The sequence below is a fragment of the Tatumella sp. JGM130 genome (assembly GCF_018257525.1).
GTDB classification, from domain to species: domain Bacteria; phylum Pseudomonadota; class Gammaproteobacteria; order Enterobacterales; family Enterobacteriaceae; genus Tatumella; species Tatumella punctata.
In genome coordinates, this window is sequence record NZ_JAERJS010000002.1 from 57,672 (window position 1) to 114,216 (window position 56,545).

Annotated in this window: 59 protein-coding genes (2 of these 59 only partly in view); 29 read left to right on the top strand and 30 right to left on the bottom strand. The window is 52.4% G+C overall.

Features of this window, described 5'->3' with window-relative positions; translation table 11 throughout:
* Together cfa and punC are read right to left on the bottom strand one after the other, a co-directional pair.
* Positions 1-538 carry the beginning of a cyclopropane fatty acyl phospholipid synthase gene (cfa, locus tag JK211_RS01230; RefSeq protein WP_212706848.1) on the bottom strand. Its footprint begins 611 nt before the window's first position, so the window shows 538 of its 1,149 coding nt (coding positions 1-538); its start codon is at positions 536-538; its stop codon lies off the left edge, out of view.
* Positions 539-852: 314 nt separating this feature from the next.
* Positions 853-2,016, bottom strand: coding sequence for a purine nucleoside transporter PunC (punC, locus tag JK211_RS01235; protein ID WP_212706849.1), 1,164 nt, complete (start codon positions 2,014-2,016; stop codon positions 853-855).
* A gap of 105 nt (positions 2,017-2,121) precedes the next feature.
* Here punC and punR point away from each other — a divergent pair, with 105 nt between their 5' ends.
* Positions 2,122-3,033 (top strand): DNA-binding transcriptional activator PunR, encoded by a 912-nt coding sequence (gene punR / locus JK211_RS01240; RefSeq protein ID WP_212706850.1) that lies wholly within the window; start codon positions 2,122-2,124, stop codon positions 3,031-3,033.
* On the opposite strand, the gene purR is transcribed toward punR, so the two are convergent.
* The gene (purR, locus tag JK211_RS01245) at positions 3,030-4,055 is read right to left on the bottom strand and encodes an HTH-type transcriptional repressor PurR (RefSeq protein WP_212706851.1); all 1,026 of its coding nucleotides are present in this window, start codon (positions 4,053-4,055) and stop codon (positions 3,030-3,032) included. The two genes, punR and purR, sit on opposite strands and share 4 nt — an antisense overlap.
* 272 nt (positions 4,056-4,327) lie before the next feature.
* Here purR and JK211_RS01250 point away from each other — a divergent pair, with 272 nt between their 5' ends.
* Positions 4,328-4,417 (top strand): YnhF family membrane protein, encoded by a 90-nt coding sequence (locus JK211_RS01250; protein ID WP_212706852.1) that lies wholly within the window; start codon positions 4,328-4,330, stop codon positions 4,415-4,417.
* Between the two features lie 289 nt (positions 4,418-4,706).
* Here JK211_RS01250 and JK211_RS01255 read toward each other — a convergent pair whose 3' ends face one another.
* Positions 4,707-5,504: a C40 family peptidase gene (locus JK211_RS01255; RefSeq protein ID WP_212706853.1), complete on the bottom strand. Its 798-nt coding sequence runs from the start codon at positions 5,502-5,504 to the stop codon at positions 4,707-4,709.
* A gap of 357 nt (positions 5,505-5,861) precedes the next feature.
* On the opposite strand from JK211_RS01255, the gene JK211_RS01260 reads away from it, so the two are divergent.
* Positions 5,862-6,197 carry a Grx4 family monothiol glutaredoxin gene (locus JK211_RS01260; protein WP_212706854.1) on the top strand — a complete coding sequence of 112 codons (336 nt, stop codon included), beginning with the start codon at positions 5,862-5,864 and terminating at the stop codon, positions 6,195-6,197.
* Between the two features lie 91 nt (positions 6,198-6,288).
* Here the strand turns inward: JK211_RS01260 and rnt are convergent, their stop codons facing one another.
* The 3 genes from rnt to JK211_RS01275 all read right to left on the bottom strand — a co-directional run bounded on the left by rnt (position 6,289) and on the right by JK211_RS01275 (position 8,694).
* A complete protein-coding gene (rnt, locus tag JK211_RS01265; RefSeq protein ID WP_212706855.1) occupies positions 6,289-6,972 on the bottom strand; it encodes a ribonuclease T in 684 nt (227 codons plus the stop codon).
* Positions 6,973-7,087: 115 nt separating this feature from the next.
* Positions 7,088-7,495: a lactoylglutathione lyase gene (gene gloA / locus JK211_RS01270; RefSeq protein WP_212706856.1), complete on the bottom strand. Its 408-nt coding sequence runs from the start codon at positions 7,493-7,495 to the stop codon at positions 7,088-7,090.
* 80 nt (positions 7,496-7,575) lie between these two features.
* On the bottom strand, positions 7,576-8,694 hold the full coding sequence (locus tag JK211_RS01275; RefSeq protein WP_212706857.1) for an alkene reductase: 1,119 nt from the start codon (positions 8,692-8,694) through the stop codon (positions 7,576-7,578).
* 137 nt (positions 8,695-8,831) lie between these two features.
* On the opposite strand from JK211_RS01275, the gene JK211_RS01280 reads away from it, so the two are divergent.
* Both JK211_RS01280 and JK211_RS01285 read left to right on the top strand, forming a co-directional pair.
* Positions 8,832-8,996: a hypothetical protein gene (locus JK211_RS01280; protein ID WP_212706858.1), complete on the top strand. Its 165-nt coding sequence runs from the start codon at positions 8,832-8,834 to the stop codon at positions 8,994-8,996.
* A gap of 7 nt (positions 8,997-9,003) precedes the next feature.
* On the top strand, positions 9,004-9,243 hold the full coding sequence (locus tag JK211_RS01285; RefSeq protein WP_212706859.1) for a DUF1289 domain-containing protein: 240 nt from the start codon (positions 9,004-9,006) through the stop codon (positions 9,241-9,243).
* Positions 9,244-9,264: 21 nt separating this feature from the next.
* On the opposite strand, the gene JK211_RS01290 is transcribed toward JK211_RS01285, so the two are convergent.
* The 3 genes from JK211_RS01290 to JK211_RS01300 are packed head-to-tail and all read right to left on the bottom strand — an operon-like array spanning position 9,265 to position 12,370.
* Positions 9,265-11,265: an FUSC family protein gene (locus tag JK211_RS01290; RefSeq protein WP_212706860.1), complete on the bottom strand. Its 2,001-nt coding sequence runs from the start codon at positions 11,263-11,265 to the stop codon at positions 9,265-9,267.
* 7 nt (positions 11,266-11,272) lie between these two features.
* A complete protein-coding gene (locus JK211_RS01295; RefSeq protein WP_212706861.1) occupies positions 11,273-12,127 on the bottom strand; it encodes an HlyD family secretion protein in 855 nt (284 codons plus the stop codon).
* 6 nt (positions 12,128-12,133) lie between these two features.
* Entirely contained in the window at positions 12,134-12,370 is a 237-nt protein-coding gene (locus JK211_RS01300) for a DUF1656 domain-containing protein (protein WP_212706862.1), read from the bottom strand.
* A 145-nt stretch (positions 12,371-12,515) separates the two neighbouring features.
* On the opposite strand from JK211_RS01300, the gene slyA reads away from it, so the two are divergent.
* On the top strand, positions 12,516-12,956 hold the full coding sequence (gene slyA / locus JK211_RS01305) for a transcriptional regulator SlyA (RefSeq protein WP_212706863.1): 441 nt from the start codon (positions 12,516-12,518) through the stop codon (positions 12,954-12,956).
* A gap of 94 nt (positions 12,957-13,050) precedes the next feature.
* Here slyA and JK211_RS01310 read toward each other — a convergent pair whose 3' ends face one another.
* Positions 13,051-13,518, bottom strand: a complete 468-nt coding sequence (locus JK211_RS01310) for a glycine zipper 2TM domain-containing protein (RefSeq protein WP_212706864.1) — start codon at positions 13,516-13,518, stop codon at positions 13,051-13,053.
* 260 nt (positions 13,519-13,778) lie between these two features.
* Between JK211_RS01310 and anmK the strand changes: the two genes are divergently transcribed.
* The 5 genes from anmK (at position 13,779) to JK211_RS01335 (ending at position 18,503) form a co-directional block, all read left to right on the top strand.
* On the top strand, positions 13,779-14,900 hold the full coding sequence (gene anmK, locus JK211_RS01315) for an anhydro-N-acetylmuramic acid kinase (RefSeq protein WP_212706865.1): 1,122 nt from the start codon (positions 13,779-13,781) through the stop codon (positions 14,898-14,900).
* 68 nt (positions 14,901-14,968) lie between these two features.
* On the top strand, positions 14,969-15,628 hold the full coding sequence (pdxH, locus tag JK211_RS01320; RefSeq protein WP_212706866.1) for a pyridoxamine 5'-phosphate oxidase: 660 nt from the start codon (positions 14,969-14,971) through the stop codon (positions 15,626-15,628).
* 132 nt (positions 15,629-15,760) lie between these two features.
* Positions 15,761-17,035: a tyrosine--tRNA ligase gene (tyrS, locus tag JK211_RS01325; RefSeq protein WP_212706867.1), complete on the top strand. Its 1,275-nt coding sequence runs from the start codon at positions 15,761-15,763 to the stop codon at positions 17,033-17,035.
* Between the two features lie 66 nt (positions 17,036-17,101).
* Positions 17,102-17,968, top strand: a complete 867-nt coding sequence (gene pdxY / locus JK211_RS01330) for a pyridoxal kinase PdxY (protein ID WP_212706972.1) — start codon at positions 17,102-17,104, stop codon at positions 17,966-17,968.
* Between the two features lie 343 nt (positions 17,969-18,311).
* Positions 18,312-18,503, top strand: a complete 192-nt coding sequence (locus JK211_RS01335) for a hypothetical protein (protein ID WP_212706868.1) — start codon at positions 18,312-18,314, stop codon at positions 18,501-18,503.
* Positions 18,504-18,510: 7 nt separating this feature from the next.
* Here the strand turns inward: JK211_RS01335 and dtpA are convergent, their stop codons facing one another.
* From dtpA to add, 9 genes are all read right to left on the bottom strand, one after another.
* Positions 18,511-19,977 (bottom strand): dipeptide/tripeptide permease DtpA, encoded by a 1,467-nt coding sequence (gene dtpA, locus JK211_RS01340; protein ID WP_212706869.1) that lies wholly within the window; start codon positions 19,975-19,977, stop codon positions 18,511-18,513.
* A 566-nt stretch (positions 19,978-20,543) separates the two neighbouring features.
* Positions 20,544-21,176 carry an endonuclease III gene (nth, locus tag JK211_RS01345; protein ID WP_212706870.1) on the bottom strand — a complete coding sequence of 211 codons (633 nt, stop codon included), beginning with the start codon at positions 21,174-21,176 and terminating at the stop codon, positions 20,544-20,546.
* Positions 21,173-21,901, bottom strand: coding sequence for an electron transport complex subunit E (locus tag JK211_RS01350; RefSeq protein ID WP_212706871.1), 729 nt, complete (start codon positions 21,899-21,901; stop codon positions 21,173-21,175). Before JK211_RS01350 ends, nth begins: the two co-directional genes overlap by 4 nt.
* Positions 21,898-22,527 carry an electron transport complex subunit RsxG gene (gene rsxG / locus JK211_RS01355; protein ID WP_212706872.1) on the bottom strand — a complete coding sequence of 210 codons (630 nt, stop codon included), beginning with the start codon at positions 22,525-22,527 and terminating at the stop codon, positions 21,898-21,900. Before rsxG ends, JK211_RS01350 begins: the two co-directional genes overlap by 4 nt.
* Before the next feature lie 3 nt (positions 22,528-22,530).
* Positions 22,531-23,589 carry an electron transport complex subunit RsxD gene (gene rsxD / locus JK211_RS01360; protein WP_212706873.1) on the bottom strand — a complete coding sequence of 353 codons (1,059 nt, stop codon included), beginning with the start codon at positions 23,587-23,589 and terminating at the stop codon, positions 22,531-22,533.
* A complete protein-coding gene (gene rsxC, locus JK211_RS01365) occupies positions 23,590-25,641 on the bottom strand; it encodes an electron transport complex subunit RsxC (protein ID WP_212706874.1) in 2,052 nt (683 codons plus the stop codon).
* Positions 25,634-26,212, bottom strand: a complete 579-nt coding sequence (gene rsxB, locus JK211_RS01370) for an electron transport complex subunit RsxB (protein WP_212706875.1) — start codon at positions 26,210-26,212, stop codon at positions 25,634-25,636. The genes rsxC and rsxB overlap by 8 nt, the downstream gene beginning before the upstream one ends.
* The gene (gene rsxA, locus JK211_RS01375) at positions 26,212-26,793 is read right to left on the bottom strand and encodes an electron transport complex subunit RsxA (protein WP_212706876.1); all 582 of its coding nucleotides are present in this window, start codon (positions 26,791-26,793) and stop codon (positions 26,212-26,214) included. The genes rsxB and rsxA overlap by 1 nt, the downstream gene beginning before the upstream one ends.
* 188 nt (positions 26,794-26,981) lie before the next feature.
* Positions 26,982-27,980 (bottom strand): adenosine deaminase, encoded by a 999-nt coding sequence (gene add / locus JK211_RS01380; RefSeq protein WP_212706877.1) that lies wholly within the window; start codon positions 27,978-27,980, stop codon positions 26,982-26,984.
* A 231-nt stretch (positions 27,981-28,211) separates the two neighbouring features.
* Between add and JK211_RS01385 the strand changes: the two genes are divergently transcribed.
* Positions 28,212-28,460 (top strand): hypothetical protein, encoded by a 249-nt coding sequence (locus JK211_RS01385; RefSeq protein ID WP_212706878.1) that lies wholly within the window; start codon positions 28,212-28,214, stop codon positions 28,458-28,460.
* Positions 28,461-28,500: 40 nt separating this feature from the next.
* Positions 28,501-28,689 (top strand): hypothetical protein, encoded by a 189-nt coding sequence (locus tag JK211_RS01390; protein ID WP_212706879.1) that lies wholly within the window; start codon positions 28,501-28,503, stop codon positions 28,687-28,689.
* On the opposite strand, the gene JK211_RS01395 is transcribed toward JK211_RS01390, so the two are convergent.
* Entirely contained in the window at positions 28,666-30,159 is a 1,494-nt protein-coding gene (locus tag JK211_RS01395; protein WP_212706880.1) for a YdgA family protein, read from the bottom strand. The two genes, JK211_RS01390 and JK211_RS01395, sit on opposite strands and share 24 nt — an antisense overlap.
* A 397-nt stretch (positions 30,160-30,556) precedes the next feature.
* Here JK211_RS01395 and fumC point away from each other — a divergent pair, with 397 nt between their 5' ends.
* Positions 30,557-31,960 carry a class II fumarate hydratase gene (gene fumC, locus JK211_RS01400; RefSeq protein WP_212706881.1) on the top strand — a complete coding sequence of 468 codons (1,404 nt, stop codon included), beginning with the start codon at positions 30,557-30,559 and terminating at the stop codon, positions 31,958-31,960.
* A 12-nt stretch (positions 31,961-31,972) separates the two neighbouring features.
* Here the strand turns inward: fumC and tus are convergent, their stop codons facing one another.
* A complete protein-coding gene (gene tus / locus JK211_RS01405; protein WP_212706882.1) occupies positions 31,973-32,899 on the bottom strand; it encodes a DNA replication terminus site-binding protein in 927 nt (308 codons plus the stop codon).
* Between the two features lie 216 nt (positions 32,900-33,115).
* Here tus and JK211_RS01410 point away from each other — a divergent pair, with 216 nt between their 5' ends.
* The 5 genes from JK211_RS01410 to JK211_RS01430 all read left to right on the top strand — a co-directional run bounded on the left by JK211_RS01410 (position 33,116) and on the right by JK211_RS01430 (position 36,170).
* Positions 33,116-34,045, top strand: a complete 930-nt coding sequence (locus JK211_RS01410; RefSeq protein WP_212706883.1) for an ROK family protein — start codon at positions 33,116-33,118, stop codon at positions 34,043-34,045.
* A gap of 106 nt (positions 34,046-34,151) precedes the next feature.
* Entirely contained in the window at positions 34,152-34,637 is a 486-nt protein-coding gene (locus tag JK211_RS01415; RefSeq protein ID WP_212706884.1) for an Rrf2 family transcriptional regulator, read from the top strand.
* A gap of 191 nt (positions 34,638-34,828) precedes the next feature.
* Positions 34,829-35,176 carry a helix-turn-helix domain-containing protein gene (locus tag JK211_RS01420; RefSeq protein ID WP_212706885.1) on the top strand — a complete coding sequence of 116 codons (348 nt, stop codon included), beginning with the start codon at positions 34,829-34,831 and terminating at the stop codon, positions 35,174-35,176.
* A gap of 192 nt (positions 35,177-35,368) precedes the next feature.
* Positions 35,369-35,848, top strand: coding sequence for a ribonuclease domain-containing protein (locus JK211_RS01425; RefSeq protein ID WP_212706886.1), 480 nt, complete (start codon positions 35,369-35,371; stop codon positions 35,846-35,848).
* Position 35,849: 1 nt separating this feature from the next.
* Positions 35,850-36,170, top strand: a complete 321-nt coding sequence (locus JK211_RS01430) for a barstar family protein (RefSeq protein ID WP_212706887.1) — start codon at positions 35,850-35,852, stop codon at positions 36,168-36,170.
* On the opposite strand, the gene JK211_RS16985 is transcribed toward JK211_RS01430, so the two are convergent.
* The 4 genes from JK211_RS16985 to JK211_RS01450 all read right to left on the bottom strand — a co-directional run bounded on the left by JK211_RS16985 (position 36,144) and on the right by JK211_RS01450 (position 41,570).
* The gene (locus JK211_RS16985) at positions 36,144-36,731 is read right to left on the bottom strand and encodes a virulence factor SrfB (protein WP_212706888.1); all 588 of its coding nucleotides are present in this window, start codon (positions 36,729-36,731) and stop codon (positions 36,144-36,146) included. The genes JK211_RS01430 and JK211_RS16985 overlap by 27 nt on opposite strands.
* Positions 36,704-39,064 carry a virulence factor SrfB gene (locus tag JK211_RS01440; protein WP_212706889.1) on the bottom strand — a complete coding sequence of 787 codons (2,361 nt, stop codon included), beginning with the start codon at positions 39,062-39,064 and terminating at the stop codon, positions 36,704-36,706. The genes JK211_RS16985 and JK211_RS01440 overlap by 28 nt, the downstream gene beginning before the upstream one ends.
* Complete coding sequence (locus JK211_RS01445) at positions 39,064-40,251, bottom strand: hypothetical protein (RefSeq protein ID WP_212706890.1); 1,188 nt, start codon at positions 40,249-40,251, stop codon at positions 39,064-39,066. The genes JK211_RS01440 and JK211_RS01445 overlap by 1 nt, the downstream gene beginning before the upstream one ends.
* Positions 40,252-40,400: 149 nt before the next feature.
* Positions 40,401-41,570, bottom strand: coding sequence for a benzoate/H(+) symporter BenE family transporter (locus tag JK211_RS01450; RefSeq protein WP_212706891.1), 1,170 nt, complete (start codon positions 41,568-41,570; stop codon positions 40,401-40,403).
* Positions 41,571-41,827: 257 nt separating this feature from the next.
* On the opposite strand from JK211_RS01450, the gene JK211_RS16990 reads away from it, so the two are divergent.
* Together JK211_RS16990 and JK211_RS01455 are read left to right on the top strand one after the other, a co-directional pair.
* A complete protein-coding gene (locus JK211_RS16990) occupies positions 41,828-41,956 on the top strand; it encodes a hypothetical protein (protein ID WP_256441121.1) in 129 nt (42 codons plus the stop codon).
* 52 nt (positions 41,957-42,008) lie between these two features.
* On the top strand, positions 42,009-43,013 hold the full coding sequence (locus JK211_RS01455; RefSeq protein ID WP_249213739.1) for an AbrB family transcriptional regulator: 1,005 nt from the start codon (positions 42,009-42,011) through the stop codon (positions 43,011-43,013).
* 44 nt (positions 43,014-43,057) lie between these two features.
* Here JK211_RS01455 and pqqU read toward each other — a convergent pair whose 3' ends face one another.
* Positions 43,058-45,202, bottom strand: coding sequence for a TonB-dependent receptor PqqU (pqqU, locus tag JK211_RS01460; protein WP_212706893.1), 2,145 nt, complete (start codon positions 45,200-45,202; stop codon positions 43,058-43,060).
* 325 nt (positions 45,203-45,527) lie between these two features.
* Here pqqU and JK211_RS01465 point away from each other — a divergent pair, with 325 nt between their 5' ends.
* From JK211_RS01465 to pqqF, 8 genes are all read left to right on the top strand, one after another.
* Positions 45,528-46,403: an NAD(P)-dependent oxidoreductase gene (locus JK211_RS01465; protein ID WP_212706894.1), complete on the top strand. Its 876-nt coding sequence runs from the start codon at positions 45,528-45,530 to the stop codon at positions 46,401-46,403.
* Positions 46,404-46,459: 56 nt separating this feature from the next.
* A complete protein-coding gene (locus JK211_RS01470) occupies positions 46,460-47,479 on the top strand; it encodes a dipeptidase (protein ID WP_212706895.1) in 1,020 nt (339 codons plus the stop codon).
* Positions 47,480-47,632: 153 nt separating this feature from the next.
* Positions 47,633-47,704 carry a pyrroloquinoline quinone precursor peptide PqqA gene (gene pqqA, locus JK211_RS01475; protein ID WP_072055929.1) on the top strand — a complete coding sequence of 24 codons (72 nt, stop codon included), beginning with the start codon at positions 47,633-47,635 and terminating at the stop codon, positions 47,702-47,704.
* 60 nt (positions 47,705-47,764) lie between these two features.
* Positions 47,765-48,682 carry a pyrroloquinoline quinone biosynthesis protein PqqB gene (gene pqqB, locus JK211_RS01480; RefSeq protein ID WP_212706896.1) on the top strand — a complete coding sequence of 306 codons (918 nt, stop codon included), beginning with the start codon at positions 47,765-47,767 and terminating at the stop codon, positions 48,680-48,682.
* 3 nt (positions 48,683-48,685) lie between these two features.
* Positions 48,686-49,441 (top strand): pyrroloquinoline-quinone synthase PqqC, encoded by a 756-nt coding sequence (gene pqqC / locus JK211_RS01485; protein ID WP_212706897.1) that lies wholly within the window; start codon positions 48,686-48,688, stop codon positions 49,439-49,441.
* A 2-nt stretch (positions 49,442-49,443) separates the two neighbouring features.
* Positions 49,444-49,725, top strand: a complete 282-nt coding sequence (gene pqqD, locus JK211_RS01490) for a pyrroloquinoline quinone biosynthesis peptide chaperone PqqD (protein WP_212706973.1) — start codon at positions 49,444-49,446, stop codon at positions 49,723-49,725.
* Entirely contained in the window at positions 49,712-50,851 is a 1,140-nt protein-coding gene (gene pqqE / locus JK211_RS01495; protein ID WP_212706898.1) for a pyrroloquinoline quinone biosynthesis protein PqqE, read from the top strand. Before pqqD ends, pqqE begins: the two co-directional genes overlap by 14 nt.
* 4 nt (positions 50,852-50,855) lie before the next feature.
* Entirely contained in the window at positions 50,856-53,201 is a 2,346-nt protein-coding gene (pqqF, locus tag JK211_RS01500) for a pyrroloquinoline quinone biosynthesis protein PqqF (RefSeq protein WP_212706899.1), read from the top strand.
* Positions 53,202-53,254: 53 nt separating this feature from the next.
* Here the strand turns inward: pqqF and dld are convergent, their stop codons facing one another.
* The 3 genes from dld to JK211_RS01515 form a co-directional block, all read right to left on the bottom strand.
* Positions 53,255-54,952, bottom strand: a complete 1,698-nt coding sequence (gene dld, locus JK211_RS01505; protein ID WP_212706900.1) for a D-lactate dehydrogenase — start codon at positions 54,950-54,952, stop codon at positions 53,255-53,257.
* 356 nt (positions 54,953-55,308) lie between these two features.
* Entirely contained in the window at positions 55,309-55,953 is a 645-nt protein-coding gene (gene nfsB / locus JK211_RS01510; protein WP_212706901.1) for an oxygen-insensitive NAD(P)H nitroreductase, read from the bottom strand.
* A 123-nt stretch (positions 55,954-56,076) separates the two neighbouring features.
* Positions 56,077-56,545: the 3' portion of a trimeric intracellular cation channel family protein gene (locus JK211_RS01515; RefSeq protein WP_212706902.1), read on the bottom strand. It continues 149 nt past the right edge of the window; the window shows 469 of its 618 coding nt (coding positions 150-618); its start codon lies beyond the right edge, outside the window; the stop codon is at positions 56,077-56,079.

A 56,545-nucleotide genomic window follows, 5' to 3' on the forward strand; every position in this document is an offset into this window, starting at 1 on the left:
CGCCCCAGCCGCAGCCAATGTCGAGTAAAGTCATCCCCGGCTTTAACTGCAATTTACGGCAAATCATGTCCAGTTTAGCTTCCTGTGCGGCGTCCAGAGTGGTTGCCTCTTTCCAGTAACCGCAGGAATACTGCATAAAAGGATCCAGCATCAGACTGAACAGATCATTACCCAGATCATAATGTTCTTTACCGACAATCCAGGCGCGTTTTTTGGACTGAAGATTTTTAAGGCGGGCAGTAGCAATACGAAGTGTGTCTTTGAAATGATGTGGTAATTGTTTATCGAGTTTATATTTCAGTACCCGATAAAAAAACTGGTCAAGCCGTTCACATTCCCACCAGCCATCCATATAACTCTCACCAAGTCCCAGAGAGCCTTCCTGCAAGACGCGTTTAAAAAAATCAGAGTTTTTAACCTGAATATCCCATGGACGGTCGCCATTGATAGCAATATCGGCCATCGACAGCATTTCATTGGCAATGCGGTACCAATTATTTTCCTTAAGGCTAACTTCTGCTACACATGATGAACTCATACGCTTTATATCACCTGTTCTATTTTGAACCTGAGGAAAGAATAGCTGACTTTCACTGGTCCGTGAGTAAACTCACAAAAAACGTGCACTTATAAGTAAAGACAAAACAGAGGATCTAGTAAATATCGAAAAATGCGGTTGTGCCTGAATAGCACAATCAAAACCGGTCACAATATGCCTGCAACTTATAGTGAATATTTGTTACCGGGGTGATTATATGCCTGGCAAGCTGAATGTTCAATGGTTTACGGTTAGGTTGCTAATTGTGAAGAGAAAATTAACCCGCCACCAGATGGGGGCGGGTGAAAGGCGGGTTACGATTTCTGTTGCAGACGGTAACCGGCGATGGCCAGCAGCACAGTAACGGCCATCACCGAGGTGGTGGTTAGCAGGGGCTGTGACAAATGCGAAGAGACCAGCAGGCTGAACAGGAAACACAGTCCCAATTGCAGCGCATTTTGCAGCGCAGCGGCTTTACCACTGGCGGTCGGGAAAATCTGTAAAGCGGCCGACACCACTATCGGATAAATCGCACCATTAGCCATTGCCATACCACAGAAAGGTAACAGTAACGTCAGCAGGCCCGGAGAGGTAAAAAAACTGACCAGCGTCACAGTGATAATACTCAGGGAATAGAGGGCAAGCAGCCAGGGCAGCAGTTGCCGGCCACTGAAATGATTCAGCAGCGCACGACAGCCAAACCCGCCTATCAGAAAAGTCAGTGTCTGAGGAATATAGCTCAGACCGATATCAGCCGGTGACAGTCCGAGATCACTCAGGATAAAAGGTGAACCGGTCAGCCAGGCAAAAAAACTGGCAGAGCAGGCGGCATAAATAAGCACATTACCACTGTAACCGCGGCTGGCCAGCAGTCGGCGGAAGGAAACCGGTTCAGGCTGTCGCGCAGCAGGCGGCTGTTCAGTGGCCGGAACCGCAGGGAGACGCAGCGTACAAATTATCAGCCACAGGGTAAGCAGCATAAGTAGCAAAAATATTGAACGCCAGTGATAATGGGCCAGCAACCATGAGCCCAGCAGCGGGGCGAGGGCCGGAGATAAGGCAACCATGGGCATAACTGTGGCAAAAATCTTCTGACGACCTGAGGCGGGATAATAGTCAACCACCAGCGACTGCCAGCTGACTGCCGCGGCACAGACCCCGAGGGCCTGAATAAAACGCAACCCCAGTAATACTTCCGCTGAGCGTACCCATAACATCGCCAGGCATCCGGCGGCAAAAACAGCCAGTCCGCAGATCAGTACCGGTTTTCTGCCTATTCTGTCAGACAGGGGGCCCCAGAATAACTGCGCACAGGCAAATCCGGCCAGGAACAGACTCAGACTGGCGCTGATTATCCCGGCATTGGTCGCGAGGTCCTGTTTCATTGCACCGAAAGCTGGCAGGTACATATCTGTAGCCAGAAAACCCAGCATGCTGAGTAATGACAGATAAACTAAAAAAAATATCGGATGCCGCATTACTGTTCCTTATCACAAAAATTGGCACAGAGTTTAAAAGGGTGCACAGAGAGTTGTGAACCGTTAATATTTGCAATTATCTGTGAAAAAAATTGAAAGGTAATCATGTGGTCTGAATATTCCCTGGAAGTGATAGATGCCGTCGCAAGGAATGGCAGTTTCAGTGCCGCGGCACGTGAACTGCACCGGGTACCCTCGGCAATAAGTTATACAGTAAAACAGCAGGAAGACTGGCTGGCAGTGCAATTGTTTGATCGCCAGCACCGTGATGTGGTGCTGACTGCCGCCGGTGAGCACTATGTTCGTGAATGCCGGGGGATTATCAAAAAAATGCAGGAAACCCGGCGCCAATGCCAGCAACTGGCGAACGGCTGGCGCGGGCAGGTAAGTATTGCGGTGGACTGTGTCGTCAGGCGGGGCAGAATGCAGCAGTTGATTATCGATTTTTACCGGCACTTTCCGGATATAGAATTGCACGTCAGCGAAGAAGTTTTTAACGGTGTCTGGGATGCACTGGCCGGAGGACGGGTGGATATGGCTATCGGAGCGACCCAGGCGATCCCTGTCACCGGGCGTTTTGCATTCCGTGATATGGGACGACTTAACTGGCGGTGTATTGTCAGCGCCGGGCACCCTCTGGCGGCTGAAGCCCGGCCGCGCGAGGAACAATTACGGGCATGGCCATCATTACTGTTGGAAGACACCTCAAGGGAATTACCGCGCCGCATTACCTGGACCCTGGATAACCAGCAGCGGATGACGGTACCGGACTGGCAAACGGGGCTGGATTGTGTCAGGGCAGGATTATGTGTTGCTATGGTACCGGGGCATCTCGCCAGACCACTGCTGGACGTCGGAGAAGTCAGGGAACTTCCTCTGCCGTCACCGTTTCCGGAAAGCCCCTGCTGCGTCAGCTGGGCGGAAGAGAGAAGCTCTCCGGCATTACGCTGGCTCCTTGAGTACCTTGGTGATACGCAGACACTTAACCAGGAATGGCTGAGTGAAACCGGTAGTTAACGACGGTAATCGTGGAACGGACCATCGGCCACCGATCGTCTTTCAATCAGTGACGGGTATACTTCTATGGTTTGCGGCTCTTCGCGTTTATTCACAATACGATCCAGCAGCATATCCAGCGCTTTCTCGCCCAGCTCACTTTTCGGCTGGTGAATAGTGGTCAGGGCAGGGGTAAAATACCGCGCGTTGCGCACGTTATCGTAACCAATGATCGATATATCCTGTGGCACACGCAGGCCCTGTTCATCGGCAGCACAAATTGCCCCCATCGCCATAATATCGCCGCCACAGAATACCGCCGTGGGTAATCGCGGCTGAGCGAGTATTTTTTGCATTGCCAGGTAACCGGATTCGGGTTCAAAGTCTCCCTGCACAGTCCATTCTTCACAATGGGTAATACCTGCCTCCTCCAGTGCTTTAAGAAATCCTGCCAGCCTGCCGCCTCCCGTATTACGCTCCATCTGGCCGGGAATACAACCGATATCACGGTGCCCGCGCTCAATCAGATAACGGCCAGCCATGTAACCGCCACGGAAAGCATTGTCCAGTACGGTATCAGTAAAATCACCACGGGACATTCCCCAGTCCATAACGACCATTGGGATATTACGGTTCTCCTCCAGCATATCCAGCAACTCCTGTGGATATTCGGCACACAATACCAGCAGCCCGTCGACACGTTTGCGCGCCATCATCGATAAATAAGCGCGTTGTTTCTGCAAGTCGTTATGCGCATTGCCCAGAATCAGGGTATAGCCATGTTCGAAACATTTTTTTTCGATAGCTTCCACAATCTCGGCGAAATAAGGTGCTTCGAGAGACGTCGACAGCAGACCAAGCGTCTTAGTGTTATTCACCTTCAGACTTCTGGCGACGGCACTGGGAGAGTAATGCAACTCTTTAATCGCTTCCCAAACCGCTTTGCGGGTCGTTTCCGCAACAAAACGGGTCTGATTAATGACATGAGAAACGGTGGTGGTAGAGACTCCGGCGCGTTTCGCCACATCTTTAATTGTTGCCATTCCTTGAGAACTCCTGGTGTTTTAAATTATTGATTTTAAGTGTGTTAATCGTTTGCGTTTTTACAGTTTTATCAGGCCGCTAATGATGCTGCCAGGAGGGGCCGTAAAGGATTACCTGTAAAAAAAGCCTGTGCCTTACAAGGGGAAACAGGGAAGGTTGCGCAACAAAGAGCGGTAATTCTAACAAGGCTGTGCGAATAAAACGAGATTTTTGCGCAGTAGTGTGGGAATATAATAATTACCCTGTACTTTATGTGTCTATAGGAGCTGTCATGGATACGGATTTAAAGCTGGCGCTGACCACCACTATCGTTGCATTACTGATGATTGCGACGTTCAGTTTCACCGCAATACTGCATTAATGTATTCGCACCGGCAGAGGGCTGTTTACCCGCTAAAGGCACGTATAAAGCCGGAAAGTAAGGGTAGCAAGCAGCATTACTGACAGAGAAGCCGATACCCGGCGTGTTGCGGGTATCGGCTTTTTATTTTACGGGGCACGAATTTTTTTACAGTATTAAGGGAAGTGTATTTATTCAGATATTATGTATTACTGATCCTGACGGAATCACCGCGTTAGCGGACATAAATCCCCCCCTGAATACCGGTGCTGCGATATTCAGGGGGGGATTTTCAGTCTCTGGGCGGAGACTAGCGGACTGTGCTCGGGGTTACGACCCGCCGTGCACCAATATAATGCTGTTGCCAGTACTCGTTACTCAGTGCGCTGATCTGGATATCCTTGCCGGTGCGTGGTGACTGAATGAATTTCCCATTGCCCAGATAAACGCCCACATGATCAGCCGCACCGCCACGGTGGATACGGAAGAATACCAGATCACCTTTCTCAAGATCGTTGCGTTTAACCGGTGCAGCATCACGCAGATGGTACATTTCATTGGCAGTACGGGGAATTCTGAAGTTTACCAGGTCTTTATAGGCATAATAAACCAGCCCGCTGCAGTCAAAGCCCGTATGGGGTGAGGAACCGCCCCACTGGTACGGCTTGCCTAACTGATCCATTAATTTAACCATCACAATGGCACGCGCTTTCTGATAGCGTTCACGGTGCAGTTTACTCATGCGGATAGAAGCCAGTTTCGCGGAAGGGCGGCCGGCGGTCCTTTTGGCTATCTGGCGCTGGTGACCGTATTTTCTGAGTGCCGGTGTGCGATGTAACGCAATACGACGTGATTCTTTTTTCGGGCGGCTCTCTCTGACTTTACGCGGGCTGGTCAGATGCTTAACCCGGTGGATAAGGGGCTGTCGGGTTCTGTGGCGTGTACTGGCTGTTTTCAGTGGTTTTCTTTTTCGGCGGGCATCTTCTGTTACCGCTTTTTTGGCTGATTTATGAAATGAAGCATTTATTGCAGTACGTGGCGAAGCCTCTGCGACATTAAAAAAAAGCTGTGCTACAGCCAGAATAAAAAGCGTGGTCAGTAAACGCATAGTTGTCAGGTTACAGGTTAATGTCCTGAAAAAAAGCGGACAAGATTAAAAAAATAACATCTGACTTTTCAGCCAGCCCCAAAATCATTCTAATCCAGATTTTTATAAAATGTTAAGGTCTTTTTGCCGTAATCTGTTACGAGAAGTTTTTTGGTGTAAAAATGAGCGTAAACAGTTAATTAAGTCATCTTTTTACCGGTATTTTTACCGCGGGTATCCGTGTTTTTACCCAACAGAGATCATTTAACCCTGAAGGCGCTGATATTATCTTTTCGACGGAAGATGAAAAATGTCGTTTTCACCCGCGGGTTGATATCGTTACAATAACCGGACATGTCGTTTTGTCCCGAAGGAAGTATGATGAGCACTCTTGAAAAAATTCAGACGCAGATTTCAGAAAACCCGATTCTGCTGTACATGAAAGGTTCACCAAAACTGCCAAGTTGTGGTTTTTCAGCCCAGGCGGTGCAGGCGCTTTCTGCCTGTGGCCAGCGTTTTGCCTATGTGGACATTTTGCAGAATCCTGATATCCGTGCCGAATTACCGAAATATGCTAACTGGCCAACCTTTCCGCAATTATGGGTGGACGGTGAATTAGTCGGTGGTTGTGATATTATTATCGAGATGTATCAGCGTGGTGAACTGCAACAGCTGATTAACGAAACGGCTGAAAAATATCCTGCAGCGGAATAAACCGCGGATGTGACTGAAAACGATGCCCGCCGGCCGATGCGGGCATTTTTTCAGCTGCTAACTGAAAGCGGCAGCCTGTTCTCTGTCAGATCTACAACACCGGTGAACTGTGCTGTGTTTTTTCAGCATCAGCATCAGTATCAGTCGCTAATGGCCATCCTCCCAGCCTTTTCCAGCGGTTAACCAGTTCACAAAACAGGGTTGCTGTCTGTTGCGTATCATACAGGGCTGAGTGTGCCTGATGACTGTCAAACTCCATACCTGCGGCCTTACAGGCTTTGGCAAGTACGGTCTGTCCGAGAACCAGTCCGCTGAGCGCTGCGGTATCGAAAGTGGCAAACGGATGGAAAGGATTGCGTTTCAGATTACTGCGCCGGGCTGCCGCCATAACAAAGCTTTGATCAAACTGGGCATTGTGGGCGACAATCACTGCCCGTCCGCAGTCACTGTCTTTCATCCCTTTACGCACCATTTTGAAAATAGCATGTAACGCATCATGCTCACTTACCCCGTTACGTTGCGGGTCATCAGGATTAATCCCGGTAAATGCCAGAGCCTCAGGGTGAAGCAGGGCACCTTCAAACGGGTTAACATTGAAGTGCAGTGTCTGGTCGGGCTGTAACCAGCCGTCACTATCCATTTTCAGGGTAATCGCAGCTATTTCCAGCAATGCGTCAGTATCGGCATTGAAACCGGCGGTTTCGACATCGATAACCACAGGAAAAAAACCGCGAAAGCGTTGGTTCAGGGCATTCAGGGAACAAATATCGGACATCAGTATCTCATTGGACGAAAAGCGCAGTGGGTAGTATCGTAAAAACAGCAGTGGCACAGTGACGGCTATCAGAGGCCGCAGAAAGTGCCTGCCTGTAGCAGGCAGACACTGATGATCAGTGACTCAGGCCCTGACCTGCATATTTTTTCTCGATAAGTTCGATTTTATAACCGTCCGGGTCTTCGACAAAAGCGATAACCGTATTACCACCTTTCACCGGACCGGCTTCACGCGATACTTTACCTCCGCCCTGGCGGATTTTTTCACAGGCTTCAGCCGCGTCCTCGACCTCGATAGCAATGTGGCCATAAGCGTTGCCAGGTTCATAACTGTCAACACCCCAGTTATAGGTCAGTTCAATAACTGCACCTTCACTTTCTTCCGTATAACCGAGGAAAGCCAGCGTATATTTGTACTCGGTGTTTTCACTTTGACGTAACAAACGCATACCCAGCACCCGGGTATAAAAATCTACAGAGCGTTGTAAGTCACCGACACGCAGCATGGTATGAAGCAGACGCATATCATCCTCTTTTTTTCTGTGCAGTCATCAGACATTAATGACCGGAAAGTTTACCGGTCTTTAGTGTAACAGGGAAATCGTTACAGTGAAGCCCGCTTATCGGTCATAAACGGGTAATCGGTGTATCCCTGAGCAGAACCGCCGTAAAATGACTCCGGATGCTGCGGATTCAGTGGTGCATTTTGTTGCAGGCGTTCTGGCAAATCAGGGTTTGCAATATAGTCCCGGCCAAAAGCAACCGCATCAATAAGGCCGCGGTTAATCAGCGCCTCTGCCTTTTGTTTAGTATAGGCACCGGCGCCAATAATTACCCCCGGGAATGCAGCACGGACTTTGTGACGAAAATCGTCACTGTAAGGTGCCCCGCCAGCCCAGTCAGGCTCAGATAAATGCAGATAGGCGACTTTCCGTTTTGCCAGTTCATTGATCAGCCACAGGGCTTCGGCTTCTTCATCCGGTCCGTTGGCTAATGCCTGGAACTCACCGACAGGGGACAGGCGAATGGCAATCCGATCTTTTGCCCAGGCTTCTCCCATCGCATCGACAATGTCCAGTACCAGACGTGCACGGTTTTGCAGGCTGCCACCATATTCGTCGGTCCGCTGATTGGACTGTGCCGACAGGAACTGATGTAACAGGTAGCCATGGGCGGCATGGATCTCTGCCAGGTCAAATCCGGCCTGCTCAGCATTGGCCGCGGCCTGACGGAAATCTGCAATCACTTGCTGAATATCACTGTGGCTCATTTCCCGTGGCAGTGATGTTTTTTCCCGATAGACATTACCGTCAGCATCTTTCAGGGAAGTGCGGGTATTGCCCGGCAGTGCAGAAGGCGCCAGCGGTGGTCGTCCGCCGGGCTGTAGCGACGAATGAGAAATACGTCCTGTATGCCATAATTGTACTGCGATATGTCCCTCAGCAGCATGTACCTGACGGGTAATGTCAGACCAGGCAGCAATTTGCGGGGCGCTATGTAATCCGGGAGCGCCGGCATAACCTTTTGCCTGAAAGGATACCTGGGTGGCTTCAGAAATGATCAGCCCGGCGGAAGCGCGCTGTGTATAATAAACAGCCATCAGCGGTGTGGGAATATCGCCGGGTTCAATACTGCGCAGCCGAGTCAGGGGTGCCATAAAAATACGGTTGGGTACGGTAATTGCGCCAACGGTTAACGGTGTAAAAAGCGGACTGTCAGTCATTTTATTCTCCCCGCGGATGAAGTGTGGTTACAGCATTAACGGCCTGTCCGGAGCCGGCATCAGAGATGATCAGCAGTAACGGGTATCACCGGTCTGTTTCCGGGCCCGGGCAGGCAGAGTAAAGAGCAGGCTGCCTGATGACAATGGACAAGTGGCCTGAACGCACAAACGGACAATTTCCGGCAATGCCGGCCAGTTTTTACGATTGCCAGTGGCATGATCCGGCGCTAGAGTTTAACGGAACTGTAGCAAAAATAACCCGCCGGGCAGAGATTAGCTGGCAGGCATACTCTATGTGCTGAGGGGATAATGGCTGAGCAACTGGAATTTTTCCCTGTCCCGAATCCGTGTCGCGGGATTTGTCGTAGCGACAGCCGGGGCTATTGTCAGGGCTGCCAGCGCAGCCGGGAAGAACGTTTTAACTGGATGACATTCACCGATCCTCAGAAACGTGAGGTACTGCGCATCTGTCTGCAACGGCGCCTGCGTATGCAGCGCCGGAAAAAAACGGCCGAAAGTGAAGAGCCGCAGCAGCCGTCATTATTCTGAACCGTCCGCCGGGGCAGGGGACTAATCAGGAACGGCCTGCTGTAACTGGGCCAGCGAACAGTGCAGGCGCCATAAAATCCCTGCCAGCTCCCGTGCTTCTCTGTCACTGTTAACGGGTAGCCCACGGATCATATCTTCCAGTTCGCTGAGTGTGGCCAGTAGTGAACGATGACGGACGCCCTGTAAACTAATAATATGATGCAATGAACGGAAACACTGATCACGGATGACGATCAGGCTGGCCGAGGCTGACTGCCAGCGGCGTAATTGCCAGACAATATGTGAACAGTTAAGCAATACCACCCCCCAGCGTAACAGCCAGATATGTGCCTGCTGGTTATTACTGTTTTTTAAACGGCTTACCAGGTGATACACGCGGGATTCAAACACGCTTTCACTGAGTCCCGGATGGAGGTGCAGCTGGTCAAGAAATACATGGCGCAGGGCGCGGATATTTCGTCGTGACTTACGGTCGTCAGAGCTGGGACGCAGGATCTGAAATGCCAGCCATGCCAGTAATACGCCGCAGATTTTGGCCACATTATCATTAAGAAATTCGCCGTAATCCCACTGGGGCGGATTAGTCACCGAGATAAATGAGCCAAGATAAACGATTGACTGTCCCCAGAAGCTGGCACTGGCGGGATGTTGCAGCTTCAGAAGATGGCAGGTAATCAGCAGCGGGAATAAAAACAACATCAACTGCCACAGGGCACTGATTTGGATCATCAGACCGAATTTTAATAACAGACTGAAAAAAGACAGTATCAGTAAGGTTTTAAGTAACCCCAGAATCGTTCCTGCCGCGACAGGTGATGACGAATAGAGAACACAGGCGATAGAGGTCAGAGTCAGTGCGGCTGCGCCGCTTTCCCAGTGGCTGTTGATCCAGAAGGTGCCCCCCAGCACAATAGCTGCGAAGGTTCTGACGGCACTCCATCCGGCTTCAGTACTGTCATTTTCTCTGGCCAGAGACGGTACCTGCGGTGGCTGAAAGCGAGTATCTGCATCTGCGGCTGTGATTAAACGGATCCAGCGGCTGACATTCAGATACAGCCAGCAAAAATAACGTAAACGTTCGCAAAACGCCTGCTGGCGATAGTCAGCATCACCTTGCTGAGATATCTGATAAATCAGCACCGCCAGCCGGTATTTATCACAACCCGGGCGTCCGAGCTCCTGCATCACCTGTGTCAGGCCCTGCCTGAGCCCGGCGGGCGCGTCCGGCCAGTTCAGCAGCATACGACGTAATCCCGACAGTATGCCGGTCAGCCGCAGCTGCTGGTGAAGAATATAATTCAGTACATTATTTTGCCGGCGAAAACGGTAATGACTCCAGAATGCCTGAATCCGTAGCAGATTAATGGTCAGGATCTGTGAAATAACCATCTCATGCGCCGCACCGGCAGTAGCAGGGCTGTCATTGGTTAACAGGCTGACGGCATGTGTATACAGTTGCTGATGCATAGTACGTAACGACTGCATCAGTTTATCCCCATCCGATGTGCCTGGCAGGATCATCATCATCAGCCCCGCACAAAGTATACCGGTAATCACTTCGCAAAGCCGTGCCTGCGCCATTTCCCAGACCTGATTAACATCAGTCACATTGACGGTGGTAAACGCAATGATTGCCGCCGTATAACCTGACAGGCAGAAGGCGTAAGCAACATTATTCTGATAATGGCTGGAGATCCAGGTACAGAAGGCCAGCCAGCCGGCAATCATAAAAATAAACAACCAGGGGTCATTCAGGGCATGTCCGGCAATAATCAGCGCGGCAGTAGCGCCTAACAGACTGCCGCAGATCCGCCCGAGGCTCTTACTGATAGCGCCGCCCACGGTCGGAAAACTGACTACCGCAGCGGATGTCATCGCCCAGTAAGGTTCATCCAGTTGTAAACTATAGGCAAAGGTCAGGGCCAGACACATTGCCAGGCTATTGCGCAAAGCGTAGCGCCACTGCAGGCTATTAGCTTTAACCCAGGGTAATTGCTGCCATTCCAGCCAGTTAAGGTTCATCTGCGGGTCACCGGCGAATAACAATAGTGCAGGTAGTTCCTGCAACCAGCTGAATATTGTCCGGGACTTTGTCCAGCCGGATGCGTACCGGTACGCGCTGAGCAAGCCTTACCCAGGGCACGGTAGGTTTTATTTCCGGAACCAGCCCGTCGGCCTCAATATTCTGGTCGTAGATAGCGCGGCCGATACTTAACACGGTACCGGTCAGTGTGTCGCCATTACTGTAAAGTACTATTCTGGCCGGGTCACCGTCACGGATATGGCGCAGTTTGGTCTCTTCAAAGTATCCCATTACGTAATAGGAGTGGCTGTCCAGCAGAGCAAATAATGGTGAACCTTCACTGGCATAGTTACCTGCGCGGAGAGTCAGGTTAGTAATCCATCCATCGACCGGAGCATAAATTTTGGTCCGTTGCAGGTCCCACAGGGCTTTATCCAGGCTGGCTTGTGCAGCTTTTTCGCTGGCCTGCATGGCATCTGCCGTCTGGCGTGCGATATCCATATCTTCTGCTGAAATAATATTTTTCGGCAGACGGGCACGGCGTTGCTGTTCATGGCGCGCTTTCAGTAAATCGGCCTGTGACCTGGCCAGTAATGCCTGCGCATTATCCACCGCTATTTTTAGCGGTACCTCATCCAGGGTTACCAGTAAGTCACCCCGGCGGACAAACTGGTTGTCAGTAACATTAACCGAAATAATCCGGCCCGATACTTCAGGCGTAATATTTACCAGTTCGGCACGTATCTTCCCGTCACGGGTCCAGGGGGATTGCATATAGTAGTTCCACATCCACCAGCCGGCAATCAGGGCAATAGCAAACACTATCAGGGTCGTAAAATACTTCAGAAGATTCACTTTCATAAGTCATTATCTCAGGCTGAGCAAGCCAAATGCGCCGGCAACACACAGGATAAACAGGGACAGGTCCATCAGCGTCGGGTGCCAGAAAACACCGGAGTACATCCGTGCTCTGATCAGCGGATGGATCATCAGCCAGAAGAAAAAGCCGAGTAAAACAGGCTTAAATATCGGCGGAAAAAATAAAGAATCCCCCAGCACCAGTTCGGTCAGGGAAGAAAAAGGCGGATGGCTACTCCAGTTCATATCTGGCAATCCTTGTCAGCAAAAATACAGCAGAAGAAAAGCAGAAAATGATTTCTGCATCAGGCATTTGTAATTACTCCCTGAAAACCGCAAAATAGTGTAAGATCGAAAATAATGCTTAGCAAGCTAATTATAAGGGGGTTGTATGGAGTCTTCATTAGGCACTGATCTTGCCAGACTGGTGCGTATGTGGCGCGCAGTCATTGATAACAGACTGAAACCCCTGGGCCTGACCCAGACCCTGTGGGTGACATTGCATAATATTCACCAGTTACCTCCGGAACAGTCACAAATACAGTTGGCTAAAGCGATTGGTATCGAACAGCCTTCACTGGTCAGAACACTCGATCAGCTGGAAAGCAAGGGGCTTATCAGCAGGCTCCCTTGTGCCGATGATCGCCGGGCTAAAAGAATCACCCTGACAGAGGCCGCAGCACCGGTCATTGAGCAGCTGGAAGGTGTGATTGATCGCAGTCGTGAAGATATTCTTGACGGATTATCCGATTCAGAAATTTCCACACTGGGGAAGCTTATCGGCAGGCTGGAAAAAAACATTGTCGAACTGCAAGGAAAAGAGAGTCAGTGACAATTTTATCTGACGGAATAACCGGACAATAAACAGCTAATTTTTTACAGACAAAGAACCCGTCGTCAGACGGGTTCTTTAATATTGAGGAGTCTTAGCGGGGGGAAACCGTTACCTGGCTGCCATCAGTGGCGATAGCCACACGCATACCCGCAGAGTAACGGGTATTGCCTTGTTTCTGAACAACCATAATGGTGTTGCCGTCATCTTTACGGATTTCCAGCTCAACGCCCTGTGAAGTATTCAGGCTGCCCTGTACGCCCTGACCGGCCAGGCCGCCCAGTACTGCACCACCGGCTGTCGCCAGGCTGCGTCCGGCACCACCACCGATAGTATTACCGAGGAAGCCACCCAGCACTGCACCACCGATTGCGCCAATAGCATTGCTGTCACCGCCTGCCTGGATTTTTACCGGGCGTACGGAAATCAGCGTCCCGTAGGAAACACTCTGCACCTGTTTGGCTTCGCTGGCGCTATAGACATCACCGGACAAATTATTGTCATTGACACATCCGGTCAGTGCCAGGGCAACCGCAGCAACAGCAGTTAAACGTTTAATCATTCAGAAACTCCTTTCAAAAATCGGCGCAATTTGCGCACCTTTGACCACGCTATCATCCAATTATAAAGCAAATTGTGCATTTTGAAGCGATTTTTGCAATTATCAGCATGACATTCTGGAACTGTGTGCATAAACGATAATTCAATCATCGGCAAAATGTATTCAATTAATTGATGATCAATTGTTATCCTGTTCACAATATAAGTCACTAATAATCAGCGGGCGGCTGACAGCCAGCAGCGCCGTAAACTGAGGTTAACATGAAGTCGGGACGATATATCGGAGTAATGTCAGGCACCAGCCTGGACGGAGTGGATGTTGTGCTGGCGGCCATAGACGAACATATCGTTGCCCAGCAAGCCAGTTATTGTCATCCTATGCCGCTCGACATTCGGCAGCAGATACTGGATGTCTGCCAGGGGCAGCCCGTGACGTTGTCACAAATAGGCCGGCTTGATTCACGCCTCGGGCAGTTGTTCAGTGAAGCCATAGAAACTCTGATGCGCCGTGAGTCCCTGAACCCGTCGGATATTGTCGGCATTGGCTGTCACGGGCAAACCGTCTGGCATGAACCGGAAGGTGATGCGCCTTTCAGCCTGCAACTGGGAGACAATAATCAGATAGCCGCCCGGACTGGCGTTACGGTGGTCGGGGATTTTCGCCGGCGAGATATGGCGCTGGGGGGGCAGGGAGCGCCTCTGGTTCCGGCGTTTCACCGTGCAGTACTCATGCATCCCGGCGAACGGCGGGTGGTACTGAATATTGGCGGAATTGCCAATCTCTCACTGCTGTTTCCGGGGCAGACTATCTGTGGTTTTGATACCGGGCCGGGAAATATTCTGATGGATGCATGGATATGGCGTAACCGGCAACAACGTTTTGACCGGGATGGTCGCTGGGCCAGTAGTGGTAAAGTTATCCCTGTATTGCTGAAACAGATGCTGGACGATCCCTGGTTCTCGTTACCGACACCGAAAAGTACTGGCCGGGAATACTTTAATCTGTCGTGGGTCGAAAAGCAGTTACAGCGCTTGCCGGGACTTGCCGCCAGTGATGTTCAGGCCACCTTACTGGAATTAACCGCCATGAGTATCGTGCAGCAAATCCGCTTAAACGGACACTGTGATCGTCTGCTGGTCTGTGGCGGAGGAAACCATAACCGGGCATTAATGGCGCGTATTTCGGCCCTGCTGCCGGGGACTGCCGTGGGGAAAACAGATGATGCGGGGATCAGCAGCGATGATATGGAAGCGCTGGCTTTTGCCTGGCTGGCATTTCGTACCTTATCTGGACTGCCCGGTAACCTGCCAGCGGTGACCGGCGCCAGAGATTTTACTCTGCTCGGTGCCATTTTCCCTGCCAGTCTGCTGGCAGACGAGTAACAGGCCCGCCCCTGTTAACGAGGGCGATGTAAATAGTGCTGGTGTTGTTTTTTAATGAGTTAGCTAAAATGACTAATGAGAGTGAACCGTTACAAAATATAGCCGACCTGCGTCGTGAATATACCCGCGGGGGATTAAGACGTAAGGATCTGCCTGAACATCCGATGGCGTTATTCGGTCAGTGGCTCAGCCAGGCCTGTGAAGCCCGGCTGCCGGACCCGACGGCAATGTGCGTGGCGACAGTCGATGAGCAGGGGCAACCCTATCAGCGGATTGTATTACTGAAACAATACGATGATAACAGTATGATTTTCTATACTAACCTTGGCAGCCGTAAAGCGCAGCAATTGGCTAATAACCCGAAAATATCCCTGCATTTCCCGTGGCATATGCTGGATCGTCAGGTGATGGTGCTCGGTGAGGCAGAAAAACTCACTGCCGGTGAGGTGCTGAAATATTTCAGCAGCCGTCCCCGCGACAGTCAGATTGGTGCCTGGGTTTCCAGACAATCGAGCCGGATTTCGGCCCGGGGGATCCTCGAAGGTAAATTCCTCGAAATCAGTCAGAAATTTATGCGCGGTGAAGTACCGTTACCGGATTTCTGGGGAGGGTACCGGGTCAGATTTCATACCATGGAATTCTGGCAGGGCGGTGCGCGGCGGCTGCATGATCGTTTTATTTACCAATATCAGAACGACTGCTGGAAAATTGATCGTCTGGCACCCTGATTTTGCGAAATAAGCTATTTCACTACTGGAACAGTTTGTCCGTGCGTTTTATTCTATGCACCTTATTTTTTCCGCCGTTGGCGGAAAGCTGTGTACCAGCAAAGGTGCAGTCTGTTCAATTTGGAGTCGTTAATGACCAGCAGTAACCTGATACAACAATTGCAGGAAAGGGGCCTGATCGCCCAGGTAACGGATGAAGAGGCGTTATCAGAGCGACTGGCACAAGGGCCTATTGCACTGTATTGCGGCTTTGATCCTACCGCAGATAGCTTACATCTGGGCCATCTGGTACCGTTACTTTGCCTGAAACGTTTTCAGGATGCTGGCCATAAACCGGTCGCGCTGGTCGGTGGTGCCACAGGACTTATCGGTGACCCGAGTTTTAAAGCCAGTGAGCGTAAACTGAATACCTCAGAAACCGTCGGCGAATGGGTGGAAAAAATCCGCCAACAGGTCTCCCCGTTCCTGAACTTTGAGTGTGGTGACAACAGCGCGATTGCGGCCAACAACTATGACTGGTTCGGCGGGATGAATGTTCTGACGTTCCTGCGTGATATTGGTAAACACTTCTCTGTGAATCAGATGATTAACAAAGAAGCGGTAAAACAGCGTCTGAACCGTGATGACCAGGGCATTTCGTTTACGGAATTCTCATATAACTTATTGCAGGGATATGATTTTGCCTGTCTGAACAAACTGCACGGTGTCAGCCTGCAGATCGGTGGTTCTGATCAGTGGGGGAATATCACTTCCGGTATCGATCTGACCCGCCGTTTACATCAGAACCAGGTGTTTGGTCTGACTGTGCCGTTAATTACCAAATCTGACGGAACCAAATTCGGTAAAACCGAAGGTGGTGCTGTGTGGCTGGATGCCAGTAAAACCAGTCCGTATAAGTTCTATCAGTTTTGGATCAATACCGCCGATGCCGATGTGTATCGCTTCCTGAAATTCTTCACCTTTATGAGCATTGAAGAAATTAATGCCCTGCAGCAAGAAGATCAGCAGAGCGGTAAAGCACCGCGCGCCCAGTACGTCCTGGCTGAACAAGTGACCCGGCTGGTGCATGGGGAAGAAGGCCTGGCAGCTGCCCGCCGTATTACGGAAAGCTTATTCTCCGGATCCCTGAATTCACTGACGGAAGCTGATCTTGCCCAGCTGGCTCAGGACGGTATGCCGGCGGTCACTCTTTCAGAAGGAGATGATCTGCAACAAGCCCTGGTCGTTGCAGAACTGGTACCTTCCCGTGGTCAGGCTCGCACGTTAATTTCGTCCAACGCTGTTTCCGTTAACGGACAAAAACAATCGGATGCTGAATACCGTTTCAGCGCAGACGACAAGTTATTTGGTCGTTACACCGTATTACGTCGCGGTAAAAAGCATTACTGCCTGATAAACTGGCAATAAACAGTAAACGATAAAGGCCGGTCTCCGGCCTTTTTTACGGTTAAATTAAGCGAAAGACGTCATACAATAATGAAAAATATTCTTGCAATACAATCACATGTTGTTTACGGGCATGCAGGTAATGCCGCCGCAGAATTTCCGATGCGCAGAATGGGGGCCAATGTCTGGCCATTAAATACGGTTCAGTTTTCGAACCATACCCAGTATGGTCACTGGACGGGTACGGTTATGCCGGCATCGCATCTGACAGACATTGTCAAAGGTATTGCAGAAATCGATCGCCTGAAAACCTGTGATGCGGTACTGAGTGGTTATCTTGGCTCAGCAGAACAGGGTGAGAAGATCCTGGAAATCGTGCGTGAAGTGAAAACGGTGAATCCGCAGGCATGGTACTTCTGTGACCCGGTGATGGGGCATCCGGAAAAAGGCTGTATTGTCGCCCCCGGAGTGGCCGAATTTCATTGTAAATACTCTCTGCCGGCCAGTGATATTATTGCGCCAAATCTGCTGGAGCTGGAAATGCTCAGTGACCGGCAATTGCATAATATTGATGAATGTATTGACGCCTGTCGCCAGTTAATTGCACAGGGACCCCGTATTGTGCTGGTGAAACATCTGTCACGGGCCGGAAAACGCAGCGACCAGTTCGAAATGCTGTTAGTGACCGCAGATGAAGCCTGGCATATCCAGCGTCCGCTGGTCGATTTCGGGGTACGCCAGCCGGTCGGCGTGGGAGACCTGACCAGTGGTTTACTGCTGGTGGATCTGCTGCACGGTAAATCAATGCAGGATGCCCTTGAACATGTCACTGCTGCAGTATATGAAGTAATGATTAAAACCCATCAGATGGGAGAATACGAGCTGCAACTGGTGGCAGCCCAGGACCAGATAGCGATTCCCGTTCATCAGTTTGTGGCGGAACGATTAAGTTAAATGCTCTTAACGGCAGGGCCGTCGCGGGTCGATGGCCCTGCCTGTAATGATCAAATCCGGTAATTTCGCCGCTGTTACAGCGCCTGGCCGCCGGAAGCCTCAATCCGCCGGTTTCGTCACTGAGTATGGCACTGACCGCATCCCCGATATCCTCTGGCAGCGAGTTTTAAGGCTGCATTTTTACCCGCCCCCCGGCGTTCGCCGCTAATGAGTGTAATGTTCTGGCTCATATTTACGCCGTGAAGAAAAAGGGAATCCAGTCACCATCCTGTTTGCCAATAATTTGATAATAAATGGTCCTGATTACAGTTCACTGTTTCGTTTTCGACAACCCCGGGAAGGGATGGATAAAACTCAGGCAGTTCAGGTGGTTGTCTGTGTGGCGTCAACGGGCAGTGTGACCCGTACCGCGGAGACTGTGTATGGCGTGGCTGACAAACAGAGTACAGGAATATATCCGCAGCTGAGCAAAGGGAAATCCTGCGGCGGACAAAAAAAATCCCCGTCAGCAGGCTGGCGGGGATTCGGAATTTAGCGCAGCATCAGTCGCGGGTCATTTTGTGAAGCAATGGCGCGGAAACCAGCATTACCGCAGCAATGATCAGTGTAGTGATCCCGATTTGTTTGAAGACGTGGCTATATACCACCAGTGATTCTACAGGATTGGTCACATCGCCAGGTACCGCCATCAGTCCGGCGACTTTACCGGCAATAACGGCAGCGCAGGCAGTCGTCAGGAACCAGGACCCCATAATAAAGCCCATCAGTCGCTGCGGAACCAGTTGTGCAACCATCGCCAGACCCAGTCCGGAAATCATCAGTTCACCAATACTCTGTAATGCGTAACTGAGGATCAGCCAGTTTACCGAAACAATACCCTGTTCACTGGCATACTCTGCCCCCAGCGGCAGTACCAGAAACGCCCCCGAACATAACAGCATACCGATAGAGAACTTAAACGGCATCGGCAGGCGATCACCCAGTTTGTTGTACAGCATCGCCAGTAACGGGCTGCATACCATAATCCAGAACGGATTCAGTGCCTGGAACTGCTCCGGCTGGAAAGTAATCCCAAAGATCTGGTGTTCAACATTGCGGATGGCAAAGAAGTTCAGTGATGTCGGCATCTGCATATACAGCACGAAGAAGACGATAGCTTCGACCATCAGAATAAATGCCACCATCATTTTGCGGCGCGCAGCACCCTGCAGGGCAAAGGTTTCTTTCGCGAATACCAGTACAATACCGATAGCGATTACCAGTAAAGCAATCCGCGCCACAGACTGGTGATGCAGTAACCCGCTGGCAACGGCGATCAGTACCACCACACCAGCCAGCGTCGCCAGCAGTTTACCTGTATGCAGCGGGGCAAAGTCGGCCGCAGAGCCGTGCTTTTTAACCAGCGATTTCAGGCTCAGGAAGTTAATCAGCGTAAATACCAGTCCGACGACGGACAATGAGAATGCCACGCTCCAGCCGTATTGATTTGCCAGCCATGGGGTCAGCATCATTGAGAACAGGGAGCCGATATTGATGGACATATAAAACATGGTGAATGCACCATCAATACGCGGGTCATCTTTCTCATAACAGGTAGACAGTAAAGACGACGGGTTCGCCTTAAACAGTCCGCTGCCGACAGCAATGGTTGCCATCCCCAGATAGACCACATCAACATGATGGCCGGAGAAGGCGATCAGTGAATAACCCAGCGCCAGTACAATCACCCCGAGGACGATAACCCGCTTGGTTCCCAGAACTTTGTCACCTAACCAGCCGCCGATCGCCGTCAGGCCATAAACCATCGCACTGAAAGAAGAGAACAGGGTGATAGAGTCAGCTTCTGACATCCCCAACTGTTTGACCAGGTAAACAGCCATTATTGCCTGTAAACCGTAGTAACCAAAACGCTCCCAGAGCTCGATGGTGAAAATCAGATAGAACGCTTTCGGTTGCCGAAAGGCATTCATACTGACAGCCTCTTTATTATGTTTGTTTGCAGTAGACACTATTACCTCGGTGTATGATGACCCTGTTTTACGTCAGGAATTAAGTGCGTGCCATGCGTATAATTTTGCATGATCGTTGTTTTTTATAGGTAGTGCGGACATCTGATTCAGACGATAAAAACGATACGGCATAATCACCAGTTGAATGACTGACAGACTGCATTGCATAGATTTTAAAGTTGTTAACAAAGTGCGCAGGATAATTAAATATCGAAAATACGTAACAATCCGATAGAAAGAATAATAAATTAGTGCAGGTAATGCAATGGCAGTGGTTTTGGCTTTTAATGTTTTTATTATGCAAATTTAAAGGGTGTCATCCTGTTTTATTTTTATTTATTGTGTTTTTATGCTATCGATATTTTGTTTTGTGGGGTTTTGTTCTGATGTAAAAAGCGAAGTGTAATAGTAAACGGAATGGGTGAAAATAACAGAAATGGCAGAGTTGGTTTACAGTAAAAAAAAAGACACTACAGTAACTTATTGATTTATATTGCTAATGTCAGACAGGTCCGCGGGCGGATATCTGTCTGTGGATTAACAAAAAAATTTTTTTTTTGAAATTTTTAGTCAGTTTTGTCGCGAAATTCGCATAAATCTTCTATCAGACAGGAACCACAGCGAGGTTTACGGGCAATGCAGGTATACCGCCCGAGCAGGATCAGCCAGTGATGACAGTCCACTTTAAATTCAGCAGGGACGACTTTGAGTAATTTTTGTTCGACCTGATCGACATTTTTACCGGGGGCAAAGCCGGTACGGTTCGACACACGGAAGATATGGGTATCCACCGCGATGGTCGGCCAGCCAAATGCCGTATTCAGTACTACATTCGCTGTTTTTCTGCCCACCCCGGGTAATGCTTCTAAGGCTTCACGGCTTTCCGGCACCTGGCTCTGATGCTGATTCACCAGTATCTGACAGGTTTTAATCACATTTGCCGCTTTACTGTTAAACAGTCCGATGGTTTTTATCGCATCACGGACGCCGTCTTCTCCCAGTGCCAGCATGCTCTCCGGGTCAGGGGCTTTGGCAAACAGCCCGACAGTTGCTTTATTGACACTGACATCCGTTGCCTGAGCCGAAAGCAACACAGCGATTAACAATTCGAACGGTGAGCTGAAATTAAGTTCAGTGGTCGGATGCGGGTTATTGGCCCGCAGCCGGCTAAGGATCTGATAACGTTTCTCTTTATTCACGACGCTTTTCCGGTCTGTAACCGGGTGGCCGCGACCGCCGGCGAAGGGCTTTCAGCCAGTTTTGCGGCTTCGGCTTTGCGTTCAGCATACTGACGGGTGCGCTGATCGATCAGGTATTTGACGGCCAGTAACATACCAAGACCGATAAATGCGCCCGGCGGCAGCATAGCCAGTAACATCGGCGAATCGAAATGGAATACCTGAACACGCAGAACTTTCGCCCAGGGGCCGAGTAACTGGTCAGCACCGTTAAAGATAGTACCGTTGCCAATAATCTCACGCAGAGACCCGAGGGTGACCATGGCACAGGTGGCTCCCATTCCGATAGAAAAACCATCGAGCGCTGAAAGTGCAACACTGGATTTAGAGGCCACGGCTTCGGCACGACCAACCACAATACAGTTGGTCACGATCAACGGAATAAAAATCCCCAGTGACTGGTACAGACTGTGTGCATAAGCGCTGATCAGCATCTGTACGCAACTGACGACCGAGGCAATAATCATTACATAAATCGGAATACGAATTTCTGACGGCATCCAGCGCCGCGATAATGAAATGGCGCTGTTAGTTATGGTCAGCACCAGGGTGGTGGCAAGCCCCAGCCCGAGGGCGTTAGTGGCGGTAGACGTCACCGCCAGTAACGGGCACAGGCCCAGTAACTGAACCAGCGCGGAGTTATTTTTCCACAGACCGCCGATCAGTAAGTTTTTAGCTTCACTCATTGAGTATCTCCACATTCTGGCAGCGATGATAGCTGCGATGGCAGTGTTTCAATATACAGGGTGGTACGTTTGGCAGCATTAACTACCGCGCGGGGAGTAATCGTTGCCCCGGTAAACTGGTCAAAATCCCCGCCGTCTTTCTTAACCGCAAAATGGCGATCATAAGGGCCCTGTAATACCACCCCCGAAAAATGCGTTATCCAGTCAGAAATGCGTAATTCAATTTTGTCCCCCAGCCCCGGGGTTTCATGCTGTTCGACGACACGCACGCCGAGAACCTTGCCGTGGAAGTCGGCACCGACCAGCATCTGGATAGCCCCTGAATAACCGTCGGGAGCAGTGGTTTCCAGTGCCACGGCCACCGGAACACCATCCTTGCGTGCCAGATATAAATGGTGCGGGTCCATATTGCCTAATGACTTATCACGCACCACATAGCATTCCTGCTGCAGTTTATTATTATACAGAGATGGCGGAACGACCTGGTCGAGTAATGCTTTTTGTTCCAGTGCCATCTGATGTTCTACCGTTGGTTTGGTCACCATATTAATCACCGCCGTCATACCGGTAGTAATAGCAGCAAATACTGCCAGGGTGACGCCGTTTTTTCGGATAGTATCGAGCATCGGTTATTCCTTACGATGGCCATACACCCGCGGCTGAGTGTAGTAATCAATGAGAGGGACGCAAATATTTGCCAGCAGTACGGCAAAAGCCACACCGTCCGGGTATCCGCCAAAACTGCGGATAAGCCAGGTCAGCAGGCCAGTCAGGGCACCGTATACCAGACGTCCCTTATCGGTTGTTGATGCAGATACAGGGTCAGTGGCAATAAAAAATGCCCCGAGCATGGTTCCGCCGGAGAACAGCTGCATCATCGGCGAGGCCAGGCTGCCAGGAGATAACCACCACCCAACGGTGGCACAGAAAGTCAGCGCCAGTAAAAAACTGACCGGAATATGCCAGCGGATAGTGCCTTTAAACAGCATAAACAGGCCACCGGCCAGAAATCCGACATTCACCCACTGCCAGCCCTGACCACCGAGAACCCCCTGAAAAATGGGCTCAGCCAGTAGCTGGCTGGCGGAATGTCCGGCGCGCAGACCCGTTTTAAACCCGTCCAGAGGGGTAGCCTGACTGACTCCGTCAATACCTGATTGCAGAGCCTGCATCGATAAACCGCCACCCGTATGACCGGTAAAGATCATATTCAGGCTGTCCATCAGACCGGGTTTCACTGACTGTAATGCCTCTGGGGGCAGCCAGCTGGTCATCTGCACCGGGAAAGAGATCAGCAGCACCACATAACCGACCATCGCCGGGTTAAACGGATTCTGTCCCAGCCCGCCATATAATTGTTTCGCAATAATAATCGCGAAGGCGGTTCCGAGGACTATCAGCCACCAGGGAGCCAGTGGCGGAAGACTGACTCCCAGCAGAAGTGCTGTCAGTAAGGCCGAATTATCGGACAGCACCGGTAACACGGGTTGCTGGCGCAGGCGCAGTACCAGACCTTCACAGGCCCAGGCAGTCAGTGCCGCGAGGATCACCTGGATCAGGTTACCGTAACCGAAAAAATACCACTGGGCAGCCAGCCCCGGCAGGGCGGCCAGCAGAACAATGGTCATAATCCGGTGAGTACTGTGCCGGTTATGAGTATAAGGTGAACTTGCAATACGAAAAGCCATTTATTCCTCTGATGTCCTATTCTGCAACACAGGCGTCGCGGAGGTCTGTTGTTCCATAGCGGTAGCCTGTGCGGATTTTTTTGCTTTAGCGCGGGCAATGGCGGCGGCGACTGCGGCTTTACGCGGGTCTTCCGCCACGGCGTTATCTGCAGCGGTTTCTGGCGCTGCCGCAGCGGCGGGTGCCGTTTGTGCCTCTTTTCTGGCTTTAGCACGGGCAATGGCGGCCGCGACTGCGGCTTTACGCGGGTCTTCTGCCACAGCATTATCTGCAGCGGCTTCTGGCGCTGCCGCAGCGGCGGGTGCCGTTTGTGCTTCTTTTCTGGCTTTAGCACGGGCAATGGCGGCGGCGACTGCGGCTTTACGCGGGTCTTCCGCCACAGCGTTATCTGCAGCAACTTCTGGCGCTGCCGCAGCGGCGGGTGCCGTTTGTGCTTGCTTCCTGGCTCTGGCCTCAGCTTTACGTGTTTCACGTTGTGCTATGGCTGCCGCATTATCAGGTACCGTCCCGGCCTGAACACGGACTTCTTCGCCGGCCGCTGCGGAGCGGGCTTTTACCCGCGCGATAGCCGCAGAAATTTCGCTTTGTTCGCTGGCTGAGACTCTGCGTTTCGCTTCAGCATGTTTTGCTTCACGAGCCTGTTTTTCCCGTTCAAGTCGCTGCTGACGGGCCTCGAAACGAGCTTTAGCTTCCGCTGTCCTGCGGGCTTCGAGATCAATCTGTAACAACTCTGCTTTTTCCTGACGATAATACTGCACCAGCGGAATATTACTCGGGCAGACATAGGCACAGGCACCGCATTCGATACAATCATTCAGGTTATAGGCCCGGGCTTTTTCGTGATCTCCGCCCTGGCAATACCAGTACAGCTGTTGTGGCAACAGCCCGGCAGGGCAGGCATCAGCACAGGCACTGCAACGGATACAGGATTGTTCACTGTCATTGTTACCCATTTCTGCGATGGATGGTGCCAGTAAACAGTTGGTGATTTTCACCATCGGGACATGCAGAGAGGGCAGTGTAAATCCCATCAGCGGGCCACCCATAATCACCATCGGCTGCGGGCTGGCAGTAAAACCGGCCTGTTGCAGCAGGTGGCTGACCGGGGTGCCGATTCGTCCCCAGACATTACGAGGTTGCGCCAGCGCTTCACCGGTCAGGGTGACGACCCGCTCAGTCAGTGGCTCACCATCAATCACTGCCCGTTTTACGGCAAACGCGGTGCCGACGTTTTGCATCAGCACGCCAATATCGGCAGAACGCCCGCCATGAGGAACTTCCCGGCCGGTGAGTATCCTGGTCAGCTGTTTCGCACCGCCGGACGGGTATTTGGTCGGGATAACACGAATAATCAGGTCGTTATCGCCGGCTAATGCTTTTTTCAGGCTACGGATGGCCTCAGGTTTGTTATCTTCTATCCCGATAAGCACCTGATCTGCCTGTAACAGCCAGCGCAGGATCCTGCAGCCGGTCAGTACTTCCTGTGCATAGTCCTGCATCAGACGGTCATCGGCGGTAATATAGGGTTCACATTCAGCAGCGTTAATAATCAGAGTGTTAACGCCCTGTAATCCGCCATTAAGCTTAGTTGCTGTCGGGAATCCGGCGCCACCCAGCCCGGCCACCCCGGCATCATGGATAATACGGATAATTTCACGACGGTCATATTGCTGATAATCGGTCACGGTACGCCGTTCAATCCAGCGGTCTTCACCATCCGGCTGAATAAAAATACAGGGTTCAGACAGGCCGGAAGGGTGTGCCGTAATATGGGGCGCAATAGCTGTCACGGTCCCTGAACTGGGGGCATGTACCGGTAACATCCGGCCATGGCCAAAGGTCAGCGCTTGTCCGCGCAAGACGTGATCACCCGGTTGTACCAGCAGTTCACCTTCCTGGCCGAGATGCTGCTTTAACGGGATAATAAACTGTTCAGGTAAGGGTAAGCCCGCCAGCGGCGTGCCGTTAGACTGGGTCTTCATCTCCGGCGGATGGATCCCCCCTTTAAAGTCCCAGATTTTATCGGTACGAAAACGAGAAAACAGATTAAGCATGATGTTCTACCGGAATAACACGGACAGGAATGGAATTTAAATCCCATTTCCAGTTAGCAGTGGTGGTGGCTACCGGGCGCATTTCGATGCAATCGGTCGGGCAGGGGGCAACGCATAAATCACAGCCGGTACATAAATCCGTCAGTACGGTATGCATGGCGCGGGTCGAGCCGACAATCGCATCCACCGGACAGGCCTGAATACATTTAGTACAGCCAATACAGTTGGCTTCATCAATCCATGCCACTTTGGCTTCCGGAGATTTTGCCGATTCATCACCGTCAATTGGCTGCGGATCAACATTCAGCAGTGCCGCCAGTTTCAGCATGGTCTGCTCACCGCCGGGTGCACATTTATTGATCATCTCTCCCTGGTTGCCGACCGCATCAGCATAAGGACGGCAGCCGGGATAACCACACTGTCCACACTGACTCTGGGGCAACAGCTCATCAATCTGTTCAACGATAGGATCTTCTTCGACCCTGAAACGGCGTGAAGCATAGCCCAGCAGGGCACCAAACATTAATGCGAGAATACTCAGTGCAACAATAGCAATCCAAATCGCGGTCATCAGAATTTCACCAGCCCGCTAAAGCCCATAAATGCCAGCGCCATCAGTCCGGCAGTGACCAGAGCGATGGAAGAACCTTTAAAGGGCGCCGGTACATTAGCCAGTACCAGACGTTCACGAATTCCGGCAAACAGCACCATTACCAGCGAAAAGCCGAGTGAGGCACTGAATCCATACAATGCAGCCTGCAGAAACGTATGTTTCAGGTTAACACTGAGTAACGGCACACCCAGCACTGCACAGTTGGTGGTAATCAGCGGCAGGAAAATACCCAGTAACCGGTATAAAGACGGACTGGTTTTGCGCACTACCATTTCGGTAAATTGCACAGTCACCGCAATTACCAGGATATATGCCATGGTACGCAGGTAGACCAAATCCAGCGGGACCAGGATCAGATGGTTCACCAGCCATGCGCAAATCGATGCCAGTGTGATAACAAATGTTGTCGCCAGACCCATCCCGATAGCGGTTTCCAGCTTTTTGGAAACACCCATAAAAGGGCAGAGGCCAAGAAACTTCACCAGCACAAAGTTATTTACTAATACTGTGCCAACAAAGAGTAATAGATAGTCAGTCATTGTCGTGCCATGGGGGTTGAAAGGTAAGTATTATCAGGGATTAGGAGGTGTATAACAACCATGTCGGTTTTTTTGTTAGCGGCTTTCGCACTCAGAATTAAATTAGCAGTGATTAACCCCGCTGTTTATATGTGTATCAGGGCAGCCGGTCTGCGCCTTCGGCACAGACCGGAACCCTGTTTACATACTCAGCCGGCCACTTTGTCACGTAAGGCCTGTTTTTCTGCCTGACTGAGGAACGCCATATACAGCCCATTTTCCTGTGCCTGGCGGATCTCTTCCGGGCTCAGCCCGGCGGCCGGTGCGGCCACCTGATACTCATGAGGCAGTTCGATACCCTGGACCGCAGGATCATCCGTATTCAGGCAGGCCATCACACCGTGTTGCAGGAAGCTTTTCAGGGGATGCTCCTGCAGTGACGCTACAGTACTGGTCTGGATATTCGAGGTCAGACAGGATTCAATACCGATGCCATACTCAGCCAGATAATCCATCAGTGCCGGGTCTTGTATCGCTTTAACACCATGGCCGATACGCTCTGCCCCTAATTCACGGATAGCCTGCCAGATACTTTCCGGGCCAGCAGCTTCACCGGCATGTACCGTCACCCGGAATCCGGCATCGCGCGCTTTGTTAAAGTGGCTCAGGAACTGACTGCCAGGGAAGCCCAGTTCATCTCCGGCCAGGTCAACAGCGGTAATATGGTCCCGGTGGGCCAGTAAGCCTGCAAGCTCTTCGCGACAGGCCGCTTCGCCAAAGGTACGGCTCATAATACCTATCAGATTGACTTTTACATCAAACTGCTGGCATCCCTGACGTACCCCTTCAATCACTGCTTCGGTAACCCCGGCGACAGGCAACTGGTGGGTCATTGCCATATAGCCTGGTGAAAACCGTAATTCTGCATACTGTATCTTTGCGGCAGCAAGATCGGCGACATTCTCAAAAGCCACGCGGCGGCAGGCATCCAGAGATCCTAATACTTTGACTCCCCAGTCGAGTTTCTGCAGGAAACTGACCAAATCAGGTTGTGTGGACATCACCTGTACGTGGGGCAGCAGTGAGGATAAATCATTTGCCGGTAACGCAAGATTAAACTCCCGGCCGAGGTCAAGAATGGTCTGCGCACGGATATTGCCGTCGAGGTGCCGGTGGAGGTCAGTCAGGGGAAAAGTTGTATCGATCATGGCGCACTCGCAAAAAAATGTAAAAAGTGCGTAATAGTATAAAAATATCCGGGGGTAAAACACCAGTAATTTACGCTCTGCCCGCGGGGGGGAAATGGTTACTGTAATGATAAGTATGCAGTTTTAATTAATAAGCCCCTTTTTATTACAGGGATATTTCGATTAGTATATTCGATTGAATGGACAAATGTTCCGCAATATGATGTCTGAAGTCAATCGGGAGTCAGGAAAATGTTAACAGATTATCTGCAAATTGAAGAAGGCGACCAGCTGAAACATGCTCAGATGGTTAAACTTAAAAATCGTGGTCAGGAAGAAGTCAATCAGTGGATTATCGTCGGTAAAGATGGTCAGCAAAAAGGGACTGTTGATCTGTTTGATAAACTGAATTGCCGCCGCTCTTACTCAGCCAGCTATCGTATTACTCAGCGTGACCAGCACGGACAGGTGGTTGTCGACAGACTGATGGATGTGCTCTGACTGTGATAAAGTACGTTGATAGCATGCCCCTGAACTGCTGATGCCGGAAGCTGAACTGCCGGCAACAGATATCAAGGTCTTCTGCCCGCAAGGCAATCCTTCTGAGGCTGTATTGCCTGTCAGCGAACCCGCCGGGTTCGTTTTTTTTGCCTGTACGGTGATCATTAACGGCACTGTAAAAACAGTGCCGTTAATGCATCGGGGGTTACTGCTGACCATCGCCCTGTAACAACGGAACGTATTGCTGAATAAACTGCTCAAGGGGGATGTTGTCACCATTAATGGTCACGTCACCCTGGCCGTAATGCAATTCGGTCACAATGTCCTGATCTTTGACTTTCGTCAGACGGAACATTTCCCCCATCGCCGCCAGACCTTTAATTTGCTGCTCCGCCGATTGTTGCGCCGCCGCCGCCGTATACCCCTGAGTTTCACCGAGCACTGTCACTAACTGCTGTGCCATTGGCATGTTAATTGACAGGGAAGCATTGAGGTTTTTCATATAACGGTCGGTCAGCTGAGACAGTGACTGGGGAGCCACTGTGTTGGCGGCCGGATCATTAAAGTCTGCCTGCAGGCTGAAATGGCTTTCACCCCGGTTATTCTTCAACGACAGGGAATCTATCGACACTACCGGCGCACCTTTCAGCAGTAACGGCAAGTTTTGCAAAACAGCAGCATTCACCGATTGCTGCATCTCCTGAGGATCCTGCTGACTGCCGGCAGCAATCGCCGACAGATTCTCCTGAACCACCTGGTTATAATTATCATAAAACTGTTTTACTGACCGGGTGTCAAAATTACTCAGGGTGATGGACAGGGCGGCACTCCCCAGAGACTGTTGTCGCAGGGACAGGTCATCGATGGTGTAGTTGATTTTACCGCCGGTTTTCCCCTGTTTATCGTTAAAGTGACTATTGAGATCAGCCCCTTTAATCGCCAGAGCCGGTTGTGAATCCACTTTAGTCTCAAGTGACGATAAGCTGAGTTTCTGAGATCCCAGCCGCAGCCCTTCATCGCTCAGATAGCTGGTGCCGGAAAGGTTCAGGCCGCTGAGCGCGATGTTTACCGGTAATTTACTGTCATTTTTAAAGCTGAGCAGCAAGTCGCCAATTTCAGCACTGAAACTGATGTGATTCTGCTGGCTGTCTGCCGCGATATCAAATACAGATGCCTGGCTGGTCGCTTTGCCGCTGTCATCTGCATACTGTAGTGGCAGCACATTGATCCGGGTATCGGTGGCCATTGTGTAACTCAGACGTGTATCGGCGGTAACCGGAGACTGGCCGCCAGACAAGCTGAATAATCCTTTCAGTTGATCATTACTGACCAGTTCTGAATGCACGGAAGCTGCAGCCGGGATCAGATTAAAACGTTTCAGTTGCGACAGGGGGAAAGGGCCGTGATCGATAGTTTCATTCAGTATAATTTGCTTGCCCGGTGGCAGGAAACTGCTGTCAGTCGCCCCGGCGGAGCTTTGTAATACCAGTTGCAGATGTGAACTGAACACACCGCGCTGATAATTCTGTTTGGTCAGCTGCAGATGGCTGTCAGGAAAATTTGTGGCAATTTGCTGATTCGCCCGGGTGATAAGCTGGTCAATATCAGATTCAGTTTTCTTACCTGTGAACCATGACGCGCCGGTCCAGACCACACCCAGTGCAATTACTACACCCAGGGCAACATTCGTTTTCTTCATCAGTGAGTTGTCCTTTTATCTCTTATATCCGGCCGCTAACGGCAGTGAAAGCCACAGACCATGTGCCGTAGCCCGGTCCGTATCTGCGACTTTGCTGTATCCCGATAGCCTGATGCCGGCATATGTGCGGGAAAATGGTTAATCCCTTCAGAAGATAGCACTGTTTCCACAATAATCCGATCACAAGATAGGTATCAGGGGGCATCAGTTGTACAGATAAGCCGCAATTGTGTAAAAAACCAGATTTATCGCATCCCGCAGCAGAAAATACCAAAATAACCACCGGATCATCACAGGCAGCGGAAAATGTTAAAATGTTGTATATTTTTTCTTCCGGCAGGAAAAGAAACTGGTCGCCTGTCCGCCGGTAAATCATGTCAGTCATCAGGAGAAAATAATGACAGTTCATCGTACTGAGAAAGATTCCATGGGGCCGGTTGACGTACCGGCAGACAGACTCTGGGGAGCACAGACTCAGCGTTCGCTGGAGCATTTCCGTATCTCTGTCGAGAAAATGCCGACAGGACTGATCAATGCACTCGCTATGACCAAACGCGCAGCGGCAGTGGTAAACCGGCAGCTACAGCTACTGCCGGAAGATCGCAGCCATGCCATTATCCGTGCGGCTGATGAAGTGCTGGAAGGCAGGCACCTGCAGGAGTTCCCGCTGGCAGTCTGGCAGACCGGTTCCGGTACCCAGACCAATATGAATATGAATGAAGTGCTGGCTAACCGCGCCAGTGAAATTCTCGGCGGGGAACGGGGTATGCAGCGGCTGATTCATCCGAATGATGATGTCAACAAAAGTCAGAGCTCTAATGATGTTTTTCCGACCGCTATGCACGTTGCTGCTCTGATAGCTGTACGCCAGCAACTGCTGCCGCAACTGGCAGGCCTGACCCGTGTACTGGCGGAAAAATCAGAGCAGTTTCAGGATATTGTCAAAATCGGCCGCACCCACCTGCAGGATGCCACTCCCTTAACCCTCGGCCAGGAAATCTCCGGCTGGGTGGCCATGCTACAGCATAACCGGCGCCATCTGGAATATAGCCTCCCCCATATTGCTGAGCTGGCGCTGGGCGGGACGGCCGTCGGCACCGGACTCAATACTCATCCTGAATATGCGGTACGGGTGGCTGCCGTGCTGGCGGAATATACGGGGCTGCCCTTTGTTACTGCACCCAATAAATTCGAATCTCTCGCCAGTTGTGATGCATTAGTCCACTTACACGGTTCCCTGAAAGGGCTGGCGGCGTCACTGATGAAGATAGCTAATGATGTTCGCTGGCTGGCTTCCGGACCCCGTTGCGGTATTGGCGAATTATCGATTCCGGAAAATGAGCCGGGCAGCTCCATTATGCCGGGCAAAGTCAATCCGACTCAGTGTGAAGCCCTGACCATGCTGTGTTGTCAGGTCATGGGAAATGATGTTGCGGTTAATATCGGCGGGGCTTCCGGGAATTTTGAGCTGAATGTATACCGGCCGATGATTATCAATAACGTCCTGCAATCCGTCCGGCTGCTGGCTGACGGGATGGACAGTTTTAACCGGCATTGTGCGGCAGGCATTGAGCCTGACCGTGCTCGTATCAGCCAGTTACTGAATGACTCGCTGATGCTGGTCACGGCGCTGAACACGCATATCGGCTACGACAAGGCTGCCGAAATTGCTAAAACAGCCCACAAACAGGGGCTGACATTGAAAGCCGCGGCATTACAGCTGGGGTATTTGTCTGAAGAACAGTTTGACCGCTGGGTTCGTCCTGAAGATATGGTCAGCAGTATGAAACAGTCATCCTGATAAAACTCTCTTTCAGGGATTATCGCTGGCCTGCCACAACCATAACCGCGGAATTAATAACGTCATCGGTTGTGCCGCGGGTTTATAGCGGTGATTAATCGCCTGCTGGTCATAGTTTGTTAATTCACCGATTACCGGCACATTGTGGTCAGGGCAGCAAAAAATCAGGGGGGTCGGGCAGGGCAGCTGACGCTGTTGCTTCTTCTGCCGATCCCAGAGACGGGCCACAGGCTGTACTTTTACCGGACGCTTTATTTTCAGCCGGGCATCCGCGGGCAGAGCGGCAACCAATTCCAGTTCAGCAGCCACTTTCTCTGCCCACTGCTCGCGGGTCCAGGGCGCTTTAGCCCTGCCAGCACTGAGGCTTTTTTCCAGCTGCTGGCAAATCTCATCGCGACTGACATTCCTGATAATATGTTTATTGGCCCAGCCGAAATGTACAGAGGCCGGGGCCGGCAGCAGGGTGACGGAACGGTAGGCGTTAAGGGTAATCAGCCCCGGAAAGTGCTGGTGGACAAACGGGAAACGTGCTTCTGAAGACAGACCTGAATCACGGGTAATCAGTTGCTCCAGTAGTAATTTCAGCTGGTTAATCCCGTCGGTCTGCTGTTGTAACTGCTCAAAGGCAGCCCGATCCGTTTTAAAACAGAGTGCCCCGGGCAGTCTGACCGCCGCGCGGGTACTGACGTTTTCTGACTGTTGCTGCATAAACAAACGTTGTAAATGTCCGAGTGCCATCTCCCGGGCGGTCTGCCCGGTGAATTGCTGTACGGAGATAGTTTCTGTTGCATTCTGCTCATCACCTTTCATCACCGGTGGCAGAGAAAATACTCTTGCCGCCAGCAGCGGTAACTGCTGCAAAGTATCCGCGAGTTGCCGCAACTGATGTTCCATCAGATTAATGCATTCCCGCATTTCAGACACCAGAGTGTAACGCATAGTATTGATTCCGTGACGAAGGCTATATTAGTTACAACATACTTCATATTTCCGATAAATGCCAGAGGCAGCACCGTCGCTGGCCGGTTTTCACCAGCAAAGGGCGAAGGGAAAAGGGCAGGGGCAGTCTCAGGGAAAGTTATCGGCGTTTTCACCCCGCGGTAATCACTTTATACTGTGCCCGTTTCTGAGACAGGGGTCTGACCGGGTGTAACTATGAATACAGCAGTAATGTGCTTTGATATTGGCGGCTCTTTTATTAAAAGTGCCGTAATGATGCCGGATGATCAGCTACAGACCATTGGCAGTTTACCGGTGCCGGCGCGGGACTGGCCGGCATTATGCGCGGCACTACAGCAGTTACTGGCACAGGCTGCACCGTTACTGAGCCGCGGATCACCGGTTGCCATTTCGGCCGCCGGGGTAGTCGACCAGCAGGCTGATACGATCCTTGCAGGTAATCTTCCTGCCTTTAACGGTCACCGGGTAGCACAAGAGCTATCGTCGATTTTTCAGCGTCCGGTCGTGACAGGCAACGACGCCGATTGTTTTACCCTGGCGGAAGCAATACAGGGCAGCGCCAGAGACGCTGAAATGGTACTGGGCATTATTCTTGGCAGTGGTGTCGGCGGCGGACTGGTGTACCGGCAACAGATTATACGGGGGGCAGGCGGACTGACCGGAGAGTGGGGACATGGTCCGGTGACCCGCACGGAATTCCGTTACGGGGGGAAAACTCTTCACCTGCCCAGGTTACCTTGTGGCTGCGGGCAGCAGGGGTGCCTCGACACCCTTGGCGCTGCCCGCGGGCTGGAACGAATTTATGCCCACTGCTTTATGGACGCAGCAGACAGCCGTACCATTATTGACGACTGGCACCGGCAGGAACCCCGGGCTATGCAGACAGTATATCTCTGGTCGCAGCTGGTCAGCGAAGTATTATCGGTGGTGATTAATACCCTCGGTCCGGGAAAAGTGGTTGCCGGGGGCGGACTGGCATCGGACAGGGCATTAATTGAACTACTGGATCGCGAAGTCAGGGCCAGAATCCTGCGCAGCGGTGATCAGCCGCTAATCGTCCCGGCCAGCCTCCATCAGCAGGGCGGGTTACTGGGTGCCGCCATGCTGGGCCGCCGTCTGACTTAAAGTTCTGTGCGGTGTGGCCCCGGGCTGGCTTCTCAGTCCGGGGTTTTTTTGTTAGGATCCACATGCCATTCAGGCTTATTACCTTCCCTTTCCCAGAGGAACATAAATGCTAGATTATCGCTTTCCTACAGCACTACAGATGGTTCTCAGTGTTGCTATGGCAGAGCAACAGGGTGAACGTTCCACCAGTGCTATCCTTGCTAAAGGCCTGGAATCTAATCCCAGTCTAATCCGTAAACTTATGGTGCCTCTCACCCGTGACGGAATAATCGTTACAACCCTTGGCCGTACCGGGTCTATCCATCTCGGTCGTCCGGCAGCCGAAATTTCTCTGCGCGATATCTATCTGTCGGTGACTGATGAAAAAAAACTGCTCAACTCCCGGCCAGATGTTAAGAAGCCTTGTTGTATCGTCAGTGCCAATGTCTGCTGGTATTTTAAATCCCTTGCCGCAGAAGCGGAACAGGCATCTCTGAATGTACTGGCCACACGTTCTGTGGCAACCGCACTGGCCGAAATTACCGGCAAAGCGGGCCATAATACCCGGCCGCAGAAAGAACCCCTGTTGGCAGACGGTCAGACTGCAGAATAGCCCGCGGGCCGGTAGCCGCAGAATGATGCTGCACAGCCGCCGCGAGGCACCCGCGGCGGCGGTAACTCAATTCCCACTGAATCAGTAAGGCATTTAATGTATCAATTATGTTTGCATTTTAATGCGGATTGGCGCACCATTAAATGCAACTGCAATTGATACTATTTCTTTTAGTCGCGACGGAGAGACCGATGAACAATGCTTTTTTCCATGATTTAATCAGCTGGATTGATAATCATATCGAAAGCCGTCTTAATCTTGATCTGGTGGCTGAACGGGCAGGTTACTCCAAATGGCACCTGCAACGTATGTTTAAAGAGCATACGGGTTATGCGCTGGGTGAATATATTCGTAAGAAAAAACTCGAAAAATCTGCTGACAGACTCACTACAACCAATGAACCGATCCTGAGTGTCGCTATTTCGATGGGTTTTGACTCACAGCAATCCTTCAATCGTAGTTTTAAACGCGAATTCGGTATGGCCCCCGGAACATGGCGTCGTTCTTCCGGCGATGCGCCTCAGCACTATATGCATTAATTTTCCTCGTCAGATGGCCGCCTGCAGTGGCCAGCGCTGTCGCGGTTATTTCAGCCACAGAGTGACGGCAGAGCAGGGACATAAGCTCTCTTCAGCGGGACAGCAACCCGCCATTTGTCTGCAGATATTGATGCCGGCAGCCAGAAGGCTAAAAAACAGGTATAGTAAATTTGCTTATCTAAGGAATTTATTATGTCTAAAAAACTCTGGGGCGGGTTAATTATTGCCCTTTTTGCCTGCTGGCTGGGTCTTAAATCTTCACCTGAACATTCTGAAAACCACAACTCCCGCCATTCAGCGGTTCCCGTTTCTGCCCCGTCAGGTACCCGTGCTGCTGACATTACGGCACTGACATCGGCAAATCAGGTAGCAGCCTGGATACATCAGCACCACCGTCTGCCGGATTTCTATATACGTAAAGGCGAGGCGCGCCGCCAGGGCTGGGATCCCTCCGCAGCGAATTTGTGTGACGTCTTACCGGGGAAGGCTATCGGCGGAGATCACTTCTCGAACCGTGAAGGCCGTTTGCCCGAAGTTGCCAGCCGGCGCTGGTTTGAGGCTGATGTTAATTACCAGTGCGGACACCGTAACGCAGACCGGTTACTCTATTCATCCGACGGGCTGGTTTATCTGACCACTGACCATTACCGGACCTTTACGAGGATACCCTGAGATGCTGACTGCCGTATTTGATTTTCGTACTCTCAGTGATCAGCAGCAATTTTATCAGCAACTGAGCAGAGATACCCATTGTCCGGCAACCTTTGGGAATAACCTGGACGCACTCTGGGACTGGCTCACCGCAGGAATGGCGTTGCCGGCGCGCTTTGAACTGCGGCACCCGCCGGAGGATAATCCGCGACTGATCCTGATATTGCAGTTACTGGCCGAGGCTTCACAGGCGCTGAGCGGACAATTACAGCTGCGTTTTGACGGAGATAAACAGCCGGACGATCGCTGGCAGGCATTACTGGCTGCCGGCCAGCAAAGCTGAGTCATCGCCGGTATCAATCCGCCCGTCATCACTCCAGTAAGCGGCACAGGGCTGACCGTTAGTTGCCAGAGTATTCAGACGGATCACCACCAGTGACAAGGGCAGATTCTGTTGCCCGTCGGCAGTGACCTGTATTACTTCCGGCAGCCCGCGCAGCTGGCCGTTACTGTCTGTCAGCCAGCGCAACGTTACCTGTACACCCTTATCACAGCCTTCAGTCTCAGTCGCCCGCAGAGAGACACTCAGTAACGGGCTGGCCGGTAACCGCGGGTCGCCACTGGTGCGGTAACCCAGTGAGACGCGTTGCACCAGCAAAAGCTCGAAAGTCACCGCGCTGGCCGGAAGCAGGGTCGCCGGTAACCGCAGCAAAACCTGTGAACAAGGCAGTGTAAACCGGGGAGTAATGATACCCAGTTCGCGGATAATATTATCTGCGGCGTACTGTCCTGCTGCGATATAGCGGGGATAAAGACGTTGCTGACGGATCAATTGATGAATAAAAGCGCCGGTAATGGCGCTGCATTTGCCATCAATCAGTTCTCCGTTACGACAGAAAGGCATGCTTTCCCTGCACGCAGTCTGTCCAGACTGATAATATGGCCGGGCGGCAAAGGCAGGTTTCGGGTCAGCAACTGGCGAATCGCTGGCAGGGCGGAATTTTTGCCGCTGAATAGCAAGACATCAGGCTGATGACGTCTGACGTTGTCACACATAGTGGTCAGTAATCCGGCAGCACGGAAATTTTCAGAGTTAAAAAATGCCTCGACGGCGGTGAAACTCACCGTAACCGGCATCTCACAGGCATCATATCTGCCCCTGACCGCGGAAATGTCGCTGACCCGCTGGCTGAAATATGCCATGACCTGATGGTCGGGCGGGTCGGCTAATAAATCACCGGCGGTGCCGCCGGCTACGGATTCACACTGTCCGTTCCCGGCTGCCTGCCGGTAGTTTTCCAGTATTTTCAGGGCCAGTGGCCGGAAGAACTGCCGGCTGAACTGTTGTCGCCAGGGGGTATCGCCCTCACAACTACTGCCGGGGGCAAATAATTGCCGCACAACGGTCGCTGCCCGGGCTAATCCCTGTTGTTGCAGGTACTCCTGTAATGCCGGCAGCAGAAAAGTTCTGACCAGGTCGTACAGCAAATCTTCCCCGGCCAGCGGGTAACCGCTGCGATAAAGCAGCTCAGGCCGCAGCAGCACTGGCGGGGATCCAACCGGCAGATAATCACTCACCGAAACATCGGTAGTCCCCCCGCCAATATCGATCAGAGCGATACGCAGCCCGCGATGGGATCTGCCGGGTAATTGCCAGTCATTAATCAGCCGGTCACAGACCGCGTTATCTCCGGAGCGGGGAACCGGCTGGCTGTATAACCATAACAGCTGGCCACAGCTGGCTTCATCAGCTTCAGCAATCACCCGCGGCAAGGGGTGCCAGAACCGTTCAGCATCAGGATGTGCCGCCCGGCCCGCGGGCCGGGTCAGAGACTGGCGGACCAGCATCACCGCCTGGCGGGCCAGCTGCAGCACCTGGTCTTTTTCCGCCGGACTCATTGCTGCCGGCAGTGTCAGCAGAATTGAGCGCAGGTGGCGCGGAGCGCTGTAACCGGGCATCTTCTGCCGGTGACTGTGGCTGTTCATCTGACAAAATGCCTGGCTGATCAGTTCACACAGCATAAACATCAGTAAACTGCTGCGCGGATACCCGGCATGACAAACGGGGAACTGGTGTTCCGCAGGCAGCTGATCCAGCATCCTGGCCTGATCATCCATCAGCAGGGTAAACGGAGAGCGTATTGCTGCCGGCTGTTCACCGCTGGCGGACGGGGGATAATACCAGTGATACTCAGGGATATTGTCATCCCAGCTATAGCGCCGCGGGCTGCTGACCCCTTGCATTCCGCCGCTCTGGTTTAAGGTGCGGGTCAGTCGCCGGGCTTCATCACCGGTTCTGACTATCGAAGGCCAGAGAAATACCGATGAACGTCCGCTGGCAGCCGAATAGGCATACTTGTCTAACGGACAGGGAGCAAAGGCAATTTCACTGCTGAACAGGGCCGCCCCGCGGCGTGCAGGCCGGGATAAATCACGTAATATCAGCTCGCTGCTGTGCAGTAACGGGTTATCCTGCTGCGGATGCTGTTCGCTGATAATCCCGCAACTGTGGCTGTTGCCAATATCCAGTAACAGATCGACCTCTGCCGGTCTGTTACTGCCGTCTGACGGCAGCAGCATCATTGCCTCACAGGGCAGGGCTATACTGATCAGTTCCAGCAAATTCAGATAATGAGCCTGATAACTGAACCGGGTCGCGGAGGACAATCCACCGGCAGGTGCCTGACAGGCAAACACTGACTGTAGCCACTGATTCAGCCACGGATATTCGAGAAACTGCATCAGGTCATGATCCCGCCAGGCAGGAGCAAAATGCTGGCCGTTATCACAGTCGACACGGTCTGGCTGCAGATCCCGCGTCTGCTGATCTCCCGCAGTGGTATCAAAGGCCAGTGTCAGGCTATGGTGCCTGTCCTTTACCTCTGGCGGGCTGATAAATACCCTGACCCAGTTTACCGGTCCGTGACTGCATTTTCCGTCCGGCTGCTGCCGGAAAAATGGTACCGGCAGCCAGTTATCTGCATACACTGTCAGACACTCACTGAGAGGGACCTGATACTCCGGACGGACAATTTCATCATCTCCGGAGTTATCAGCCGGTAAATAAAAGCAGTGTTGCTGCGGATCTTCTGCCACCCGGATCAACGGGCCACTGGCTTTGCGGCGCACAAAATGGCGGAGTCCGCGGGCAATACTGGCACTGATCTCAGTATCCAGAAACTGGATACCTGTATCAGCCAGTAATGAAAACCGGTTATTCAATCGTCCGGAAGGCATCAGGCGTGTCCTGTGGAAAAGAGGGTGATAGTGCGGGGGACGGGTTGTCCTTTAAGACTGGCAGTGCAGTCTGTGCCGCGGGTAGTCAGCGTACAAAGTACCGCCGGAACCTGCATCCGGGATCCGTCCTGACAGGCGGCCCTGAATCTGCTGTACAGAGACAAAGTCCCTGAGGGCAGAAAGCCGCGACTGACAGCGGCCTGACAGCGCCCATGGACGGCAGATACCATCTGCAGGTGCCCGCGACCCTGACCGAATGTAAATTGCAGAGATAATGGCTGACTTTGTGGCGGGTGAATCACCGCCTGCCATTCACCGTCCATAAAACTCACATCCCCGCGTTTTACCGATGCTGCGGGGATCTGCAACCGGTGTCTGGTGACCGGTGGCGGGGCGGCGACAGGTTTCACCCCTGCGGCTATTATCGATGCCAGCTGCAAAGGCAGCCGGGCAACAGACAGGGGTTTCACTGAGGTTGTCACTAATCGCTGCTCAGTGATGGCCGCCGGCGGTTGTGACGACGGACGCTGGTATCGCCACATATAACCGCTCACGGCGACAGCCAGTATCAGCGCCGCCAGCACGCCGCCGGTAATCGCTGCACGGCTATTGTTGCCGGTCTGCCGGGCGGGCACTTCTGCGGTGACGGGCAACACAGGTCTGTCTGTGGTGAAGTGTTCTCCGTCCGGGCTCAGAGAAAGCAGAGCTCCGGCAAGACTGTGCAAAGGGGGGCTGCCTGCTGCCGCAGGTTGCTGCGGGCAGTGACCCCAGAAGGTAATCACTGGCAAATTATTGACCAGGAAAACAGTTTCTTTACCGGGAAATATCATCATTTTCTGCAATAAACGGCCAAAAAACACTGCTGGCGGGTTATCTGCGGCCAGGCATTGTTCTGCCAGTTGTTGCAGGCTGCTGACGGCCTGTTCCAGTATTTGCAGGGCTGCGCGGCGTTCAGCGTCCCCGGCATCCTGCCAGCGGACAACCGCTCCGCTCCGCGGGCTGTGCCACTGGATGCCTTCACTGCCATGGCCCCGTAAAGGAATAGCAAAACAGTCAGCGGCGTGTTGCATGCCCCGCAGACAGAGCAACGCCTGTATCTGCGGGCTGTAATCCGTGACCGGTGCGGCTTGTACCCCCAGCATCTGGTAATCAGCACCGGCCTCTCCGGTCAGAAAAGTCGCTATCATCTGTCATCCTCCCGCGCCTTGCCGGGAAAATAACCGGCCACCGGATACCGATGTTACTCAGATACCGCCACGGGATAACGGCAAATTAACCGTAGAAATGACCGGGTGACCGGCGGATAGATACAAAAATAGCAGACGGCGGAACGGAACTATCGCCGCCGCAGCAGTAAATGACAAACAAGACCGCCGAGTAATCCCCAGAAAGCCGCCCCTATTCCGGCAATACTGAGACCGGACGCAGTGATCAGAAAGGTAACTATCGCCGTATCACGGTGCTGCGGCTGTTCCAGACTGCGTTGCAGACTGCCCGACAAGGTCGTCAGTAATGCCAGCCCGGCAATGGTATGAATAAACACCGGCGGCAGAGCGCTGAGTAACAGGGCAATAGTCGCCCCGGAAATGCCGGTGAGTATATAAAACACGCCAGCCATTGCCGCGGCCATCCAGCGTTTTTCGGCGCGCGGATCGACGTCGTCTCCCATACAGATTGCAGCCGTAATTGCCGCAATACACACAGAAAAACCGCCGAACGGTGATAATAGCAATGCCACGCCCCCGGTAACGGTCGTGACCTGTGAAACGGGCACCGGATAGCCGTGGGCCTGAAGGGTGGCAATACCGGGGGCATTCTGCGAAGCCATACTGACCAGAAAATAAGGGATCCCGACCCCAAGTAATAGCTGCCAGTCAAATTGCGGGGCAATAAAAACGGGGGCGGACCATTGCCAGTGAACGTCTGACAAAGCGCTGTTGCCCTGCCAGAGAATCACCAGTAATCCGGCCAGCAGGGTATAGAACACGGCGTAACGTGGTTGCAGCCGCTTTGCCAGCAGATAACAAACACACATACTGAGGCATAACGGTAAATTCTGCGACAGCCCGCTGAACGCCTGCAGGCCAAAATGCAGCAGAATTCCGGCCAGCATACCTGAGGCGATAGAGACAGGAATAAATCGCATCAGCCGTGCAAATATTCCGGTGATACCACAGATCATAATCAACAGATTAGTAAAAATAAAGATTCCGATGGTCTGCGCCAGACTGGCACCGGACAGGCTGGTGGCCAGCATTGCCGCTCCGGGGGTTGACCATGCGGTCAGTACCGGCATCCGATAGCGTACTGACAGCCAGAGTGAGGTTATCCCCATTGCAAATCCCAGCATCCCCAGCCAGCTGCCGGTCAGTGCTGTACTGGCTCCGGCGGCACTTGCCGCCTGAAAAATAATCGCCGCTGAACTGGTATAACCAACCAGTACGGCAACCATACCGGAAATCACCATCGGCAGGGTAAGCTGACGCAGGCCGGAACAGAAAGACATCGGATAAACTCCGTGACAGATTACGGGCAAGGGGCACAACATAGCATCGGGGGGGAGAGTGCACAAGATAGTCGGATATCCTGCTGACATTCAGGAGGTTAACCTGAATACTGCGGTGATCTTTTCGTTATCATTTTCAAAGTCTGCTACATTATCCTGCGCCCTGTGACAGCCTTTGTTTCAACGATATCCCGGGATTAGCTGCGGGTAATTACCGTACGCCGCCCGGCGGACCAGTAACAGATAAGGAACAACCGATGGTCTTACCCGTAACGGATAAAAACGCCTCCCTGATGATGATGTCGCAGAAAAACAGCGACCTGTTACTGGCGGGCGGCAGCGCTCCGGTGCTGATGGTAGCGGCTTGTTCAGTGGTGGCAGGATAATATGTCGACAATATTTCCGTGTCCCGGCCGCATTAGACGACCGGTGCTGCTGATGATTATCTCCGGTCTGGCCGCTATTTTTCTTGAATATCTGCATATTCCGGCGGCTTTGCTGCTCGGGCCGATGTTCGCGGCGATTATCTTCTCTGCGTCCGGGTATCCGGTGACCTTATGGCGTCCCTGTCAGCAACTGGCTCAGGCGGTGGTAGGGATGATGATTGCCAGGGCAATGCCTGCCAGCGTATTTCAAGAAATGCAGCATAACTGGCCGTTATTTGTGCTCAGTGTTGTCAGTGTGCTTACCGCCAGTACACTGCTGGGCTGGCTGATGGCGAAACTGAAAGTATTACCGGGCAGCACGGCGTTATGGGGATCCTCGCCGGGGGCCGCCACTGCGATGACCCTGATGGCGGGCAGTTTCGGTGCGGATACGCGGCTGGTTGCTTTTATGCAGTACCTGCGGGTGCTGATGGTGGCGTTACTGGCAACCCTGGTCAGTTATTATTTCAGCAGCGATTCGGGGCAACCGCCACCTGCTGTTATCTTCTTTCCGCCATTGCATCTCAGCGGTTTTTTACTGACTCTGACGGTGATTGTTGCCAGTACTTTAATGGCGGCACGGGTAAAGCTGCCTGCCGGACCGATGCTTATCAGTCTGGTCACGGGGTGTCTGTTACAGAACCTTGCCGGATTACGCATAGAGCTGCCGGTATGGCTGCTGGCAATAGCCTACGGGGTAGTTGGCTGGAGTATCGGCTTACGTTTTACGGCCGGTATTTTACGTTATGCGCTGCATGCACTGCCGGGGATCTTATTATCTGTTATCACGTTACTCAGTATCTGTTGTGGTTTTGCCTGGATGCTGGTGCATTTTGCCGGTATCGATCCCCTGACTGCGTACCTGGCGACCAGCCCCGGCGGTGCCGATTCGGTGGCAATTATTGCCGCATCCGGGCATGTTAATCAGCCGTTTGTGATGTCGATGCAGACGGGACGGTTTATTGTGGTACTGATTACCGGCCCGGCACTTTCACGGCTGATGGTACGCTGGCTATAAAAAACCTGCCGCGCCTCCGGGCAACGGCAGGGGAACCGGCATGATTAACGGAATGCGTAACTTACGTTAAAACCGACCCCGTAATTACGGCCCGGGGCCGATTCGTAATAGCGGCCGCTGGTTTCGCCGACGATCACTGAGCCGACATACTTCCGGTCAAACAGATTATCCACCCTGGCAGAAAGGTCCAGGGTCCAGTTATCTGCCAGCCATTTATAACCACTGTTTACCGAGGTTACCGCGTATGACGGGGCACTGACCGTATTCTGGTCGTTGGCTTCAATATTACTCAGATAGTGAATATCAGCACCGGCATACCAGCCTGATTCCGGGGCATATTCGACACCGGCATAGGCCATATTGCGGGCAATGCCCAGAATACGGTTACCGGTACAGTCTATGGTGCGACAGCTGTTACTCAGATAGCGGGCGTCCAGCAGTGTCCAGGCCATTTTCAGTTGCCAGTTTTCGGCAAACTGTTGTTCAAAACCCAGCTCCAGGCCACGGCGGCGGGTTTTGCCAGCATTTTTATAGGTCGCGCGGCCGTCATTATTACTGTCCGCAACAATCTCATTTCTGGTATCGGTGCGGAAGACGGCGGCAGTCAGTAAACCATAGCCGATGCGTTTTTTGGTACCCCATTCCAGCGTTTTATTGGTCGAAGGTTTCAGCCCCAGATTCAGCCCGCTTTTACCGTCCGGACGGTAAGACAGTTCGGTGATAGTCGGGGTTTCGAACCCCTTACCGGCAGACAAGTAGGTGTTCCAGCTATCATCGATGGCGTACTTCAGTGACGCGGCGGGCAGCCACTGATGGTAGCGGGCACTGCCACTGTCATCGCCATTGGACAGGTAACGGTCATGGGATGAGAAGTTAACCGTACTGTAGCGCAGCCCCGCATCCAGTGACCACTGGCCGGTCAGTTGCCAGGACGTTTGCAGATAAGGATCCAGGTTCCACATCAGGTTACGCTCGTTACGGCGTAATTTTCCTTCCTCGCCATAACTGTCGACAGCATTCCAGCGACCGGTAAAGTTTTCATAGCCTTTGCGCTGCTCGGTCATGGTTTCGTAGTCCAGCCCGCCGGTAACACTGACCGGCAGGCTGAACAGGTTATCGCGGTGTGTCCAGCGGGTATCGATACCCTGATAATGGCGGGTCAGGTCAATTACCCCTCCGGAATGGTTCGCTTTCTCGAACTGGGTTTTGGCGGGAACAGACTGATACTGGGTGGTCTGACGGATACCGGCATAGGTCATGATGCTCAGATCGTTATTCTCACCAAATGAACGCAGGTAATGCAGTCCGGCCTGGGTTTGCTCCACGGTTTTACGGGCATTATACAGGGTGACTATTGGCGCGACCTGTTGAGGGTTGTTACGCCACATCTCCGGAGTCAGTCCCCCCGGGTCATCGGCATGGATACGAACCGAATTAAACAGCAGGGTCAGGCTACTGTCATCATCAATACGGACTCCCAGCCGTGCATTGGCCAGATTTTTTTGCGCGCTGCTGTGGTCGCGATAGCCGTGGGTGGTGAAACGTGACACCGACGCGGTATAGTTCACATCGCCCGGGTGGCTGCCGTCACCGCTGGCACCACTGGCTTTGACACTGTTACGCCAGCTGCCATAACTGCCATACCAGCTGCCGGCAGATAACGTGGCGGGCTGCTGCCCGGGCTGAGTGACAATATTAATCACCCCGCCGGAGCTGTTACCGTACAGGGCCGAAAAGGGACCGCGCAGGATATCAACATGATCGATCGAGCCGATATCAATATTCGAGGTCTGTCCCTGGCCGTCAGGCATAGTCGCGGGTATACCATCGACATAAATGCGCAGACCGCGTACCCCGAAGGTTGAACGGGAACCAAAGCCGCGGATCGACATCTGTAAATCCTGGGCATAATTTTGCCGGTTAAGGATTTGCAGGCCCGGAACGCCCGCCAGTCCTTCGGACAAATTAACCTGAGGTGCCGCCTGACGCATCTCATCGCCATATACCACACTGACGGCTGCCGGGGTATCCAGTTCGGACAGCCCTTTGGCTGAGGGGGTGGCGGTGACAATCATGGCGGGGCTATTATCTTTTTCTGCGGGGGCTGTGGTAGCAGCCAAAACGCCGGCCGGCAGTAAAACCGGTAACATCAGCGTGGCTTTAAGCTGTGATAATTTAATAATTTTCATTGATGAAAGATTCGCAATCAGTTTATCGGGGCCGGGACAGACGCTCCTGCGGCAGGAGAATGCTACCTCTTTTTGCTGTTGTTGTTAAAATGTAATCTGTTTTACCGGTAAAAAACGCGGTGTCCGGGGAGATTATCAGTACAGGCTGATGAATAATAATCTTATTTTTATATTTCCCTGTCAGTAAGGCAAGGCTGTTATCGATGCAGAAATGATATATTAAGACACATTTATTATATGTATTTGCGGCGAGAATAACCCGCCGGTAGCCTGAACCGGTCAGCATCCGTTACTACGAATAATTTATGAAACAGCGGGAGGTCAGATGAGCCAGCAAACAAAAGTTGCAGTACTTGGTCTGGGGGCAATGGGACATGCATTTGCCAGCAACCTGCTCAAAAAAGGTTTCAGGGTCAGTGGCTGGAACCGCAGTGCCGGAAAAGGGGAAGACCTGGTGCCTGCCGGGCTGCAACTGGCAGACAGTGTCAGTGAAGCTGTAAGTGAAGCCGCCGTGATTATCACTATGCTGTCAGACGGTGATACCACCCTGAATATTGCCGCACAGGCGGCAGAGGCTCTCTCTGCGCAGGCGATATTCTGTCAGATGGGCACGATTGGCGTCGATGCCACCCGCCTGCTGCAGCAGTTCCTGCAGCAGAAGCGCCCGGATGTTGTGTTTCTTGATGCTCCGGTCTCGGGGACCAAAGCCCCCGCAGAAAACGCCATGATTACTGTTTTTGCCAGTGGTGAACGCAGCAGGGCCACGGCCGCCGAGTCGGTATTCGCGGCCATCAGCAAAGGCAGCCTGTGGCTGGGTGAAGCCGGTGCCGGTTCACGGATGAAGCTGGTGGTTAACAGCTGGCTGATCGGTTTAATGCAGAGTCTGGCCGAAAGTGAATTACTGGCGGAATCCCTCGGCTTCAGTCCGGAAGATCTCTGGCAGGCGCTGGAGGGCGGTCCGCTGGCGGCACCTTATGCCAAAGGCAAACTGCAGATGATAAGCCGTGATGATTTTACCCCACAGATGCAGCTGGTCTGGGCGTTAAAAGATGCGCGGCTGGCGACTGAGGCAGGCGATGTACAGCAGTTACCGGCCCTGAAAAATATTACTGAATTATGGCAACAGGCGGTCGATGATGGTTTTGGCGAACAGGACTTAGCGGTGATCAGTAAGTTTCTGGCTAACCGCAGCAAACAATAGCCAACAGCAGCGGGGGCTCCTCAACCCTCCGCGCAACCGGTATAAAGTGATTGTATATGAATGTGTATATTGATGGTCATAATGATTTGCTGATGCAGTTATGGCTTAAACATCCGGATAATCCGGAAGTCTTTTTTTTCGGCGATAGCGGTGAGGGGCACCTCGACTTTTCGCGGATTGTCCGCGGACGTTTAGGGGCCGCACTGTTTGCTATTTTTGTTCCCCCGCAGTCCTATGTGGCGCAGCACTTTCCCGGCCGTCTGGATGCGTTGCAGGATAAAGTTCAGGTAATGTGGCAACAGCTGGCGATTCTGCAACGGCTGGAACGTTACTCCGATGGTAAAGCGAGGATCTGTCGTACCTCGGCGGAGGTTGAATACTGCCTGCAACACGGAATACTGGCGATGATTGCCCATATTGAAGGGGCTGATGCGCTGGATACGCAAGGACAGCTATTGCAGGCCTTCTTTCAGGCTGGCGTACGCAGTGTCGGTCCGTTCTGGAACACGGCAAATGCCTTTGGCGAAGGCGTGACCGGTCGTTTTCCCGGTTCTCCGGACAGCGGGCCAGGCCTGACTCCCCACGGCATTGAACTTATCCGTCAGTTACAGTCACTGAATATGCTGACGGATGTTTCTCATATGAACCAGCAGGCATTTTCAGACACCGCGCGTTACAGCCAACAACCGCTGGTTGCGACCCACTCCAGTGCCCATGCATTATGTCCACAGCCGCGTAATCTGACCGATCAGCAACTGAAAATGATCGCTGACAGCGGCGGGATAGTCGGGGTTAATTTTGGTAATGCGTTTATCCGGCCCGATGGTCAGCGTAATGCGGGGACTGCCCTGAGTGTAATCACCCGGCATCTGATGTATCTGATCAATGTCGCCGGTGAAGAGCATGTCGGTTTTGGTTCCGATTTCGACGGAGTGTGCGTTCCGCAGGCACTCGGTGATGTAGCCGGGTTGCCGCTGATTGAACAAAGCCTGCGTAATGAAGGGGTTAAGGAGCGGGTGATCGCCAGAGTCTGTTATCAAAACTGGTTACGGATTTTTAAACATTTTCCGGGGTAAAGACATAACGAAACCATCTTTTCATTGACCTGAGTTTGACATTGGCGCAACATTTGTCGGGCTGAAGTGTCATAGCGCAGTGACTGACACTGCGGTTGTATGTATTTCAGTCATTTTAAGAATCTTTTAATTGGCAACATTGAGGTCAGCATCATGTGGAAAAAACCTGAATTTATCGATATGCGTCTGGGTATGGAAGTGACTCTGTACATTTCTAACCGCTAATTATCCGGTATCTTAAGTGGCCGCTTACGGGCGGTCCTTTTATTCAGTAAAGAGTAATTTATGTTTATCAAAGTGCTTGGCTCTGCTGCCGGCGGTGGTTTCCCGCAGTGGAACTGTAATTGCACCAACTGTAAGGGCCTGCGTGAAGGCAGTATCAACGCCCATGCCCGCACCCAGTCTTCAATTATTATCAGTGATAACGGTGAAGACTGGGTGTTATGTAACGCCTCTCCTGATATCTCCCGGCAAATTTTTCTGACCCCGGAATTGATCAAACGCGATGCCCTGCGTGGTACAGCCATCGGGGACATTATCCTGACCGACAGTCAGATAGATCACACCACAGGGCTGCTGAGCCTGCGGGAAGGCTGTCCGCACCGCGTATGGTGTACCGAAGAAGTACACCAGGATCTGAACAGTGGTTTCCCGGTATTTCCGATGCTGAAACACTGGAACGGCGGGCTGCAGCATCAGCCAATCCGCCCTCAGACACCTTTCCGGACCACCGTATGCCAGAATCTGCAATTTACGGCGGTACCTATTGTCAGCAATGCGCCGCCTTACTCACCGTACCGTGATAAACCGTTACCCGGACATAATGTTGCCCTGTTTGTGGAAAATACCGCCAACGGGAAATCATTATTTTATGCGCCGGGTCTGGGAGAGCCTGATCAGGTGATCCTGCCATGGTTACAAAAGGCAGACTGTCTGCTGATTGACGGCACCGTCTGGCAGGATGATGAACTGCTGAGCAGCGGGGTCGGTAAAAATACCGGCCGTGCGATGGGGCACCTGGCCCTGTCGGAAGAGCAGGGACTGATGGCGCTGCTGGCGACACTGCCCGCCAGCCGAAAAATTCTAATTCATATTAACAACACCAATCCGATCCTTAATGAAGATTCACCTCAGCGTCAGTTTCTGCAACAGCAGGGGATTGAAGTGAGCTTTGACGGAATGGCGATTCAGCTACAGGATTAACCGATGACCATAACCACAACTCTGAGCCGCGAGGACTTTGAACAGGCGTTACGTGATAAAGGGGCGTACTACCATATCCACCATCCGTATCACATCGCGATGCATAACGGTCAGGCAACCCCTGAACAGATCCGTGGCTGGGTGGCAAACCGGTTCTATTACCAGACCAATATCCCGTTAAAAGATGCGGCAATCATGGCTAACTGTCCTGATCCTGCCACCCGGCGTAAATGGGTGCAGAGGATCCTTGACCACGACGGCGCAGAGGCCGGTGAAGGCGGAATTGAAGCCTGGTTACAGCTCGGTGAAGCGGTGGGGTTATCGCGGGATGACCTGCTGTCTGACAGGCATGTTTTACCCGGGGTTCGTTTTGCGGTTGATGCGTATGTTAATTTTGCCCGCCGCGCCAGCTGGGAAGAGGCCGCCTGCAGCTCGCTGACAGAGTTATTTGCGCCGCAAATCCACCAGTCACGGCTGGACAGCTGGCCGCAGCATTATCCGTGGATCAAAGAAGAAGGGTATTTCTATTTCCGCAGCCGCCTCAGCCAGGCGCGGCGTGATGTGGAACATGGTCTGTCGCTGGCGCTTGACTACTTTGATACGGCAGCGAAGCAAAACCGGATGCTGGAAATTTTACAGTTTAAACTGGATATTCTCTGGACGATGCTGGATGCCATGACCATGGCTTATGCACTGGACCGTGCGCCTTACCATACAGTGACAGATCAGCAGGTCTGGCACACAACCCGGCTGGTGTGATGATGAATAGTTTATCCACGGTCGTCATCTTCCGCCGCGGCTACCGTCTGCAATGGGAAGCCGCCCAGGACTGTCATGTGATCCTTTACCCGGAAGGGATGGCAAAACTGAATGAAACCGCTGCCCTGATCCTGGAGCTGGTGGACGGTAAACGCACCATTGCACAGATTATCGGTGAACTGAACCAGCGTTTTCCCGACGCGGGTGGCGTCGACGACGATGTGACCGACTTTCTGCAAGCGGCAGTAAAACAAAAATGGATCCTGTTACATGAGTCTGAGTGAATCCGGAATTAAAGCCCCCCTGTGGCTGCTTGCCGAGCTGACATACCGCTGTCCGCTGCAGTGTCCGTACTGTTCAAACCCACTCGACTTTGCCAGACAGCAGCAGGAACTGACCACCGAACAGTGGCTGACCGTATTTCGCCAGGCACGGGAAATGGGCAGTGTACAGCTGGGCTTTTCCGGCGGTGAGCCACTGGTACGAAAAGACCTGGCCGAACTGATTGCCGGTGCACGGCAGCTGGGTTTTTATACCAACCTGATCACTTCCGGTATCGGCCTGACCCGTCAGAAACTGGATACGTTCGCTGACGCCGGGCTCGACCATATTCAGATCAGTTTCCAGGCCAGTGATGAAACCCTGAATGCCGCCCTTGCCGGGTCGGAAAAGGCGTTTCATCAGAAACTGGAAATGGCAAAAGCGATTAAAGCCCACGGTTATCCGATGGTCCTGAATTTTGTGTTGCACCGGCACAACATTGATCAGATCGACCGGATTATCGAATTATGTATTCAGCTGGAAGCGGATGACGTCGAGCTGGCTACCTGCCAGTTTTATGGCTGGGCTCAGCTTAACCGTGAAGGGTTGTTACCGACCCGTGAGCAGATAGCCAGCGCAGAAGCGGTGGTTAAGCGCTACCGGGAAAAAATGCAGGCTGCGGGTAACCTCACCAACCTGTTATTTGTCACCCCCGACTATTACGAAGAACGGCCGAAAGGCTGTATGGGGGGCTGGGGAGCCATTTTTATGAATGTAACCCCGGACGGTCTGGCGTTACCCTGTCACAGTGCCCGCCAGTTGCCTATCGAGTTTCCGTCGGTGCTGGATAACAGCCTGCAACATATCTGGTACCAGTCGTTCGGGTTTAACCGTTACCGGGGCTATGACTGGATGCCGGAACCCTGCCGTTCCTGTGATGAGAAAGAAAAAGACTTCGGCGGGTGCCGCTGTCAGGCATTTATGCTGACCGGTAATGCCGACAATGCCGATCCGGTTTGCAGTAAATCCGAGCATCACGGTAAAATCCTGCAAGCGCGGCGTGAAGCCGATTGCAGTGAGATTAAAGTGTCTCAGTTACGTTTCCGTAACCAGAAAAACTCGAAAGTGATTTTCACTTCACAGGGATAACCTGATGTCTGAACCCTGCATACAGCTGTCGCTGAACAATGGCCTGGCTGTACGGCTATACTCATCAGACGGGTTATCCGCCGCCTCGGCCTGTATCAGGGCCGGGGCCGGCAGTATTCATGAACCTGACCGCTGGCCGGGACTGGCACATCTGCTGGAACATCTGCTATTCCAGGGCGGTGAGGTATTCCGTGGCCAGCAACGGCTGATGCCCTGGGTAACCGGGCAACAGGGCAGGGTTAATGCCACAACCGGACTCTGCGATACCCTCTGTTATTTTTCTATTGCTACTGCCGGTTTCCCCGGGGCCCTTGCCCGGCTGCTGGATATGGTCGCGGCTCCCCTGTTCGATAAGCGGGCGATCAGCCGTGAAATCGGGGTGATTGATGCGGAATATACGATGCTCAGCCGCCATGTTCCGACCCTGATCAACGCCTTTTTACGTGAGATGATCAGCCAGCCCGGCGGTTATTCACGTTTTATCGCCGGTAACCGCCAGAGTCTGGACGGGGATATCTCTTTGCTGCAACAGGCCCTGCGTGAGTTTCATCATCGTTATTATCGCCCTGATAATCTGCAGCTGATCTTACGGGCCCCGTTACCTCTCAGCCAGCTGCGGGCCCTGTTTGACAACGCGCTGCTGGCCGCCGGGCTGGCCGGCTGGCTGGCGCCTGCGCCGTATCACCGTCGCCCCCGTGCTGACAAATATTTACTGCCGCAACGGGCAGTCCGTCCGCCGGCTGTGTTGCAGCTCGACGGAGAGGTTCACCATTGTCTGGATATGATCATCGGTGATCCTGACGGTGAACTGCGGGCAGCGGTGCCACTGCTTCGCACCCTGATCAGCGATGCCGCACCGGGGTCACTGTTTGATCACTGGCGCAGGCGTGGATTCTGCCGTCAGTTAGCGGTTGAAATTATCAGCGCCGCCGAAGGATATCTGTGGCTGATGGTCCGTGTGCAACGGCCATCTGCCGGCCCGTTGCCTGCGGGGCAACTGAACGCAGATCTGCGGGCATGGTTACAGCAACTGACCAGGTTACCGGCTGCCAGGATCAGACATTATCAGGGGCTGGCATTGCAGCATTTCCGTGCCCTGAACCCGATGGAACAGGTAAGACAGATTGCTTCAGGTACCGGGCCGTCGGACCGGCCGGTGAAAGCCCTGGCGACAGCCTTGTTACAGGCAATACCCTATGAATTACAGACATCATCCCGCACCTGTAGTGAACAGGCGACAGTGTGCGGCTTTGCTTGTCGCTGGCAGCCGCTGATCGATAGCACAGTGACAGATTCTCCGCCGCTGTCGTTTGTCTTTTACCCGCAGACCCTGAATGCACCGGCGGTAGCCGCCAGCGGCACAACTGTCGGACAATGGCAGCGTTCGGCGGTCTGTGCCCCGGGAGTCCGGATCCTGTTGCGGCCTGCCGATGGAACAACCCTGACTCCGGCGCAACTCAGACGGCTGGAAGATGCCCTGTTACCGGTATTCAGCCGAGTCAGTCATGCCGGCGGGGAGAGCGGCATTGCCTTTTATCACAATATTCCCTGGCTGTTTATTGCCCTGCCGGACAGTGGTGAGGTGCTGGATATTGTCAGCTGGCTGGCGGTGTTGTGGCCGCCATTGACCGGGGTATCCTCCGCCGCTGAGCCACAACAGATAGTGATCCGCCGTCTGCTGGCTGAATTTCCGTCTCTGTTATTACCGACAACCGCCCGGCCCTGCTGGCAGGGGGTGATCCAGTGTGATGACCGGGAGCTATTCAACACCCTGATGGCACGTTTACCGCCGCAGGTCGCTGATCTGCCACCTGCCACCGCGACGATATCCGCCGCGCAAAGTCATCATCACCAGCCGGATAAGGACGCAGATAACGGGATTTTGTTTTTCCTGCCATTACCCGATAACAGCCAGGCCGCAGTGCGAATAGCAAAGGCACTGGCTGCAATCTATCAGCCGGCGTTTTATCACTGGCTGCGGGAAGAGTTATCGGCTGGTTATGTGGTGTCCTGTCGTTTCGAGCAGTACGGAGAGATGCCCGGCATCCTGTGTGCTGTCCAGTCACCGGGCTACCCCTGTGATCAGCTGGCAACATGGTGCCGGCAGTTTTTCAAGCGGATGACTCCGCAGATTATGCAATTAAGGTTACCGCCAGCGGCCGGAGAACAGGCGCCGTTACATGCTGACCGGATAATGGCGCGGCTCGGCGAGGAATTATGGCAGGTCAGTGGCCGGGGAAACCTGCCGTCAGTGGCGGGCAGTGATGAAGTGTTACTGTTACAGCAGTTGCATTTATGGCTGACAGAAAACAGCGACCAGGCATTACAACTGACCAGTGGCCGCTGGTAATCAGGGTTCAGTTACCGGCAGTCACTGAACCCTGAACTTTATTTATCCCGGAATTATTTAGCCCAGAATTTTTTACGGCTGGTTTTACCGATTCCCGGGTTACAGGTATTGGTCGGGTCGAGCTGATGCCAGTGCTGTTGGTGTTCGCAGGAGGCCTGATACAGATGGCCGACATTATGCTCTGCGGGATAACGTGCGCCGCGTTGTTCCAGATATGCCATCACATCCTGTTTAAACTGGTGTGCATCCACCCCCGGCTTAAGCACGTAGTCCTGGTGGTTGACAAAGCAGAAGAAATGGCCACAGCAGGAATCGGCCTGAACCTGTGCCGCAAGATGCGGCGGCAGTTCGATGCGCCACTGGCTGTCGTTACGCCGCAGTGCCACATCGAAAGCCACCAGCCGCTCACTGGTCGGGTAGCCCAGATAATCACAGTAACAAATAGTACAGCCGCCCACCGCAAAACGGATCAGAAAGGCATCGGCTGCTTCACGTTTATCACACAGGAAATATTCCCCCGGACGGTGGGCGAAAAATTCGTCCAGCAGGGCAGTGAGCTGCGCAGTCTGCACGGCATCCACTTTAATCATCAGGTGATGAACAAACCGCTGGCGATAGGCCATAATGCGTGGCGCAACAAAGGACGGTGTGACCTGGTTAAAGCCCTGGATCAATTTATCGGTGAAATTATGTGGCAGAAAACGGGCATGTTTTACCCGCACATCCCAGCGCGCTTTATTCGCCATCAGTCCGGGTAATGCCTGCGGGCCCAGCTTACGAATAGCAAGGAACATATGTTTGGCATAGCGCAACGTCAGGTCAAAAGCCCCGGCGTGAATATATTCAGCCTGTAAGGGTAATTCATCCATTTTTTCCAGCAGGAAACGCCGCAACTCTACCAGTTCCGTTTCATCATTACTGCCAATATAAAAGGTACGGGTTTGTTCACTGGCGGCGAACGTCGGCAAACGGGCGGCAAATACCACGACTTTACCGGCACAGCCTGCACTGTCATATAAATAACGTTTATCGCCGTTAAACCGGGCCGGTGAAGCCGCCTGTGTATCCCGCAGTTGTTTTGCATAATCGTCGGCCCAGATTTTACCTTCCCAGTCTTCTGCATCGCCGGTGGTATATTCTCGGGTTTCGAGGGCATTAATTATTCTTTCCGGGGTATCCCCCAGCTGGATCCCCAGATGGTTGACCAGCTCCAGTTGTCCGTCTTCGGTGATGCGCGCAAACAGTGATTTTTCCGTAAATGCCGGGCCGCGGCGGATCAGTGAACCGCCGGAGTTGTTGCATAACCCGCCAATCACCGACGCACCGATACAGGATGAGCCAATGACCGAATGAGGCTCCCGTTGTAAGGGTTTCAGAGTGTCTTCAAGCTCAGTCAGCGTCGTGCCGGGGAAAGCGATCACCTGCTGATGATTATCAATTACCTGTACGCCCGTCAGCAGTCTGGTACTGATAATCACGATATCGCGGTCATAATCGTTACCATCGGGCGTTGACCCGCCGGTCACGCCGGTATTGGATGCCTGCATCAGAATAATCACATCTTCTGCCACGCAGACTTTCAGCAGTTGCCAGAGCTGTAATAATGTCTGAGGCAGTACCACGGCGAGCGCATCACCCTGACCGACACGGAATCCTTTGGTATAAAATGCCTTGTCATCCTCGCTCACTAAAACCTGTTTATCTCCCGCGATTTCATGCAGCTTGCGGATCAGCTCCTGACGGTTATTCATCTATCCTGTCTGCCTTTTATTTTTCATTTTTGCCTGTGGCGGATTGATTGTGCTGCTTGTTTCGATGACCTGCCGCGACGTCCTGCGCTAGCAGTGCGATAACGTCGCGGCCTGCAATATATGAAAGCGCTTTTTTGATCAGGAAGAAAGGGGCTAAATAAAAAAAACTTATCGGACTAAAAGAAAATATCTAACAGAACCACAAAAACGCTGTTTTTGTTCTGTTAACTGATTTATTTAAACAATTGATTAACATTTAATGCCGGAAAAGCAGGGGAGATTCGGCCGCAGAGGACAGGATAAAAGCGACAGGGCGGAAAAAATCCCTGCCGCAGCGGCAGGGATTGTCATGAAGACTATAGCCGGGTAATGACTTGCTGTTCACTGAAACGTGACTTAGGTAACGTGGCGTTAAAATCTTTTTCACTATTAAAGCCAATCGATGCCACCACCAGACTGTGCATGCCTTTTGCTTTCAGTCCGAGCAGTTCATCCATTTTCTGCGGATCAAAACCTTCGATTGGAGTAGCATTCAGGTCCAGCGCTGCGGCACCCAGCAGCAGAAAGCCCAGAGAAATATAGGCCTGACGTTCCAGCCAGTGGCGAACATTCTGTTCATCACCGCCGAAGGCAGCAATATACTGACGGCGGCCATTATCATTAGCTGCTGCGCTGGCGTCATCTTTGAAACGACCATCGGCCGTTTCCCGGGCGTGAACTGCGGCGAGATGCGCGTCATCCAGACGGTCAGCTGAGGCAAACACCACTACCATGGCAGCATCACGTACTCTCGGCAGGTTGAATTCGCGGATGGCGGGTAAAATTTTTGCTTTTCCTTCATCGCTGGTAACCGCAAAAAAATGCCAGGGTTGCAGGTTCAGGGAAGAGGGGCTGTTGCGCAGGAGATCCAGCAATTGCTGCTGTTGTTCAGCAGTCAGCTTTTTTTGCGGATCATAGGCTTTGGTTGTGTAACGCTGTTTGGCAACCTCGACGATATTCATCTGGATGACCTCCGGAGTAATGTTAAACACTGGCTATATTCAGGCTAAAGTAACAATTTCGTTATCAGACGACCAGTCTAATCCCCGGCTGACGCACTAAAGGTTAAAGGGGCCTCTGACGGGTTAAAAGTATTTATTCGCGATAGTTTTCAGAGTGATATTGTACTTAAGCGACAACAGCCGGATCAGTGTGCAGGTAACGATAGATAGCCAGACACTGTAGTGTTCCGGAATAATATTAGCAGAACCCAGTAACTCGATAGCCGCACCAATTAATGCCGCACTGGCATAGATCTCTTTGGTAAAAATAACCGGTGTTCTCCCCGCCAGAATATCCCGCAGACATCCGCCACCGACCGCACTGACACAGCCCATTAAAATAGAGAATTCGATATTTTGCGTATATTGCCAGGCTTTATTTGCACCAAAGGCGGCAAAAAATCCCAGTCCCAGGGCATCAAAGAACAGGGCCGGTTTTTCGAAAGAGAATACCAGTTTCTGGAAATAAGACAGCAGAGTCATGGCCATAATCACGCAGAGCAGGTATTCCACATTCACCAGCCCTGCGGGCGGGGTGGCACCCAGACAGAGA

Excerpts from the sequence above, each read along its gene's own strand:
- punC (WP_212706849.1), bottom strand. The coding sequence starts at position 2,016 with ATGCGGCATCCGATATTTTTTTTAGTTTATCTGTCATTACTCAGCATG.
- punR (WP_212706850.1), top strand. The coding sequence starts at position 2,122 with ATGTGGTCTGAATATTCCCTGGAAGTGATAGATGCCGTCGCAAGGAAT.
- purR (WP_212706851.1), bottom strand. The coding sequence starts at position 4,055 with ATGGCAACAATTAAAGATGTGGCGAAACGCGCCGGAGTCTCTACCACC.
- JK211_RS01250 (WP_212706852.1), top strand. The coding sequence starts at position 4,328 with ATGGATACGGATTTAAAGCTGGCGCTGACCACCACTATCGTTGCATTA.
- JK211_RS01255 (WP_212706853.1), bottom strand. The coding sequence starts at position 5,504 with ATGCGTTTACTGACCACGCTTTTTATTCTGGCTGTAGCACAGCTTTTT.
- JK211_RS01260 (WP_212706854.1), top strand. The coding sequence starts at position 5,862 with ATGATGAGCACTCTTGAAAAAATTCAGACGCAGATTTCAGAAAACCCG.
- rnt (WP_212706855.1), bottom strand. The coding sequence starts at position 6,972 with ATGTCCGATATTTGTTCCCTGAATGCCCTGAACCAACGCTTTCGCGGT.
- gloA (WP_212706856.1), bottom strand. The coding sequence starts at position 7,495 with ATGCGTCTGCTTCATACCATGCTGCGTGTCGGTGACTTACAACGCTCT.
- JK211_RS01275 (WP_212706857.1), bottom strand. The coding sequence starts at position 8,694 with ATGACTGACAGTCCGCTTTTTACACCGTTAACCGTTGGCGCAATTACC.
- JK211_RS01280 (WP_212706858.1), top strand. The coding sequence starts at position 8,832 with ATGACAATGGACAAGTGGCCTGAACGCACAAACGGACAATTTCCGGCA.
- JK211_RS01285 (WP_212706859.1), top strand. The coding sequence starts at position 9,004 with ATGGCTGAGCAACTGGAATTTTTCCCTGTCCCGAATCCGTGTCGCGGG.
- JK211_RS01290 (WP_212706860.1), bottom strand. The coding sequence starts at position 11,265 with ATGAACCTTAACTGGCTGGAATGGCAGCAATTACCCTGGGTTAAAGCT.
- JK211_RS01295 (WP_212706861.1), bottom strand. The coding sequence starts at position 12,127 with ATGAAAGTGAATCTTCTGAAGTATTTTACGACCCTGATAGTGTTTGCT.
- JK211_RS01300 (WP_212706862.1), bottom strand. The coding sequence starts at position 12,370 with ATGAACTGGAGTAGCCATCCGCCTTTTTCTTCCCTGACCGAACTGGTG.
- slyA (WP_212706863.1), top strand. The coding sequence starts at position 12,516 with ATGGAGTCTTCATTAGGCACTGATCTTGCCAGACTGGTGCGTATGTGG.
- JK211_RS01310 (WP_212706864.1), bottom strand. The coding sequence starts at position 13,518 with ATGATTAAACGTTTAACTGCTGTTGCTGCGGTTGCCCTGGCACTGACC.
- anmK (WP_212706865.1), top strand. The coding sequence starts at position 13,779 with ATGAAGTCGGGACGATATATCGGAGTAATGTCAGGCACCAGCCTGGAC.
- pdxH (WP_212706866.1), top strand. The coding sequence starts at position 14,969 with ATGACTAATGAGAGTGAACCGTTACAAAATATAGCCGACCTGCGTCGT.
- tyrS (WP_212706867.1), top strand. The coding sequence starts at position 15,761 with ATGACCAGCAGTAACCTGATACAACAATTGCAGGAAAGGGGCCTGATC.
- JK211_RS01335 (WP_212706868.1), top strand. The coding sequence starts at position 18,312 with ATGGATAAAACTCAGGCAGTTCAGGTGGTTGTCTGTGTGGCGTCAACG.
- JK211_RS01350 (WP_212706871.1), bottom strand. The coding sequence starts at position 21,901 with ATGAGTGAAGCTAAAAACTTACTGATCGGCGGTCTGTGGAAAAATAAC.
- rsxG (WP_212706872.1), bottom strand. The coding sequence starts at position 22,527 with ATGCTCGATACTATCCGAAAAAACGGCGTCACCCTGGCAGTATTTGCT.
- rsxD (WP_212706873.1), bottom strand. The coding sequence starts at position 23,589 with ATGGCTTTTCGTATTGCAAGTTCACCTTATACTCATAACCGGCACAGT.
- rsxC (WP_212706874.1), bottom strand. The coding sequence starts at position 25,641 with ATGCTTAATCTGTTTTCTCGTTTTCGTACCGATAAAATCTGGGACTTT.
- rsxB (WP_212706875.1), bottom strand. The coding sequence starts at position 26,212 with ATGACCGCGATTTGGATTGCTATTGTTGCACTGAGTATTCTCGCATTA.
- rsxA (WP_212706876.1), bottom strand. The coding sequence starts at position 26,793 with ATGACTGACTATCTATTACTCTTTGTTGGCACAGTATTAGTAAATAAC.
- add (WP_212706877.1), bottom strand. The coding sequence starts at position 27,980 with ATGATCGATACAACTTTTCCCCTGACTGACCTCCACCGGCACCTCGAC.
- JK211_RS01385 (WP_212706878.1), top strand. The coding sequence starts at position 28,212 with ATGTTAACAGATTATCTGCAAATTGAAGAAGGCGACCAGCTGAAACAT.
- JK211_RS01390 (WP_212706879.1), top strand. The coding sequence starts at position 28,501 with ATGCCGGAAGCTGAACTGCCGGCAACAGATATCAAGGTCTTCTGCCCG.
- JK211_RS01395 (WP_212706880.1), bottom strand. The coding sequence starts at position 30,159 with ATGAAGAAAACGAATGTTGCCCTGGGTGTAGTAATTGCACTGGGTGTG.
- fumC (WP_212706881.1), top strand. The coding sequence starts at position 30,557 with ATGACAGTTCATCGTACTGAGAAAGATTCCATGGGGCCGGTTGACGTA.
- tus (WP_212706882.1), bottom strand. The coding sequence starts at position 32,899 with ATGCGTTACACTCTGGTGTCTGAAATGCGGGAATGCATTAATCTGATG.
- JK211_RS01410 (WP_212706883.1), top strand. The coding sequence starts at position 33,116 with ATGAATACAGCAGTAATGTGCTTTGATATTGGCGGCTCTTTTATTAAA.
- JK211_RS01415 (WP_212706884.1), top strand. The coding sequence starts at position 34,152 with ATGCTAGATTATCGCTTTCCTACAGCACTACAGATGGTTCTCAGTGTT.
- JK211_RS01420 (WP_212706885.1), top strand. The coding sequence starts at position 34,829 with ATGAACAATGCTTTTTTCCATGATTTAATCAGCTGGATTGATAATCAT.
- JK211_RS01425 (WP_212706886.1), top strand. The coding sequence starts at position 35,369 with ATGTCTAAAAAACTCTGGGGCGGGTTAATTATTGCCCTTTTTGCCTGC.
- JK211_RS01430 (WP_212706887.1), top strand. The coding sequence starts at position 35,850 with ATGCTGACTGCCGTATTTGATTTTCGTACTCTCAGTGATCAGCAGCAA.
- JK211_RS16985 (WP_212706888.1), bottom strand. The coding sequence starts at position 36,731 with ATGCCTTTCTGTCGTAACGGAGAACTGATTGATGGCAAATGCAGCGCC.
- JK211_RS01440 (WP_212706889.1), bottom strand. The coding sequence starts at position 39,064 with ATGCCTTCCGGACGATTGAATAACCGGTTTTCATTACTGGCTGATACA.
- JK211_RS01445 (WP_212706890.1), bottom strand. The coding sequence starts at position 40,251 with ATGATAGCGACTTTTCTGACCGGAGAGGCCGGTGCTGATTACCAGATG.
- JK211_RS01450 (WP_212706891.1), bottom strand. The coding sequence starts at position 41,570 with ATGTCTTTCTGTTCCGGCCTGCGTCAGCTTACCCTGCCGATGGTGATT.
- JK211_RS16990 (WP_256441121.1), top strand. The coding sequence starts at position 41,828 with ATGGTCTTACCCGTAACGGATAAAAACGCCTCCCTGATGATGATGTCG.
- JK211_RS01455 (WP_249213739.1), top strand. The coding sequence starts at position 42,009 with ATGATTATCTCCGGTCTGGCCGCTATTTTTCTTGAATATCTGCATATT.
- pqqU (WP_212706893.1), bottom strand. The coding sequence starts at position 45,202 with ATGAAAATTATTAAATTATCACAGCTTAAAGCCACGCTGATGTTACCG.
- JK211_RS01465 (WP_212706894.1), top strand. The coding sequence starts at position 45,528 with ATGAGCCAGCAAACAAAAGTTGCAGTACTTGGTCTGGGGGCAATGGGA.
- JK211_RS01470 (WP_212706895.1), top strand. The coding sequence starts at position 46,460 with ATGAATGTGTATATTGATGGTCATAATGATTTGCTGATGCAGTTATGG.
- pqqB (WP_212706896.1), top strand. The coding sequence starts at position 47,765 with ATGTTTATCAAAGTGCTTGGCTCTGCTGCCGGCGGTGGTTTCCCGCAG.
- pqqC (WP_212706897.1), top strand. The coding sequence starts at position 48,686 with ATGACCATAACCACAACTCTGAGCCGCGAGGACTTTGAACAGGCGTTA.
- pqqD (WP_212706973.1), top strand. The coding sequence starts at position 49,444 with ATGAATAGTTTATCCACGGTCGTCATCTTCCGCCGCGGCTACCGTCTG.
- pqqE (WP_212706898.1), top strand. The coding sequence starts at position 49,712 with ATGAGTCTGAGTGAATCCGGAATTAAAGCCCCCCTGTGGCTGCTTGCC.
- pqqF (WP_212706899.1), top strand. The coding sequence starts at position 50,856 with ATGTCTGAACCCTGCATACAGCTGTCGCTGAACAATGGCCTGGCTGTA.
- dld (WP_212706900.1), bottom strand. The coding sequence starts at position 54,952 with ATGAATAACCGTCAGGAGCTGATCCGCAAGCTGCATGAAATCGCGGGA.
- nfsB (WP_212706901.1), bottom strand. The coding sequence starts at position 55,953 with ATGAATATCGTCGAGGTTGCCAAACAGCGTTACACAACCAAAGCCTAT.